The organism is Rhodanobacter sp. FW106-PBR-R2A-2-24 (assembly GCF_058789615.1).
In genome coordinates this window covers 1,296,541-1,352,938 of the sequence record NZ_JBYTBV010000002.1, presented here as the reverse complement: position 1 = coordinate 1,352,938, position 56,398 = coordinate 1,296,541, and the positions used below count along the sequence as shown (strand labels likewise).

The following is a 56,398-nucleotide window of genomic DNA, read 5'->3' as shown; positions in this document are numbered from 1 at the left end:
GCCAGCAGCAGGCGGTTGCGCTCGCCGCCGGAAAGCCGGGTGATCGGCGCGCGCGCGCGTTCGGGCGAGAACAGGAAATCCTGCAGGTAGCCGATGATGTGCTTGCGCTGGCCGTTGAGCTCGATGTACTCGCGGCCTTCGGCCACGTTGTCGAGCGCGTTCTGCGTATCGTCGAGCTGCAACCGGTGCTGGTCGAAGTAGGCGACCTGGATGCCGGTGCCGAGCGTGGCGCTGCCGCGCTCGGGCTTGAGTTCGCCCAGCATGATCTTGAGCAAGGTGCTCTTGCCCGCGCCGTTGGGGCCGATGATGCCGATGCGCTCGCCGCGCATCACGGTGGTGCTGAGGTCGTCGATCAGCACGCGGCCGCCGTAGCTCTGGTGCACGTGCTCCAGGTCGATCACCTTCTTGCCCGAGGCCTGCGCGTTGGCCGCGGTCATCCTCACGTTGCCGGAGAGCTCGCGGCGTTCGGCACGCTCCACGCGCAGTGCCTTCAGCGCACGCACGCGGCCTTCGTTGCGGGTGCGTCGCGCCTTGATGCCCTGGCGGATCCACACTTCTTCCTGCGCCAGTTTCTTGTCGAACAGCGCGTTGGCCTGCGCCTCGGCGTGCAGGCGTTCCTCGCGGCGACGCAGGTAGTTGGCGTAGTCGCCGGGCCAGTCGGTGAGCGCGCCGCGGTCGATCTCCACGATGCGCGTGGCCAGCGCCTGCAGGAAGCTGCGGTCGTGGGTGACGAAGATCAGCGAGCCGTCGAAGGATTTCAAAAAGCCTTCCAGCCAGCCGATGGCCTCGATGTCGAGGTGGTTGGTGGGCTCGTCCAGCAGCAGTACGTCGGGTTGCCGCACCAGCGCCTGCGCCAGCAGCACGCGGCGCTTCATGCCGCCCGAGAGCGCGGCGAAATCGGTGTCGGCAGGCAGTTCCAGCCGGGTCAGCACCTCGTCGACGCGGCGGTCGAGATCCCAGCCGTGGCGCGCCTCGATCTGGTGCTGCACGTCGCCGAGCGCATCGAAGTCGCCCTCGCCCAGCAGGTGGTGATAGCGCGCCAGCAGATGGCCGAGGTCGCCCAGGCCGTCGGCCACCACGTCGAACACGCTGCCGGCGGTGCCGTGCGGCACCTCCTGCGCCATGCGCGCGATGACGATGCCGTTCTGCACGCGCACCTCGCCGTCGTCGGCTTTCAGCTCGCCGGCGATCAGCTTCATCAGGGTGGATTTGCCTTCGCCGTTGCGGCCGACGATGCACACGCGCTCGTTGCGGTCGATGGAGAGATCGACGTGTTCGAGCAGGAGGGGGCCGCCGATCGAGAAGTCGACGCGTTGCAGTTGGATCAGGGACATCCGCCCATTCTAGCGGACGCGTCTGGCGATGGGCGGTTGGCCGTGAATCAACCTCAATAGAAACATGCGTTTAACGAATTATTTTCAAGTCGGGACTCTGGAAATCGGTGGCGCCTTGGGGTAAGGTCGCCGCCACGCGCCATTCACGCGCGGTCTGTCTGTGAGGTAGGGCGAGTGGCCATCGAGTCGATGCGACGGGGGCGGGTGTTGCAGCACTTGCGCGCGGCGTGGCTGTTGACGCTGCTGTGCGTGCTCGGCAGTTTCGCCGGTCGTGCGCACGCGGGCTACGCCGCCATCGTGGTGGACGGCAACACCGGCAAGGTGTTGCAGGAGATCAACGCCGACCAGCGCGACTACCCCGCCTCGCTCACCAAGATGATGACGCTCTACCTCACCTTCAAGGAGCTGAAGGCCGGCCGGCTGCGGCTGGATCAGGCCATGCCGGTATCCGCCTGGGCGGCGGACAAGTCGCCCACCAAGCTGGGCTTGCGCGCGGGCCAGACGGTCGCCGTGCAGGACTGCATCCTGGGCATGGTCACCAAGTCCGCCAACGACGCCGCCACCGTGATGGGCGAGGGCATTGGCGGCAACGAAAGCCGCTTTGCCGAGATGATGACCGCGCAGGCCGCCCTGCTGGGCATGACGGACACCCACTTCGACAATGCCTCGGGCCTGCCCGACCCGAACAACACCTCCACCGCGCGCGACCTGGTGAAGCTGGCGATGGCGCTGTATCGCGACTTTCCCGAGTACGCGCATTTCTTCGCCACGCAGGAGTTCGTGTTCCGCGGCCACATCGTGCGCGGCCACAACAACCTCATGTACCGCTACCCCGGCATGGACGGGCTGAAGACCGGCTACATCGATGCCTCGGGTTTCAACCTCGCCTCCACCGCCGTGCGCGACGGCCATCGCCTGTTCGCCGTGGTGCTGGGCGGGCGCACCGCCGCCGTGCGCGACAACCTGATGGCGCGCCTGCTCGACGACAGCTTCGCCGGCCAGCAGACGCCCGCGCTGGCGGTGGCCGAGGCTTCCCGCCGCCCGCCCACCGGGCGCGCCGCGCGCCTGCTGGAGGCGATGTCGCCGATCCGCACCGCGGCGGCGGATACCGTGCCGACCTCGCAGCGGCATCCGCCGCGTGCGGCCAGTTCGACCCGACGCCTGGCGGCGGCCACCTCGCGCGCCTGCAGCGCCCACCGTGGCGCTACTTGCCGGCGCGCCGCCGTCCGCCGATCACGCCACGCCCCGGCCCGCCTCGTGGCCCACCGCCCGCCGGCCAAGAAGTCGGTGGTGGTGGCCTCGCGCCGGCAGCACGACGGCTGAGCCCCGGGAAGCCCGGGGCCGGCAACGACGCCCTGGGAGCGCGAGCGGCAGAAACGCGGCGGCTGCGGCTGCCGGGGTGCCGGGATCAGCCTATGATGATACGGCCTGATGTTTCGTGACCGGATTTGGGCTGCGAGGCAGGCGGATCGCTTACCCTGTCGGCCCCGGTACGGCGGGAAGGCTAAGGACATGCGCGGGGGCGCGTCCATCCAGGGGCAGCATGACCGACCAGTCCACCGACCGCTATCCGCAGGCCAAGCGCATCGTCATGGATGTGCTGGAGGCCGATGTCGCCACGCGCGACGCGGCCATCGCGCGCGAGTGCGGCGATGACACCGCGCTGGTGCGCGAGGTGCGCTGGCTGATCGACGCGGTGGAGCGCAGTCATACCGCCACGCTGCCGCTGCTGCCGTGCGATTCGGTGGATCTGTCCGGATGCGACGCGCAGTCCGCCTCACCGTCGCGCTATCGCCTGCTGCGCCGGGTGGGCGAGGGCGGCATGGGCGTGGTCTATCTGGCCGAGCGGCAGGACACCGGCTTCGCGCAGCAGGTGGCGCTCAAGGTGCTGAACGCTGCCGCCGTCCGTTCGCCCACCTTGCTGGAGCGTTTCGCACGCGAGCGGCGCCTGCTGGCACGGCTGGAGCACCCCGGCATCGCGCGCCTGCTCGATGGCGGCCTGTTCGTCGACGGCCAGCCCTACCTGGCGATGGAGTACGTCGAGGGCGAGCGCATCGACACCTGGTGCGAGCGCCACGCGCTCGATTTGCGCGCGCGCATCGCGCTGTTCATCAAGGTGTGCGCCGCGGTGGAATACGCCCACCGCAACCTGGTGATCCATCGCGACCTCAAGCCCGGCAACATCCTGGTGGATGCCAACGGCGAGCCCAAGCTGCTCGATTTCGGCATCGCCAGCCTGATCGATGAGCCGGCCAATGGCGATGCGCCCACCGAGGCGGGCCAGCGTGCGCTCACCCTGGCCTACGCCAGCCCCGAGCAGGTGGAAATGCAGCCGCTGACCACGGCGGCCGACGTGTACGGCCTGGGCATGGTGCTGTACCAGCTGGTGGCCGGCCAGCGGCCGTGGCAGCACATCAGTGCGCCGCACCAGCTGAGCCTGGCCATCGTGGCGGGCGATATCACGCCGCCCAGCCGCAGCCGGCGCCAGGATGGGCCGCCCGTCTGCCGGCGCGCGTGCGCCGACATCGATGCCATCGTGCTCAAGGCGCTGCGCCGCGAGGCCAGCGAGCGTTACGCCGGTGTGGGCGCGCTGGCCGCCGACCTGCGCAACTGGCAACAACAGCGTCCGGTGGCGGCACGTCGTGGCGCCCGCCTGTATCGCACGCGCCGCTACCTGCAGCGCAACCGCTGGCCGCTCGGCGTGGCCGCCACGTTCGTGCTCAGCGTGCTCGTCGGCCTGGCCGCCTCGCTGTATTCGTTGCACCGGGCGCAGGTGCAGCAACAACTGGCGCAGCAGCGCCAGCAGCAATTGGAACGCATGGTGCGCTTCCAGCAAGCCATGTACGACAGCGTGGATGTCGATGCCATGGGTCGTGCGCTGGTCGACGCCACCGGCAAGCAGATGATGGCGGCGCTGGCGCGCGATGGCGTGCACGTCGACCCCGATGCACAGGCGCGCGCCCTCACGGCGGTGCAGAGCGCCGATGTCGCGCGCGAGGTCATCGATCACTACGTGATCGGGCACACCCTGGACGGCCTCGATCGCGCCTTCCACGATTCGCCGCTCCTGGCCGCCGACCTGCGCCAATCGCTGGCGCGCGCCTTGCTGGGCATCGGCAGCTATGCGCATGCGGCCAGCGAGCTGCGCCAGGTGGTTGCCGTGCGCGAGCGGTCGCCGGGCGATGCGCGCGCGCTGCTTTCCGCGCGCATTGATTTGGCGCGGGCACTGGAAGCGCAAGGCCGCATCGCCGAAGCGGCGAGCCTCTACCGCCGCGCCGCCCGGCAGGCCGAGGCGCTGGCGCCCATCGACGGGCTGCGCATAGCCGCCGAGGCGGGCAGCGCACGCATGCTGGCGGCCCAGGGGCAATTGCAACCGGCCTTGCGGCAACAGCAGGTCCTGCTTGCCGGGCTGCAACCGAAGTTGGCCGCCACCAACCGCGACGTGATGGCGCTGGAGCGCGACCAGGTCGAGACACTCATCAAGCTTGGCCAGCGCGACCGCGCGCGAAGGGAGCTGGAGCGGCTGGAACCGCTCGTCCGGCAGACCTACGGCGCCGAGCATCCGGAAACGCAGGCCACCATGCTCACCTTGGCCACCTTGCTCTACTCCCAGGACAACGAGTATGAGCGCTCGCTCGCCCTGGCGAAGGAAGTCGCCGTGATGCGCCAGCGCCAGCTGGGGGCCGATCATCCGGCCACCCTGGAGGCGCGTGCGCTGGCTGCCTCGAACGAGGTGCGGCTGGCGCAGGATCCGTCCAGCCTGGCGCAGGTGCACCAGCAGCTCGACGCGATCATCCGCAGCGACCGGCGGGTGCTGGGGGCGGACGATCCGCATACGCTGGATGCGATGACCGACATGGTGCGGCTGCTGGCCAAGCAGGATCGTTACGCCGAGGCGGTCGCGCTGGAACGCGTCATCCTGGCCGGGCGCAACCGCACCCTCGGCCCGGATCACACCGCCACGCTCTATGCGCGCGGCAGCCTCGCCAGCCTGTTGTGCGAGAGTGGCGATTACGCGGAAGCCCGCGTGCTGGCGGGGCAGGTGCTGGCCGCCTTGCGCAGGCAACTCGGCGACGACCACCCCATGACCTTGGCGACCTATGACCTGGTGGGCCGCATCGACGCGGGCGACGGGCGCTGGGAGCTGGCCCGCCAAGCCCATGCCAAGGCGCTGGATGGTCGCGCCAGGACGCTCGGCGACACCGATGCGCATACCATCGAGAGCGCCTCGCGGCTGTATGCCGTGCTGGTGAAGCTGCACGATATCGCCGACGCCAGGCATGTGCTCGACACCTACTTGAAACCGGTGATCGCGATGAACCCCGCCACGCTCAATGCCGGCATGCGCAGCGTGCGCGCAGAGGCGCAGGGCGTGGTCGGCAGGTGACGCCGGCCAGGGCCAATGAAAAATTCCGCGCCGTGCGGAATTTTTCATTGGCGCATCCGGCGCCTGCCCGGACGTGCCCCCGTGAGTCCATGGCTGGGCCGGGCGTTTGAAAAGCCACGAACCCTCGGCGCCACGCCTTGAAAGGGGTGGCGCTCAGTGCGTGAGCATGGCCCGCGCGGCGGCGGGGTCGTGCCGATGCTTGAACAGCGGCACGAACAGCAGCGCCATCACCAGCGCGTAGCCGGCGAAGGCCAGCCAGATGCCGGGCCAGTCCTTGCAGATCGCCACCGCGTCGTCGCACTGGTGGTTGGTGAAGAAGTGGTCGATCACGAAGCCGGCGATCAGGCTGCCCAGCACCGCGCCGATGCCGTTGGTCATCAGCATGAACAGGCCTTGTGCGCTGGCGCGGATGGCCGGGTCGGCCTGGCTTTCCACGAACAGCGAGCCGGAGATGTTGAAGAAGTCGAAGGCCATGCCGTAGACGATGCACGAGAGCACGATCATCCACAGCCCGCCGGCCGGGTTGCCGAGGCCGAACAGGCCGAAGCGCAGCACCCAGGCCAGCATGCTCATCGTCATCACCGCCTTGATGCCGAAGCGTTTCAGGAAGAACGGGATGGTGAGGATGAAGGCGGTTTCGGAGAACTGCGAGATCGAGATGATGATGGTGGAGTACTTCACCGTGAGCAGGTTGGCGTAGGCCGGCACTTTCACGAAGTCGCTGAGGAAGGCGTCGCCGTAGGCGTTGGTGAGTTGCAGCGCCGCGCCCAGCAGCATGGCGAAGACGAAGAACACCGCCATGTTGCGGTTCTTGAACAGCACGAAGGAAGTGAGGCCGAGGCGTTCGATCAGGCCGCCCTGCCGCACCGCGCGGCTGGGCGGGCACTTGGGCAGGGTGAAGGCGTACAGGCCCAGCAGCAGCGAGGCGCCGGCCGCCACGTGGAACTGCGCCGGCGAGGCCTTGAAGCCCAGCAGGCTGGTGGTCCAGGTGGCGGCGATGAAGCCGATCGTGCCCCACACGCGGATCGGTGGGAACGCGCTCACCACGTCCAGCCCGTCGCGCTTGAGCGCGTTGTAGGCCACCGCGATGGAGAGCGAGATGGTCGGCATGTAGCAGCACATGTTGAGCAGCATCAGCCAGAACATCTGTCCGGGCGTGGCGGCGAAGGGCAGCGCGAACAGCACCAGCGCGCCGGCGATCTGCAGCAGGCCGTACAGGCGCTCGGCGTTCAGCCACTTGTCCGCCACGATGCCGGCCAGCGAGGGCATGAACAGCGAGGCGATGCCCATGGTGGAAAAGATCGCGCCGAAGCTGGTGCCCGACCACTGCCGGGTCTGGAACCACCACGTGCCGATGGTGAGCAGCCACGCCCCCCAGATGTAGAACTGCAGGAAGTTCATCGCGACGAGGCGAAGCTTGAGGTTCATGGATCGGGTTCCCCTTGGCCGGGACGGTGCCGAGGCCATGTGCTAGGAGCTTGGGCGGTAGAAACATTCGAGGCGAAGAGTCTGCCATGCGAGGGCAGATTTTCGGCGCTTCGCCGCCCCATAGTGGTTCTATGGGGCAAGAAGCGGCGGAAATATGCGCCGCATGGCGGGCTTTGCAGCCCGGATGATTTCTGCCGCCCAAGCTCCTGGGTGTGCTGTCGCGGCAGGTTAGAGGAAGCCGCCGCCGTGCGGCAAGGCATGCTCCGCTACACTGCGGGCACCATGAAGGGAGCCGGGGCATGAGCCTTTTCCTCACCATTGCCGTAGTGCACCTGATTGCGCTGATGAGCCCGGGCCCGGATTTCTTCTACGTCTCGCAGACGGCGGTGAGCCACTCGCGCCGCGAGGCACTGGCCGGCGTGGTGGGCATCGCGCTGGGCGTGGCGGTGTGGGCGGCATTCGCGTTGCTCGGCCTGCAACTGCTGCTGCACCGGTTGGCGTGGCTGGAACGAGCGATTGCCGTGTGCGGCGGCGTCTACCTGTGCTGGATGGGCATGAAGATGCTGCGCGGCGCGCGGGCCCTGCCCGCCGGCGACCCCGCGGTGCGCGTGGTGCGCCTGGTCAGCGGACCCTGGCATGCACTGCGCAACGGCCTGTTCACCAACCTGGCCAACCCCAAGGCGGTGGTGTACTTCGGAAGCATCTTCTCCGCCTTCGTGGGCGACCGGCTCGGCGCCGGTGCACGCTGGGGCCTGTGGCTGATGGTGGTGGCCGAAACGCTGCTGTGGTTCGCGCTGGTGGCCGGCGTGTTCGCACTGCCGGCGATGCGTCGCGGCTACCTGCGCCTGAGCCGCTGGATCGACGGCGGCGCCGGCGCGGTGTTCATGCTGTTCGGGCTGCACCTGATCTTTGCGCGGCGGGCGGTTTGAAGCGCAGCCGTTTCGGTGGTGAATTCAATTCCGAAGTGCACGGAGGTTGAAGGATGCCTCGAAGGCCTGTTTCGGGGTGCGAACTCCTAACCGCTTCCGCGGACGGCCATTGAGCTTGTCTTCGATGGCCTGCAGTTGCTCGTCGGTGACCGCGGTCTGGTCGCCGCCCTTGGGCAGGTACTGCCGGAGCACACCGTTGGGGTTTTCGTCGCAGCCGTGCTGCCAGAACGAGTACGGCTCAGCGAAATAACTCGTGGTCGCCGGGGCGATGTCGACGAGCTCGTGCCCCGTGATCCCGCTGCCGTTGTCCAGTGGCAGGGTGTGCACGGGCGAGCATCAACGGAGGCAAGGCATGGACGATGACGCGCACCACCGTGTCCGCTCGACCATCGGAAACGAAGCGCAGGCGCGGGTAGCCCGGCTTGCGCTCCACCAGTGCCACGATCCGCGCCGCCTCTTGCCGATGATCGTGTCGCCCTCCCTGTCGCCCACTCGCCGGCGTGTGGTCACCACTACCGACCGCTGGATGATGCGCCTGCCGTGGAAGCGCTAACGTTTGCGTGGCGTGTCGCAGCGGTGTCGCTGCCGACGCTTGCGATGGCGCAGTTGGTGCCATAGGGCAGCGGCCCTGCTGGTGATCCCGGGTGGTGTGCTGAGAGATGCGCCCGTGGCCGATGCCGGCTTTCGGCGGAATCTGCTCCGGGCTCCAGTCCTCGGCCAAGTGAGCCTCCACCTTGATCCAGTGGCCGGGAGCTGGCGCAGATGGTGGCGCAGAACGCTTTGCCGCGGCGCGTGCCGCGCCTCGTAGTGGTCATCGGCGCTTGCGTTGTGGCGCAACTCCCGGCGGACGGCCGATGGCTTGCGAAGTATCTGGCGGTTGATCTGCTCGGGGCAAAAGCCGCCGCGGCACAGGAGCGACCGTTGTGGTGCGCTTCAAAGTTGAATTTTCCCTGAAAGCATAAGAGAATCTCGCACGCAAGGTGCGCGATTCAAGGGAATAAACCGATGTATGTACGTTGGCAAAGGATCTGCCTGTGGGCAGTGCTGTTGGGTTCGTTCGCATCGTTGGCTCATGCGGCGGACCCTGAGGATGAATACCGGAACCTGATCCGGGTCAACCAGAACATCCAGCCGCTCGGCGCGCACCCGTTTGGCGAAAACATCAGCCCTCTACGACGGCTCATTGTCTTTTACCCAGACGGACATTAGCTTGCCGGGCAATGGCCCCGTGTTGCAGTTGGCCCGGCGTTTCGAGGTGTACGGGGACTCGCCCGTGGACTTTCCGGCCGAGCAGGTGTTTGGTGACTGGGAACTCGAAGTCCCACATCTGGAAACACTAACCGCGGGGTCACAGCCAACGTCCGCCAATCCGACTGGCGTCCGGATGTGGGATGTCAATGGCAGTGGCAACGTCCAGGCCATCGACGGTTGGCAGACCGACAATACCGGTGGAACGACCGGTAATCCGAATGCTGACGTCAATGCGCGATGCAGCAACTTCACGGCTCCTCCGTCGGTCGTTCGGCGCCTGGGCGATTCCGCGCTTGAGCCGTGGGAGCCAGACGAGTGGTGGAAGGGTTACCATCTGGTTCTGCCCGGCGAAGGTGGTCAGGATATTTTGGCCAATGCAGACGCCTCGACAAAGGCCGCCTATCCTGCAGTCACCAAGGCGCATTGGCGCTTCAGCTGCCTCTCGGCGACTTCCAATGGGAAGCCTGGCGAAGGCTTCCTCGGTCATGCACCCGACGGCACGCTGTACTGGTTCGATTACCTCGTCTACCGAGCCGCGGACGGTATGTCTAGGCCGCTGGAATCCAACGGTGCGAGTCTGACGCCTCGTCAATCGCCATTCCGCCAGTACGCCAACGCCACCATCGAGGGGATGATTAGCCTCTTGTCCGGGTCGTCGGTCGCGCATGCGGTTCCGGCCCAAGACGGGATCGCCAGGAGCCTTGGCGTTCTGCTCGTTACCAAGGTGCAGGACCGTTTCGGGAACTGGCTCAAATTCAGCTACGATGGTAATGGCAACTTGACTGGCATCATTGCCAGTGATAATCGCGCCTTAAGCGTGACCTACGTCGCAGGCACTACGCGCATTCAGAGCGTGACCTTGCAGCCCGCTTCGGGGGCGCCGAGAGTATGGGCTTACGCATACAGCAGCGACGGCGCTTCGCTTGTTGATGTCCAATTACCCGACGGCAGCCACTGGCACTACGACCTCGGTGCACTGCAGAGCATCATCCTCCGCGCCGGCTCTGCCTATAGTAGCTGCTTAACGCCGCGCGTTTCGACCAACCTCGATCCGATCACGGGCGCCATTACACACCCGTCTGGGCTGGTGGGACAGTTCACGGTCAAGGGCATGAAGCACGGTCGCTCCTATGTGCCCCAGTCCTGCGTTGGCACGCGGGGGGGAGGGCCAACGGAGGGCGGTAGCTATGCCTTGGTTCCGGAAGTGTGGTACAGCCTGACCACGACCAAAGTCGTGTTTTCAGGTGCGGGGCTGCCTACAGAGACATGGAACTACAACTACTCGCCATCCAACGAAAGCTGGTATTCCCAAACAGGCAGCTATCCGACGACGGTCTGGACCGATGTGGTCGCTCCGGATGGCAGCACTACCCGCCATATCTTCAGCAATCGCTTCGGCATTTCCGAGAGCCGGTTGCTCCGAACCGAGTACTACGTTGGCGCGGCAGGGTCATCGACGCTGCTGAGGAGCGAGGACAACGGCTACGCGCTGCCGACGACGCCCTCCCTTCCAGCAAGCGCTGGCATCAGTCTTCTCGACAACGTCAATATAGCCCAGGTGACGGAGTACTCCCCATTGAACCTGCGCACGATCACGCAGGACGGGCAGACCTACGCGTGGCAAGCGCTGGCCTTCGATGCTTACGCGCAGCCGACGGACGAGAAGCGCTCCAACAACATCGCTGGACAGACGCCGCTTGAGGAGACCATCAGCTACCTCAACGATACGAACACGTGGGTGCTGGGCCTGCCACTGACCGTGACCAACAAGGCCACGGGCGAGGTGGAATCGAGCAACACCTACAACAGCCTGGACGAGCTGACCACGCGCGCCCGCTTTGGCGAGACGCTGATGCACTACACGTGGAACAGTGCGGGCCAACTGGCCAGCTTCACCGACGGCAACAACCACACCACCACGCTGGGGAACTACTACCGAGGCATCCCGCGATCGATCGGCTACCCAGATGGCACCAGTGAGTCGCTGGCCGTCGATGATCTGGGCCAGATCTCGTCGATCACCGACCAGTCCACCCACACCACCAGCTACAGCTACGACGGGATTGGCCGGGTGGCCAGGATCACCTACCCCTACGACAGCCGTGTCGACAACGCGCAGTGGTACCCCAAGGTCTTCACCTACGCCTATGTAACCGGCGCGGAGCGCGGCGTGGCCGGCGGGCATTGGCGCCGCACCGTCACCACCGGCAGCTACAGCGACACGACCTATTTCGATGCCGAGCTGCGCCCGGTGCTGGACGACACGTCCACCGGTGCGGCCGGTTCCGACATCAGCACCGCGACGGGCTACGACTGGGCTGGCCGCACGGTGTTCGCCGCCTATCCGGTGCGCGGCGCGCCGGATGTTTCCGGGCTGACCCTGGGCGTGCATGCCAGCTACGACGCCCTGGGCCGGCCAACCCAGCGCCAGCAGGACAGCGAGCTGGGCCTGCTGACCACGACCACGGCCTATCTGCCCGGCCCAGGCACCCAGGTCACCGATCCCAAGGGCAACGTTACCGTCACCTACGACCAGGCCTTCGACCAGCCGGTCTACAACGCGCCGTGGTCGGTCACGACATCGGGCGGCATCACCCAGAGCATCGCGCGCGACATCTACGGCGAGCCGACCGTCATCACCCAGTCGGGCAGCTACAACGGGCAGGCCGTCAGCCTCAGCAAAGCCTTCTATTACGACAGCTACCACCGCCTGTGCCGCACCAGCGAGCCGGAAACGGGCAGCACGGTGCTGGCCTACGACGGCGCCAACAACCTCGCCTGGAGCGCCAACGGCCTGAGCCTCACCGGCACGGGCTGCGACCAGGCGCAGGTGCCGGTATCGGCGCAGACCACGCGCCGCTACGACGCGATGAACCGTGTGCTGGCCCTCGTGCCGCCCAGCGCCACGGCGTCCACCGGTTACAGCTACGACGCGCTGGGCCAGCTGACGCGAGAGGTGTCGGGCATCGCCACGTGGAGCGGCGGTTACAACAGCCGTGGCCAGCTGACGGGCGAGACGCTGAGCCTGCCGGGCCTGAGCCCGATGGCGCTGGGCTACAGCTACGACGCCTACGACCACCGCGCCACGGTCAGCTACCCCGGTGGCGAAGCCGTGGCCTACGCCCCGAACCCGCGCGGCCTCGACAGCCAGGCCGGCAGCTATGCGACGGCGGTGGGGTATTTCCCCAATGGCCAGGTTGAGAGCTTCGCGCTTGGCAACGGCCACAGCTACCTGGCCGAACAAAACACCCGCCAGCAGCTCAGCAACTTCAGCTATGGAGCGGGTGGCACGCTGGACGTCAGCGAAGACCTCGGCTACGACGCCGACGGCAATATCACGGCGGTCACCGACCTCGCCAGCGGCCTGCGCAGCAAGCGCTTCGGCTACGACGCACTGAACCGCTTGACCAGCGCCACGGCCACGAACCTGTACGGCAGCGAGAGCTACAGCTACGACCCGCTGAACAACCTGCGCACGCGCGTGGCGGGTGGGCAGAGCTTCGCCTTCAACTACGACGCCAGCAACCGCCTGGCCAGCATCACCCGCGGTGCCGGCACCGTCGACAGCTTCGGCTACGACACGCGCGGCAACCAGATTCACCGCAACAGCGTCAGCCTGTCGTTCGACGCCAGCAACCGGCTCACCCAGATCCCCGGTGTCGAAAGCTACGCCTACGACGGCGAAGGACGCCGGGTGGAGAAGTCGCCCGTCGGCGGCACGCCCAGCTACTTCTTCTACAGCCACGCCGGGCAACTGATGTACCGCTACGACAGCGGCACCGGCACGGCCAGCAACTTCATCTACCTGGGCGGCCGGCTGCTCGCCCGCAGCGTGCATGTGGCCGGCCACCCCGCCGCCAACCACGCCGCCTACGAATACACCGACCCGCAAGGCACGCCGCTGGCCATCGTCAACACGCAAGGCGGCCTGGTGGCGCGCTACGATTACACGCCCTACGGCACCCCAGTGGCCGCGCTGGGCACGGCGCCGGACGGGCCGGGCTACACGGGGCATGTGAACGACGCGGAGACGGGGCTCGTTTACATGCAGCAGCGGTATTACGATCCGGCGACGGGGAGGTTCCTCAGCGTCGATCCCATCAGTCCGACGCCGGGCAATCTGTTCAACATCAATCGGTACGATTACGCCAATAACAACCCGATTAATTACGTTGATCCGGATGGGCGGTGCTCCGACGCTGACGGCAGTTGCGGCAGGATGGTTGCAGCACAAGGAGCATATGCCGCCGCGCATCCGAACCAGCCGCTGTCGCCCATAGCGAAGGCTGGCCTGGGTGTTATGCTGACGGCCTCGGGGGCGGGTGCAGCGGTCGAAATAGCGGAAGGTGCCTTAATACTCGACAAGGTGTTGTTGAACTCGTCCAAGGTTGGTGAAGTTACAGCTAAAGAGGCTACTGTTGCGGCAAAGGAAGCAACGCTAGCTTCCCGTGTTGACGCGGTTCACGGCGCACTTGATCCAATTGCAGCAGGACGAAGAACTACGGCCGCAATGGATACTGCTGAAGGTGCCCGCGTTCTCGCTGCTGGTGGCCGAGATTTGTCACCCGCGCAGCGAGCATTAATGGCGCCAGGTGAGGTGGCAGCAAAGCTGCCCGGCGCACATGCGGAAGCGACCTTGCTTAATCATGCGGCTCAGAATGGATTGACATCGGCAGAGATGGCTGTGTCTAGAACGATTTGCCCTGCGTGTAGAGCGGCTATTGAGCAATCGGGTGGTCAGCTAACTAGTCCAACAACTGCCGTGTGGCCGAGGTAATTCGCATGTATAACTTTGACGAAAATGCATTGGTCAATGAATTAGCGAAACTGCCTCGGCGTGAGCGAGTCGCATTTGCTGCCGCAGCCGCCACGAGGCAACTTGGTAATTACGAGTGGTACGCCCGTAGGTTCAATGCTGACGAGGAGTTACGGCCAAGGGAGATTGCAATTCAGCTATGGGATGCTCTCCGAATAGACTCTATTGATCGGACTGCGTGGGCCTCGGACTTGGACGAGGTGATGAACCTGCTGCCTGAAGAGGGCGATGACTGGGTAATCCGTCATGCCCTTGCGGATGACGCATTGTCTTCTCTGGCATATGCTATTCGTGCGCTGCTAACAGCGGAGCCACAAGAGGTTGCGTGGGCGGCAAGACGTGCATACGAAGCCGCTGACCAGGCTGCAATACGTACACTAGGCGTTCAGCCTGGGTTGCCAGATACGGAAATCGCGATCAAATCGCACCCGTTGGTACAGCGAGAAATCGCGCGCCAACGACGAGACTTTGACGCATTACTTTCTAAACCTGGCAAGGATTCAATTGACGCGATTCGCAATTATGCTCTTGCCGAAGTACTGTTGACCGATAAAGAACAATCACTCTTGGAGTGACTGAATAGTTGGACGTCCAACAACTAAAACGGTTCCAGGTTCAGTTCCCGCTCAACCGCCGCGAAGCCCTGATGTATGTCACGCAGGTTCAGGATTGTTTTGGAAATACGCTGACCTATCACTACGACTCCGGCACGGGTTACCTCACCAGGCGCACTCGAGTTCGACTGTTAATCGTGCAAATCATTGGTCGTATTGAGCGCCAGCTCAAAAACGTGGACTACAACAAGGCGGTTTGGCGTGGTGGGGCGGGTTTTTCCAAATGCAGGGCGGCGAAGACGCCGTGCTGCAGGTCGGAGGGTTGGGAGATGCCAGTGATGGTGCGGCCCGTCGGCGGAATGTGGATGTGGTGCTGCTGAAGTTTGCGCAGCTCATTGCGTGGAGCAAGGGGTCAGGTCTAGCATCGTTGCATCTGTCGGCATAGGCTCCGTCGTAACCGGCGCGGAGCGCGGCGTGGCCGGCGGGCATTGGCGCCGCACCGTCACCACCGGCAACTACAGCGACACGACCTATTTCGATGCCGAGCTGCGCCCGGTGCTGGACGACACGTCCACCGGTGCGGCCGGTTCCGACATCAGCACCGCGACGGGCTACGACTGGGCTGGCCGTACCGTGTTCGCCGCCTATCCGGTGCGCGGCGCGCCGGATGTTTCCGGGCTGGCCCTGGGCGTGCATGCCAGCTACGACGCCCTGGGCCGGCCAACCCAGCGCCAGCAGGACAGCGAGCTGGGCCTGCTGACCACGACCACGGCCTATTTGCCCGGCCCCGGCACCCAGGTCACCGATCCCAAGGGCAACGTCACCATCACCTACGACCAGGCCTTCGACCAGCCGGTCTACAACGCGCCGTGGTCGGTCACGACATCGGGCGGCATCACCCAGAGCATCGCGCGCGACATCTACGGCGAGCCGACCGTCATCACCCAGTCGGGCAGCTACAACGGGCAGGCCGTCAGCCTCAGCAAAGCCTTCTATTACGACAGCTACCACCGCCTGTGCCGCACCAGCGAGCCGGAAACGGGCAGCACGGTGCTGGCCTACGACGGCGCCAACAACCTCGCCTGGAGCGCCAACGGCCTGAGCCTCACCGGCACGGGCTGCGACCAGGTGCAGGTGCCGGCATCGGCGCAGACCACGCGCCGCTACGACGCGATGAACCGTGTGCTGGCCCTCGTGCCGCCCAGCGGCACGGCGTCCACCGGTTACAGCTACGACGCGCTGGGCCAGCTGACGCGAGAGGTGTCGGGCATCGCCACGTGGAGCGGCGCTTACAACAGCCGTGGCCAGCTGACGGGCGAGACGCTGAGCCTGCCGGGCCTGAGCCCGATGGCGCTGGGCTACAGCTACGACGCCTACGACCACCGCGCCACGGTCAGCTACCCCGGTGGCGAAGCCGTGGCCTACGCCCCGAACCCGCGCGGCCTCGACAGCCAGGCCGGCAGCTATGCGACGGCGGTGGGGTATTTCCCCAATGGCCAGGTTGAGAGCTTCGCGCTTGGCAACGGCCGCAGCTACCTGGCCGAACAAAACACCCGCCAGCAGCTCAGCAACTTCAGCTATGGCGCGGGTGGCACGCTGGACGTCAGCGAAGACCTCAGCTACGACGCCGACGGCAATATCACGGCAGTCACCGACCTCGCCAGCGGCCTGCGCAGCAAGCGCTTCGGCTACGACGCGCTGAACCGCCTGACCAGCGCCACGGCCCCGAACCTGTACGGCAGCGAGAGCTACAGCTACGACCCGCTGAACAACCTGCGCACGCGCGTGGCGGGTGGGCAGAGCTTCGCCTTCAACTACGACGCCAGCAACCGCCTGGCCAGCATCACCCGCGGTGCCAGCACGCTCGACAGCTTCGGCTATGACACGCGCGGCAACCAGATTCGCCGCAACAGCGTCAGCCTGTCGTTCGACGCCAGCAACCGGCTCACCCAGATCCCCGGCGTCGAAAGCTACGTCTACGACGGCGAAGGACGCCGGGTGGAGAAGTCGCCCGTTGGCGGCACGCCCAGCTACTTCTTCTACAGCCACGCCGGGCAGCTGATGTACCGCTACGACAGCGGCACCGGCGCGGCCAGTAACTTCATCTACCTGGGCGGCCGACTGCTCGCCCGCAGCGTGCATGTGGCCAGCAACCCCGCCGCCAACCACGCCGCCTACGAATACACCGACCCGCAAGGCACGCCGCTGGCCATCGCCAACGCGCAAGGCGGCCTGGTGACGCGCTACGATTACACGCCCTACGGCACCCCAGTGGCCGCGCTGGGCACGGCGCCGGACGGGCCGGGCTACACGGGGCATGTGAGCGACGCGAAGACCGGGCTCGTTTACATGCAGCAGCGGTATTACGATCCGGCAAGCGGGCGGTTTTTGAGTGTTGATCCGGTGACGCCAAGTCCGGGCAATCTCTACAACTTCAATCGGTACGGCTACGCGAACAACAATCCTGCTCGATACATCGACCCTGATGGACGTACATGCACGGAAGCCAATAAGACGTACACGTGTCAGATCGACAAAGTAGTCACGCAGCAGAATGGCAAGCTTGTCACTAGGAATGCAACCGCCGAGGATCATAAAACGTACGCCGGATTAGAAATGGCTCTGACAAAGGCGGTCAACGCGGCGGCCAGTTCCGGAAAGGCCGCGGATATTTCGTTTAAGAGCGGCGGCACGACCTACTCATTTTCTATTGCGGGGACTTCGGTTGCCCAGAATTTGGCAGGACGCATAATAAAAGCCGATCCTTTCCACCCCGGCAATCCCAAAGATAATTGGGCGATGATTACATCGGGCAACACAACCACTGTCGGTAAGTATGGCTTGCAGCCGGGACGTACGGTGTTTGGAGATGTAGAAAGGACCCAGGAAGAGGAGTTTTTACACGAGGGAATCCACCAAAGTCTCGAAGAGAGCAAAGCCCTTGGATTTTTTGGGTCAAGACGAATGGCTAGGCGGTTTCAAGGTCCACGTGCAACATGATCAATGAATTGTTCCGGCGCTTGCTTCGGCGAGCCTCAGGTGGTCGTTGTAGACCTCCAGCGGGGTACGGAATTGATGACGCTTTCGCGGTCGGGTGTTGAGGCTGAGGGCGATCTGGTTGAGCTCGTCCTGGCTGTAGACCGACAGGTCGGTGCCCTTGGGCAGGTACTGTCGAAGCAGGCCATTGGTGTTCTCGTTGCTGCCGCGCTGCCAGGGGCTGTGCGGGTCGGCGAAGTACACCTGCACGCCGGTACGCAAGGTCAGGGCGTCGTGGTAGCTCATCTCCTTACCCTGGTCGTATGTCAGCGTCTTGCGCAAGGCTTCAGGGATGCTCTTCAGCGCCTTGCCAAAACTCTCCAGTACGTCGGCTGCGCTGGCGCTGCTCATCTTGGCCAGCACCACGAAGCCGCTGGTGCGTTCGACCAGTGTCCCCACGGACGAACGGTTGCCGGCGCCCTTGATCAGGTCGCCCTCCCAGTGTCCGGGAATCAAGCGATCCGCCACTTCCGGTGGACGTACGTGGATGCTCTGCATGTTCGGTATCTGGCCGCGTCGATCCATCCCGCGCGTGCGTGGCTTGCGCGTGCTGCGGCCTTGGCGCAGGCAGTCGATCAACTCCTTGCGCAGTTCGCCGCGCGGCACCAGGTACACCGCGGTGTAGATCGTTTCGTGAGACACCCGATAGCTCGCCGCGTCAGGAAAGGCCCTCGCCAGTATCCCGGCGATCTGCTCCGGCGACCAGCGTGCCCGCAACAGCGCCTGCACGGTTTCCCACAGCGCAGGGTCGTCCAGTTTTCGCGTCACGCGCGGTTTGCTCCGGCATTCCCGACTACGCTGATGCGCCGCCTGCGCCTTGTAGTTCGCCGGGTCGACACGTGCCCGGCGGCGCTCGCGACTGATCGTGCTCGTCGCACGTCCCAGCGAGCGGCCAATGGCACGCAGGCTGTCACCCGCCTCCAAGCGGCGCTGAATCTCCACTCGCTCTTCCAGGGTCAGTTCGTTGTACGTTCTCATCGCAACAGCCTATGTCAGAATCGGCAAGGTGTTGCACGTGGAGTTTGAGACGGCCCTAAGGATCAAGAAGATCATCAAGACGCTTATAACGATGCAGCAAATTCCTTTTTGGGGCCAAACCAATGATTGTTGTGGCGACGATCCTGTTTGTTGCTAGCGCTTCGTGCTTCGATAACAGCATCGATACGATTAGTGATCTCACCTGCCCGATACGGTATGTGGATAAGCAACAAGGTTACTTTCTTGGCATAGAAGGAAATAAGGCCATCATAGGCACGGCAGTCCAAGACGTAAAAAATCCTGCCAATGACATGCCGCAGGCACATGGGTCAATTGAAAATTGTTCATCCCCCACATTCAGATGCCGATCCATCGCCGGATTGGCATTCGCTATCCCAAAGGACACGAAGCATTCTGCAGAATATTCAGATGGGCCCAGGATAGTAATTAAGCGACTCGCGAATGGCGGATGGCATGGCTCCGCAAGGTGCTCAATGTTTACCCGAACAGGTTGCTCACCGCATGTTGACATGAACAAGCTCGTTGAGGCCTATCAATATGATGTCAGCCCAAGCGGTGTTGTGACATCGATAAAGATCCAGGATTGGGATGATGCTGGGAAGCTATTGAGCACCTACAACTTGGTTCTCGTGAGTAAGATTGGGCTCAAGTTGAATTGATCCCTGACGAACCCTCGGACAGGGAAGGCCTGGCGCAAGCTGGACTGACGCCGTTTGGAAAAGGTGTCAGGGACAAAGAGGAAAAGGTGCCAAGGAGAAAGTATGACCTGATTAGCGACAAGGCTCAGCTGAGCCTGGCCCCGGCACCCAGGTCACCGATCCCAAGGGCAACGTTACCGTCACCTACGATCAGGCCTTCGACCTGCCGGTCTACAACGCGCCGTGGTCGATCACGACATCGGGCAGCATCACCCAGAGCATCGCGCGCGACATCTACGGCGAGCCGCGCCAAGTCGTGGGCTGGGCAATGGGTGAGCGCATGCCCGCTTCGCTAATGACGGAGGCGGGGCTTTAGCGCAGCGCCTCGGCAACCCGCTCGCGCAGCACCGGCAGCAGCTCGGCCTCGAACCACAGGTTGTGCATCACCCACGGCCGGTTGCGCGGGCTCGGATGCGGCAGCGGCAGTACGCCGTGGGCCAGGTGCGTGCGCCAGTTGCGCACCGTGTCGGTAAGTGTGGCGTCGCGCGCGTCGCCGAGCATGCCCACCTGTGCGTACTGCCCGATGGCCAGCGTCAGTTGCACGCCGGTGAGCAGCGGAAACAGGCGCGGATGCCAGATCGCTGCGCACGCCGGTCGCGGCGGCAGGTCGCCATTCTTGCCCTTGCCCGGGAAACAGAAATCCATCGGCACGATCGCCACGCGCTCGGCGTCGTAGAACGTGGCTCGGTCGATCTGCAGCCAGTCGCGCAGGCGTTCACCGCTGACGTCATCGAAGGGAATGCCGCTCTCCTCCACCTTGCGCCCCGGCGCCTGGCTGACGATCAGCAGCCGTGATCGCGTGGACGCCTGCAACACCGGCCGGCGCCCCGGCGGCTGCTGCATCGCGCAGGTATGGCCGCAGCGGATCTCCGCCAGCAAGGCATCCATGGCCCGTGCCTGTCGCGCCGGGTCCGGCTTCTTCGTTTTCTCCATTGCCTGTTCCTGTTTCCGCCCTCAAAGCACCTTGCCGGGGTTGAGGATGCCGTCCGGATCGAAGGCGGCTTTTACCGCGCGCATCAGTTCGATGGTCGACGCGCCCAGCGCCAGCGGCAGGTAGTCGCGTTTCACCACGCCGATGCCGTGCTCGCCCGAGAGCGTGCCGCCCAGCGCGAGCACCAGCGCGAACAGTTCGGGCAGCACGGCGTAACCGCGCTCGATCTCGTCGATGTCGCGCGGCAGCAGGTTCACGTGCAGGTTGCCGTTGCCGGCGTGGCCGAAACACACCAACGGCACCGCGTGCTTTTCGGCCAGCGCCTGCGCGCCGGCAACCAGTTCCGGCAGGCGGCTCACCGGCACCACCACGTCCTCGTTGATCTTGTGCGAGGTGGCGGCGCGCTGGGCGAAGGAGAGCGCCTTGCGCGCGGCCCACAGCGCGGCGTTCTCCTTGGTGTCGGCGGCGACGTCGAGCGCGAGCAGGCCGTCGCCGCGCGCGGCCTGCGCCACCGCCTGCTGCGCGAAACCCACGGTGTCGGGCGTGCCGTCCACCTCGATCAGCAGCAGGGCGCCCGCCTGCGGCACGTCGGCCTCCGGTGCGTGGTCGCGCGCCAGCTTGAGCGCCAGCGCATCCATGAACTCCAGCGCGGAAGGCGTCACCGGCTGCGCCATGATGCGCGCCACCGCTTGCGCGGCTGCGGCCGTGTCGCGATAGGTGGCGCGCAGCGAGCGCACGGCGGCGGGCCGCGGCGTGAGCTTCAGCGTGGCCTCGGTGACGAGCGCCAGCGTGCCCTCCGAGCCAATGACGAGGCGCGTCAGGTCGTAGCCGGTGGAGTCCTTGGTGGCCTGCGTGCCGGCGCGAAAACCCTCGCCGGTGCCGGCCACTGCACGCAGACCCAGCACGTTGTCGCGGGTGGCGCCGTACTTCAGCGCGCGCGGCCCGCCCGCGTTGCAGGCGAGATTGCCGCCCACGGTGCACCATGGCGCCGAGCCGGGATCGGGCGCCCAGAAGCATCCGTGCGGCGCCAGCGCCTGCTGCAAGGCCTCGTTGGTGACGCCCGGTTCGACCACTGCGAGGCGATCGTCCGGCGCGATGCGCACGATGCGGTTCATCCGCGTGAAGCACGCCACCACGCCGCCCTCCAGCGGCACCGAGGCGCCGGTGGAGCTGGTGCCGCCGCCGCGCGCGGTCAGCGGCACCTGGTGCTCGCGACAGGCGCGTACCAGCGCCTGCACCTGGTCGTGGCTGGTGGGAAACACCACGGCCTCGGGCACGCCCACGTGACGCGAGTTATCGTGCGCGAACTCGCGCCGGGTGCGCTCGTCGGTGGCGAACGCGTCGGCGCCGAAGAACCCACGCAGGTGGTCGGTGAAGTCGGGCGGCAGAGGCATGACGTGCAGTATGCCCCCGGCGTTACACCTTGCCGAGGAAATCCGCCTTGCCGATGGGCGCGCCGGCTTCGCGCAGGATGTTGTAGGCGGTGGTGCAGTGGAAGTAGATGTTGGGCAGGGTGTAGTGCTGCAGATAGTCCAGGCCCTGCATGCGCAGCTCGCCGCTGCGGCCGTGCGGGTAGGCGATGGTGCGGCCTTCGGCGCCGTCGAACAGCGCGGCGTCGAAGCCTTCGAGGTAGGCGATGGCGGCGTCGATGCGGGCGTAGACCTCGGCCAGCGTGGCCTCGGTGTCGGGGAAGCTTTTCGGCTCCGCGCCGGCGAGGCGGGCGGCGCCGCGCGCGGCCATGTCGCAGGCGATCTGCACCTGCTTCAGCAGCGGGAACATGTCGGGGATCAGGCGCGTCTGCAGCAGCACCGCGTCGCTGACGTTCTTCGCCTTGGCGTGTTCCTCGCCCTTCTGCAACACGTGGCGCAGGTTGGCGAGCGCGCGCACGAAGACGGGAACGGAGGCCTGGTACATGGAAAGGCTCATGGGTTTTGCTCCACGGGTTGCGGGGGGAAGGATGGCGCGGCGGCGTGGCGGGTGGCGCGCACGGCGACGATGGCGGCGAGCAGCAGGAGCGCCGCGGCCAGCACGAAAGCGGCGCCGGGCAGGTGGTGCACCGGCGCGTGGTCGCTGATGGAGAGCGCGAACAGGCTGGCGAACATGCCCGGGCCGAACACGCCGGCGAGGCCGCGCAGGCTGGAGAGCGTGCCTTGCAGGCGGCCCTGTTCGTGCGGGTCGACCAGGTGGGTCATCATGGATTGCGCCGGCGGCCCGGCGAGGCCGCCGAGGCAGAACACCGGAATCGCGGCGAGGAACAGCCCGGCGGTGGGTGCGAGGCCGAACAGCACGTAGCCCGCCGCGCACAGCACGAGGCCGGCGAGGATCATGCGCCGCTCGCCCAGGCGCGGCGCCAGGCGGCGCACCAGCCCGCCCTGTACGATCCCGGTGCACAGGCCCACCAGCGCCAGCGTGTAGCCCACCGTGCGCGGGCCCCAGCCGAAGCGGTAATCGGTGAACAGCACGTAGGTGGAGTTGAGCGAGAACTGCGCGAGGTTGATGAGGAAGAACACCATCGCCAGCCCCAGCACCTTGGGATAGCGGCGCAGCAGCATCACCGAGCCCAGTGGATTGGCGTGGCGCCAGTCGAAGCGCGGCGCGCGGCGCTCCACCGGCAGCGACTCGGGCAGCACGAACCAGCCGTAGCCGAAATTGACGAGCGCCAGCACCGCTGCGGCCCAGAACGGCAGGCGCAGATTCCAGTGGCCCAGCGCGCCGCCCAGCGCGGGGCCGAGCACGAAGCCGATGCTGAAGGCCGCCCCCAGGAGGCCGAAGGCCGCCGCGCGTTTTTCCTTCGGCACCACGTCGGCGATGTAGGCGTTGGCGGTGGAGAAACTCGCCGAGCAGATGCCCGACACCGCGCGCCCCACCAGCAGCAGCCACAGCGTGGGGGCCAGCGCCATCACGATGAAATCCACGCCCAGGCCGAAGCTGGAAACGAGGATCACCGCGCGCCGCCCGTAGCGGTCGGACAGCGCGCCCTGCACCGGCGAGAACAGGAACTGCATCAGCATGAACAAGGTGCCGATGGCGCCGACCCAGGCCGAAGCCTTCGACAGGCTGCCGCCGATCAGCTCCACCACCAGGTGCGGCATGGTCGGGATGACGATGCCGAACGCCAGCATGTCCAGCGTGACGGTGACGAAGATGAAGGCGAGCGCGGCCTGGTGGCGCGGCGCGGGTGTGGCGGGCTGGTTCATGGTGGGTGCGGCAACGGCAGACGCGGAACGATAGCGCAATGCGCCATGGTGCGGCTGGCTGGCAGCCGAACGTCAGCCTGGCGGCGCGGTGAGTTCTTGCGCATCCAGGCAGCCGGTGTGGCGTGTGTCCAGTCGATGGAGCTGGCGGCGCAGGTTGGTCGCCGGACTCGTTGGGAGATAAACCACTCGGAGCCTGGCGGCTGATCAGGCTCAACCTGCTCCCGCCACCAACCATGAGCATTAAATAAATCAGTTGCATCGAAATGATCTAGTTGTCATATACGCAAACTTGACGATTATTGTCGCTAAAGTCTAGAAATAAGCTCCTATCAATAAGGAAGTTGTAGCCTATGGTTCCATGTATGTTGTCCTGAGAGTGATTCCATGAAAAGTCATTTGTCCCAAGCGCTAAGGGGGCGTGACTACCTGGTATTTGTAATGTAAAATATGCCGATTCACCAACTAAAATACGCCCATTTTGTGAGGATGATGAAAGTCCTGTGTGGTAGGGTCTGACATTGAATTTATCTTTCATTAATTTATATTTTTTACTAAAAATAAATAACATCACCGGTGGCATATTTCCGTTTGTTCGGTACCCAGTGTCCAGCCTTAAATTTAAGTTTCCGGCACTCGTGTGCAACGGCACGATTATGTCGTTTACTGGATTAAACAGATCTTGTTGATAAAGCCTCATAGGAGAACAGTCACCTGCGGTTGGTGGCGAGGCATTAACGATGGAATTGGCTTTTAACTCAAAGGAGCCTAACTTTGATAGTAAGTTTATTCCGATCGCGTTGGTAGTGTCACTGGCGACTACAATGTAGACATTTTTAAACTCTAGAGGGCCTAATTCAAGTGATGGAGCAACGTATAATTGACCGTCTTTCCCACTGCCGCCATCGAGTAGATGTTCGGTAACGTGCAGATCAATCATTTTTGATAGAATATTGAGGCGAGTGGCGGTTTCCCTACTCAATATGATATTGCTGACGCCGGTGTCTACCATGAATTTCACGGGACGGTTTGCCAATAAAGCCTGGACATATCCATCGGGCGTTTCTATTTTTTTCCAACCGCTTGTAATTCTGATAGTTGTGTCTGGCCAGTGTTCAACTTTTTGCGAAAGAAGGCACTCATTAATTGAATTTATAACTATTAAGTTTCCAAGGTATTTTTTTAAATCGACTTTATTTTCATTTATGTAGTTACATCGTATATTGTCATTGTAGTAATGCAAGGATTTGACGTTCCCAAGCTCTCCTTCAATCACGGCATAGGAAACTATGCAGGATAGTTGTAGGTATTTCTCGAATCCGTGGCGCGCTTTTGTGAGCATGCATTTCGACAAGATGGATTTTGCATTTTCAAAATCAAGCGACGATCTGGCCATCGTGGCCTTTGAGAGATAGGCAACGAATGGATTTTTGCTATTAGAAAGTACTTTTAGAGAATTTATATCGTCGCTTTGGAATGCTGAATTTATTTTCCTCCATGTAGTTAATATAGATCCTTCTCCGTGAGAAGCTGGAGCGGGGGAATGATAGAGGAGCATTGTGAGGCAGCAAAGTAGTTTTGTTTTTTTAAACATGAGATTTATTCTTTTTACAACCAATTAATCAAGGCCGGACAGCATTGTCCGGCCTTGAGTGTTAACTATACCGATTTACGAATTTTCAGACACCATTAGTATCTTTGTTTGTGGGGGCCAAGTCTCCTTTCGCATCTCGATAGAAGCCACCCGGGTCACACGCCGCTGCACTGGAACTTCGGACAGGTGCAAGGTGTGGTCGGCGGACGCTTACGGCAATCTGGTCTATTTGCGCTTGTAGCAGCACGATCTTGCCGCGCAGGGCGTCCGCCTGCTGCCGGGCGAGCTGCTGCTGGTTGGCAAGGTCGGCCTGCAGGCGGGAGCGTTGGGTATCCAGCTGTTGCCCGATCAGGGCTAGCGTGTTGCCCAGGGCAGCGCTGTCCTGCGTGCTGGACAGTTCCAGCAGTAGCTCACCGGCCTTGACCACCTCGCCGTCGTGGACGCGCAGTTGCGACACGGCGCCGGCGCGGGGCGCCACCACATTCAACAGGCCGGTGCTGGGCACCATCTGCCCCGTCACGGTTTCGCGGCGGGTGCAGTGACCGAAGACGAGGAACAGGAGCATGGCGGTGGCGAGCGCCGCGGCCAAGGCGTTGAGCGGCCAGCGCGACAGCGGTGCGGCGATGATGATGGAACCCAGCCATTCCCCACGGCGGGCTTCCACGACTTCTTGTCTGAACAGCGATGCTTCCGGCATTACAGCCCAACCCCTTACGGCCTCACAGCGTGCCCACGAAGACTTCCCATGCCGCTGGGGCGTTGCGTCCCGAGCGCGTCGTATGTGGGTAAGTCGTACGAGGTGCCAAAAAGTGAAATGGCATGTCCGCCGCGTGCGGTAGTATCCGCCCTGACCCCGCCCTGACTCACCAATGTGTGAAAGCGCGGGGGCAAGGGGTAGGCCATGGCGCGGCTGGCTGGCAGCCGAACGTCAGCCTGGCGGCGCGGTGAGTTCTTGCGCATCCAGGCAGCCGGTGTGGCGCCTGTCCAGCCGTTTGAACTGGCGGCGCAGGCTGGTTTGCCACTGCTGCAGCGTCACCGGCTTGCCATGGCCGCCAGGCAATTCGGCGGCTTCCAGTACGCCGTCGTGGTCGGCATCCATGCGCAGGAAATCGCGGCTCATCCAGGCCACGTACTCGGCCAGGCTCACGCAGCCATTGCCGTCCGTGTCGATTTGCCGCAGGTAGGCGCTGCGCGATTCCTGCGCCATCGCCGCGAGCGGCAGCAGGCACAGCGCGAGGCACGCGGGCCAGCGCCTCACCGGCGCAGGCTGCCGTGCAGGCCGATGAACTGCAGGAATTCGGCGCGGGTGCGCGCGTCGTCGCGGAACGCGCCCAGCATCTGGCTGGTGACCATCGACACGCCGCGCTTGTGCACGCCGCGGGTGGTCATGCATTCGTGGCTGGCGTCGATCACCACCGCCACGCCGGCCGGCTGCAGGCTCTCCTGGATGCAGTGCGCTATCTGCGCGGTGAGTTTCTCCTGCACCTGGAAGCGGCGCGCGTAGCCGTCCACCACGCGCGCCAGCTTGCTGATGCCCACCACGCGGCAGGTAGGCAGGTAGCCGACGTGGGCGCGGCCGACGATGGGCGCCATGTGGTGCTCGCAGTGGCTCTCGAACTCGATGTCGCGTAGCACCACCATCTCGTCGTAGCCGTCGACTTCCTTGAAGGTGCGCTTGAGGTAGTCGGCCGGGTCTTCGGCGTAGCCGGCGAACCAGTCGCGGTAGGCCTTCGCCACGCGCATGGGCGTGTCGAGCAGGCCTTCGCGCGAAGGGTCTTCGCCGGCCCAGCGCAACAGGGTGCGCACGGCTTCTTCGGCTTGTTCGCGGGTGACGTCGTCAGCTTGGCGTGAGTCGCTCATGGATGATCTCGGCAGAGGGCGTCCGCGCGTGGCGCGGCGTCGATGGAGCAGTGTAGCGGCGCCGTCAAGCAAACCGGCGTGATGGCCGCCACGACCATGCGCCGACGCATGGCTGGCCGTGATGGACGTCCAACTGGCAGCGCCCGGCATCGCTCGCTAGACTGGGGCTTCAGCGCGCCGTCCCCCCGGCGAAGGCTTCCCCATCAGCACCTGCGCCGCACGGCGCCGCGGAGATTCCCCATGGATCAGCTCGACGACATCCTCAACCAGGATCTCGACCCCACCGAAACCCGCGAGTGGGTCGACTCGCTCAAGGCCGTCATCAGCCACGATGGCACCGAGCGCGCGCATTACCTGCTGGAGCGGATGGTCGATACCACGCGTCGTTCCGGCGGGCACCTGCCATTCGACCCCACCACCGAATACGTCAACACCATCGCGCCGGCGAACGAGGCCAAGAGCCCGGGCGACGCGGCGATGGAGTGGCGCATCCGCTCGCTGATCCGCTGGAACGCGATGGCGATGGTGGTGCGCACCAACCGCAAGCCCGGCTCGCTGGGCGGCCACATCGCCAGCTTCGCCTCCAGCGCCACGTTGTACGACGTGGGCTTCAACCACTTCTGGCGCGCCCCCAGCGCGGAGCATCCCGGCGACCTGATCGGCTACCAGGGCCACATCAGCCCCGGCATCTACGCGCGCTCCTTCCTCGAAGGCCGTATCAGCGAAGAGCAGCTCGACCTGTTCCGTGGCGACGTCCACAACCACGGCCGTTCGCTCACCAGTTATCCGCACCCGTGGCTGATGCCCGACTACTGGCAGATGCCCACGGTGTCGATGGGCCTCGGGCCGATCCAGGCGATCTACCAGGCGCAGTTCTTCCGCTATCTGGAAAACCGCGGCCTGATGCCCAAGACCGACCGCAAGGTGTGGTGCTTCCTGGGCGACGGCGAGGTGGACGAGCCGGAGTCGCTGGGCGCGATCTCACTGGCCGGCCGTGAGGGGCTGGACAACCTGATCTTCGTCATCAACTGCAACCTGCAGCGCCTGGACGGCCCAGTGCGCGGCAACGGCAAGATCATCCAGGAGCTGGAAGGCCAGTTCCGCGGCGCCGGCTGGAACGCGATCAAGGTGATCTGGGGCAGCTACTGGGACCAGCTCCTGGCGCGCGACAAGGACGGCATGCTGCGCAAGCTGATGATGGAAACCGTCGACGGCGAGTACCAGGCCTGCAAGGCGTTCGGCGGCGCGTACACGCGCGAGCATTTCTTCGGCAAGTACCCGCAGACGCGCGAGATGGTGGCCAACCTCAGCGACGAGGACATCTGGCGCCTCAACCGTGGCGGCCACGATCCGCACAAGGTCTACGCCGCCTACCACGCGGCGGTGAACACCCAGGGCATGCCCACCGTGATCCTCGCCAAGACGGTGAAGGGTTACGGCATGGGCATCGGCTCGGGCGAGGCGGAAAACCCCACCCACCAGCAGAAGAAGATGAGCGGCGACGCCGTGCGCCACTTCCGCGACCGCTTCCAGATCCCGATTCCCGACGACAAGCTCGACAGCGTGCCCTATTACCACCCCGGCCCCAAGTCGGCGGAAGTGGAATACATGCTGGAGCGCCGTCAGGCGCTGGGCGGCTTCCTGCCGCAGCGCCGCCGCCACACCGACAAGGACTGCAAGGCGCCGGACTTCGCCGCCTATGCGCAGATCACCAGCGGCACCGGCGAGCGCGAGATCTCCAACACCATGGCGCTGGTGCGCGGCATGAACCTCCTGCTGCGCGACAAGCAGCTCGGCCCGCGCGTGGTGCCGATCGTGGCCGACGAGGCGCGCACCTTCGGCATGGAGGGCATGTTCCGCCAGATCGGCATCTACGCGCCGTTCGGCCAGAAGTACCGCCCGCAGGACGCCGACCAGCTGCTGTACTACCGCGAGGCGCAGAACGGCCAGGTGCTGCAGGAAGGCATTTCCGAGGCCGGCGGCGTATCGGCATGGATCGCCGCGGCCACCAGTTACTCGGTGTCCAACCAGCCGATGCTGCCGTTCTTCATCTACTACTCGTTCTTCGGCTTCCGCCGCATCGGCGACCTGATCTGGGCCGCCGGCGACCAGCGCGCGCGTGGCTTCCTGATCGGCGCCACCGCCGGCGGCAGCTTCCCCGGCGAAGGCCTGCAGCACTCCGACTGCGCCTCGCAGCTGATGGCCGGCACCGTGCCCAACTGCCGCGCCTACGACCCCACCTTCTCGTATGAGGTGGCGGTGCTGCTGCATCGCGGCGTCAAGGAGATGTACGAAGAGCAGCAGGACGTCTTCTACTACATCACCACCACCAACGAGAACTACGCCCACCCGGACATGCCCGAGGGCTGCTACGACGGCATCGTCAAGGGCATGTACCTGTTCCGCGATTCGGGCGCCGGCGCCGCCAAGGGCAAGGGCAAGGGCAAGAACGGCGCGCCGCGCGTGCAGCTGATGGCGGCGGGCGGTTCGGTGCTGGAGGCGGTGCGCGCCGCCGAACTGCTGGAAGCCGACTTCGGCGTCAAGGCCGACGTGTGGTCTTGCCCCAGCTTCAGCGAACTGTCGCGCGACGGCTTCGACTGCGAACGCTGGAACCGCCTGCACCCCGAAGCCAAGACGCCGCGCGTGCCGCACGTCACGCAGTGCCTGACTGGACACGATGGCCCGGTGATCGCCGCCAGCGAGTACGTGCGCGGCGTGGTCGACCAGGTGCGCGCGTTCATGCCCGACGGCCGCTCCTTCACCGCGCTGGGCGCCGATGGCTACGGTCGCTCCGACACCCGCGAGCACCTGCGCGACTTCTTCGAGATCGACCACCGCTGGATCGTGCTGGCCGCGCTCGCCGCCTTGGCGAAGGAGGGCAAGGTCAACCCCAAGGACGTGGCCCGCGCCGTCAAGGAATACAAGCTCGACCCCGAACGGCCCAATCCGATGACGGTGTGAGCCGTTCGCCGCGGAACCAGGAAAAACCCGCCTTCCGGCGGGTTTTTCCTCTTCGCGCGTAGCATTAGCGCGGTGCGGCGCCGAACTCCTCGCGCACCGCGGCGCTGCACAGGCGGTGGATGACCCAGCCGAACAGCACGCCGATCCCGACCGCGAACAGCGTGGAGAAAACCCGAACCGCCAGCATGACATCCGCCATCACCGCATCCACCTGCGCCGGTGCATGCGGGTCGTGCATGAGGCCCATCATCGACCCAGTGAACCACCACTGGAAGGCCACGCCCAGCGCCTGGTACATGATGGCAAAACCCAGTAGCCCGACGAACAACCGACGCGCCCACTCGCGCCGCCGCAGCAGGCCGATGGCGGCTACCAAGGTGAGCGTCGAAATCAGCAGGAAGGCACGGAAGAACCACGCGAAGTGCGCCGCCATGAAGCGCATCGGCAGCGGCAGGTCGGCCGGCATCGGCGGCGTCTGCTGCGCCATCGGCAGGAAAAGCCATTGCAGCATCAGGTTCTGCAGCGTCGCGATCAGCGTGGTGAAACCGGCCAGGCCAATGAACACCCAGGCCAGCACGCTGACGAAGGTGGAGCGGAACGGCGGCGGCGTGGGCATGCGTGCACTCCATGGCGGACGATGGCCGCCAGCATGGCTGGCGCGGTGCATCCCGGCAAGCCGGGATCGGGCAACCACCGGTGGCGCGAGCCTCGGCGCGGGGGAGGCCGCAGAGGCGCGGCGACGGCCTTGCGCCTGGTGGTGCGCAGGCGACAAGCTAGGAGCTGGTTTCGCTATGGATGATCCACCGATGAGCCTTGCGCCCAGCCGCTCCCTCCTTGCCGTGGCCGCCCTCGCCGGCGTCTTGACCTTTGCCGCCTGCTCGCAAGGCGGCGCGCCGGCGCCCAATGCCGCGCAGCAGGCGGCGCAGGCCAAGGCCGCCGAGGCGGCGCGCAATCTCGACACCTATCGGCAGCTCTTGCGCATCAAGAACGACCAGATGGCGGTGACGATGGGCAAGGACATCGTCAGCCGCTTCCCCGACAGCGCGGCGGCAAAGGAAGTGCAGCAGACCCTGCCCGACATCGAGAAGCGCTGGCGGGAGAACAGCGAGAAGGCCCGGCTGGCCGCGCTGTGGCAGTACGGCCTGGCGCCGATGGCCGGCGGCACGCAGTCCACCGCGTCGAGTTACAACGGCAAGCCGGTCGACGTGCGCGTGCGGCTGGTGTTGCGCCGGCATACCAGCTGGGGGCAGAGCGTGTTCCTGTACCACGACGGCCAGGGCGGCTTCGTCTGCCGGGGCGAGTGCACGCTGGCAGCGAAGTTCGACGGCAAGACACATCCGCTCAAGGCCTTTGCGCCGCCCACCGGCGAGCCGGCGCTGATGATTCGCGACGACAAGGGCTTCATAACGCTCCTGGGGAAGGCCCGCACGATCACCCTGCCGGTGACCCTTCAGGCGGGCGAGAAAAAGCTGGAGCTGGTCTACGAAGTGGGTGGCTTCGACCCCGCCAGGTGGCAGCCGCTGCCGAAAAAAACCGGGCACAAGTAGCCACGGCACAGCGGAAGGGGCGCGCCGCGTCGTGCGGGTATCGCATGGTAGAGGGCGCCCTCATGCGCCGTCGGTACCCGCGTGCGCGGCGCCGGCTCCAGCGCGCCGTTCAGCGCACCACCGTCACCGGCACGTGGGCGCGCGCCAGCACGTTGGTGGAAACCGAGCCCAGCAGCCAGCGTGCCAGCGCGCCGCGTTCGGTATGGCCGATCACGATGTGGTCGATGCCGTACTGCGCCACCTGGTTCAGCAGTACGTCGCCGGGGCTGCCATGGGTGAGTTCGAGGTCGACCAGGCTGGCGGCGTCGGCGGCAATGCCGGTCAGTTCGCTCTTGAGCTCCCCGAGCCGTTCGGCGCTGCTGTCGGTCATCAGGAGCGCGGTGGTGTCGCCGCCCTCGGCCACCTGCAGCACCGACACCACGCGCACGCGCCCGCCGCAGGCGCGCGCCAGCTCCATGGCGAAGGCGAAGGCGCGGCGCGCGGCATCCGAGCCGTCGTAACCCACCAGCGAATACTTGGGCATATCAGTTCCCGTTGGGCCGAAAGACAGCACAGTGAGTAACGCGCTGGCGCCGAAAGATCAAGCGCGCGCGTCGTACACTGGCGACCTCGCCCATGCTGGAGAGTCGTCATGCGCCGTCTCATGCTGTTGATCGCCCTGACCCTGTTGTGCGGCTTGCCGGGTGCACCCGTGCGGGCCGATGAGGCCGGCCCGCAGGTGGGCGCGCCGGCACCGGCCTTCCGCCTGCAGGACCAGAACGGCCACTGGCGCAGCCCGGCCGACTACCGTGGCCAGTGGCTGGTGCTGTACTTCTATCCCAAGGACTTCACCCCCGGCTGCACCACCGAGGTATGCACGTTTCGCGACGATCTCGCCAAGCTGCGCCAGGCCGGCGCCGTGGTGGTGGGTGTAAGCCTGGACGATGTGAAATCGCACGCCGCCTTCGCCGCGAAATACCACGTGCCGTTCCCGCTGCTGGCGGACGCGGATCGCAAGGTGGCCACCGCCTATGGCGTGCTCACCGCCATGGTGGGCATGCACTACGCCAAGCGCACCACCTTCCTGATCGACCCGGCCGGCAAGATCGCCAAGGTCTATGCCAAGGTCGACCCGCAGGCCAACTCCGGGCAGGTGCTGGCTGACCTCGCCACCCTCAAGCAGGCGGCGCCCTGATGCCGATATTGACGTCGCTGGATGCTGGCCGCAGCGCGCCGCGCGGCCTTGCGCCATGGCGCGTGGCGATGTGGCTGCTGCTGTTGCTGGCTGCCTTCGGTTGCGTGCAGTACCTCGCGCACATGCAATTGCTGTGGGCGCATCGCCATGGCTTGTCGCCGGCGGACGGCGCAGCCTGGCGCGGCATGCTGGCGTGGGACGTCGCCTACTTCGTGGCGGCCTTCGCGCTGATCGTGCTGTGCGCCGGCTGCATCCTGCGCCAGGCCTGGGCGCGTGCGCCGATGCGCACGGTTTGCACCGCGCTGGCGCTATGGGCGCTGGTCACCGGCGGCATGCTGGCCGTGCAGTGGCTGGCGTTCGAGCGCTCCAGCGCCGATGCCCTGCTGCAACTGGCCAGCGGCGACCACCTGCGTGCCGCCATCGTGCACGCGCGGCGCAGCTACCGCATCGCGCTGGGCTTGAAGGCCGTTGCCATTCCGCTGCTAGCGTGGCTGGCCTGGAGCCTGGGCACGCCGACAGTGCGCGCGCAGTTCCGACGTCGGCGCTGAAGACGTGTAAGCTTTGCCACCGTTGATGACACAGGGATTTGCCATGAAACGCATGTTGTACGCGATACCGTTGCTGCTGGTGCCGGCGTTGGCGATGGCGACGGGCGTGAGCGCGCCGTACCGGAACGTGCAGGCCAGCATGCTGGTCAGTGGCGACATCGAAGTGGCGCCGGACGGCAGCGTGATGCAATACACGCTGGATCGTCCGGCTGAACTTCCCAGTCAGGTGAAGGGTATGTTGGCCAAGGCCGTTCCCACCTGGAAGTTCCAACCCGTCATCGTGGACGGCAAGCCGGTAATTGCCAAGGCGGCGATGACCGTGCGCGTGGTTGCCAAACCGGTGGACAAGGAGAATTTCCGCATCAGCGTCGAATCTGCCCACTTTGGCCATCAGGAAGGTGATCCGGCGATCAAGTCGATACGGAAGCAACAACCCGTCTATCCGAGAAGTGCCATAAACGATCGCGTTTCCGGCGTGGTGTACGTGATTGCGCGTGTGGATGCGAGCGGCAAGGTGGCGGATGTCGCCGCCCAGCAGGTGAACCTGCACAATTCCGGCAGCGCTGTGCAACTGAAAAGGTGGCGCGGGGAACTGGCGCAGGCGTCGGTGCATGCGATCCAGAATTGGACGTTCACGCCGGCGGCAAGCGGCGCGGCGTCTGGTCGCCTGGTGCGGATGCCCGTGACGTTCGTTCTTCACTCCGGTGTTGCTTCCAGTGAGCCGCGCTATGGCCAGTGGGACGTCTACGTGCCGGGTCCAGTGCAGCTGATTCCATGGTTGGACAACAGGCTGCTCTCGGCGGGCGTCGATGCCGTGTCCGATGGCGCCATCGACCAAGTGGGCCAAGGCTTGCAACTGCTCACGCCGCTCACGGGGGCGTGAGGCGGCACGCGTTCAGCGCGGGTTGATTCGAAGGCGGGTATCGCTACGGCTCCACGTTTGCGGAATCCGCCCGATGCGCCTGCGCCATTTGCCGTTGCTGCTGTTGCCGATGTTCGCCCTGCCGCTGCACGCGCAGGACCTGGCCGCCACCTGCCACGCCACCAGCAGCTATGACGTGACGCTGCGGCCGGATGGCCTGTTGTTCGATCGCGCCGCGCCGGCGCCCACGCGGGTAGAGATCTCCCACGGCACGCTGCGTGTGGATGGCGCGAGCGTGCCGGTCGGCGCGGAGGAGCAGGATCGGCTCAGCCTGTTCGAGCGCGAGTTGCGAGCGCTGGCGCCGCGCGTGCGCACGGTGGCCGAGCACGGCGTGGATGTCGCGGTGCAGGGCCTGCGTGCGGAGTCGGCGGGCATGGGCTTGTCGGCCGAGACGCGGGCTGATATGGATCGACGCCTGGCGGTGGATACCGCCAGCCTCAAGCAGCGCCTCGCCGCCAGCCAAAGCACGCACGACTGGCAGGGCAATGCGATGGATGCGATCAGCAGCCAGATCGAGGGCGACCTGTTGCCGCTGGTGGCGAGCGACCTTGGCCAGCAGGCGGTTGATGCCGCGCTGAATGGCGACTTGCAAGCCGCTGCCGATCTGCGCGATCGCGCGATCGGGCTTGCGACGCAACTGGAACCGCGCATGCGCCAGCGGATGCAGGCGCTGCGGCCGCAGGTGGCCGCGCTGTGCCCGGCGATCCATGCGCTGGCCACCTTGCAACAAGGCATCCGCGATGGCCAGGGGCGGCCGCTACACCTGCTGCAGGCGGGTGGCTGAACGCAGGGCGTGATGTGCGGGCGATGACAGGCAGCGACGGCCTGCGCCGGCACGGCCTGTCGCCGGAGTCGCTGGTGCCGGGGTCCAGGCGGACGTAGCCTGCAAACTCCCGCCGCCGCCGGAGTACCCCGCATGCCACGTCGCCGCTTGTCCGCCCTGCTGGTCGCCGCTCTGCTGCTGGTCGCTGCCGGCGCCGCCGCCACCGACACCTTGCGCGTGGGCAGCCGCGTGCTGGTGGTTGGCGACAGCGCGGCCACCGTGATCGCCCTGTTGGGCAAGCCCAGCCACAAGTCGCATCCCCGTCACGGCGCCGCACACGGCCGGCGCGTACGGGTGATCGACCCGGTGGCGCAGCGCGGCGAGCGCTGGGAGTATCGCCGCAACGGCCACGGCATCACGGTCATCCTGGTCGACGGGCGTGTCGCCGCTATCGACGATCGCCCGCATTGAAGGCGCCGGGGCAGTCTTAGACTTTGGTCTAGACATGGCGCATGGCCCTTGTGCCGTGGCTGTCCGGGTGCGCAGCATGCGGGCGGCGTCGACGGTTTGCCGGACGGTCGCCATATCGGAACACCATTCCAGGGTTGCCCTGGCATGGCCATGGCAGGGATAGCCGCGGTGATGGCTGCACTGACGGCCAGCATCCTTCCCCTGAGCCGTGCGCTCCCCCGCACGGCATGTGCCGCGCCCGGCGTGATGCCGCTCGCGGCATGCCCTTTTGTTTCCGCACGGGCTGCCCGCTGCCTCGGCGGCCGTGGAGCCGGTGACGACGCGAGTGCGACGACAAAAAAAAGCCGCCCCTAAGGGCGGCTGTGGTGGTTGGCGCTGTCGCGCCGGCCTTATTGCGGCAGCGACAAATCGTCCAGCAGCGCCTTCAGGAAGCGCGCCGCCTCGCCGCCGGTGGCGGCGCGGTGGTCGAAGGTCAGCGAGATCGGCATGCGGCGGTGCACCTCGATGCCGCCCATCACCGCCACCACGTCGTGGCTGAGCTTGCCGGCGCCGACGATGGCGACGGTCGGCGGTACGACGACGGGCGTCGCGTAGCGGCCGGCGAACATGCCGAAGTTGGACAGACTGATGGTGTAGCCGGAGAGTTCCGAGGCCGGGATGGTGCGGTCTTCGACCTGGGTGCGCAGGCGCTTGATCGCGGCGCGGATGCCGGCCGCGTCGAGCACGTCGGCGTTGCGCAGCGCGGGCACGAACAGGCCGTCGTCGGTGTCGACCGCGATGCCGATGTCCACCTGCGGGTGCAGCGTGCGGCTGAGGTTCTTGCCGTCGAACCAGGCGTTCAGCGCCGGCACCGCCTTGCAGGCGGCCACGATGGCGCGGATCAGTCGCGCGGTGATGTCCTGCTTGCCGATCCAGGCGTGCAGGTCAGCATCGTCCACCAGCGTGGTCGGCACCACCTGCGCGTGCGCATCGGCCATCACGCGGGCCATGTTGCGACGCACGCCCTTCAGCTGCTCCGGCTGGCCGCTGGCCTGCACCGACGGCGGCGCGGTGCGCACCGGCTTGCCGGCGAGCGATACGGCGGTGCGGCTCGGCGCCGGGCCGGGTTCGGGCAGTTCCGGTGCGAGGTGGCGGCTGGCGGCGGCCGGCACGGCGCGGGTTGGGGCGGCGCCCAGCGCGGCGCTGCCGTTTGCGGCGGCGTCCTTGACGTCCTGCATGGTGATGACGCCGCCGGCGCCGGAGGGGCGCACGCGAGTGAGGTCGACCTTGAGCTTCTTCGCCAGCGCGCGCACGGCGGGCACGGCCTTGACGCCACCGGCGCTGCTGACCTGCTCCACCAGCACGGCGTTGCTGCTGACCATGGCGCCCACCACGGTGCCTTCGTCCGCGCGGTCAGCGCTGGCGGCGGCCGGGGCGGGCGCGGGTGCTGGCGCGGCGGCTTTCTTCGGGCCGTGGTGGTGGCCAGTGGATTCGGCCTCGGCGCGCTGCTTGGCGTTGGGGTCGGGCTCGAACTCGGCCAGCGCGGCGCCGGTTTCGATCACGTCGCCGGCGGCGCCGTGCAGCTTCACCACCTTGCCGGTGTAGGGCGAGGGCACCTCGACCACCGCCTTGGCGGTTTCCATCGACACCAGCGGAGCGTCGAGCTTGATGGTGTCGCCTTCCTTCACGTGCCACTCGACGATGGTGGCGTCGGGCAGGCCTTCGCCGAGGTCGGGCAGGTGAAATGTCTTGATGTCGGCCATGATGTTGTCCGTGGTGCGGGATGTTGAATACGGGACTTGGGACGCGGGACGCCGGTCAGGAGACGGCCAGCGTACGCTCGACCGCCTCGACGATGCGTTCCACGCTGGGAAGGTATTTCATTTCCAGGCGGAACAGCGGGATGTGGGTGTCCGGGCCGGTGACGCGTTCAACCGGGGCGAGCAGGTCGTACAGGCATTCCTCGGCCACGCGCGCGGCGATCTCGGCGCCGAAGCCGGCGGTCTTCGGGGCTTCGTGCACGATCACGCAGCGGCCGGTCTTCTGCACCGATTCGGCGATGGTGTCGAAGTCCAGCGGGGTGAGCGTGGCCACGTCGATCACCTCGGCGCTGATGCCGCGTTCGGCCAGCGCATCGGCGGCTTCCAGGGTTTCCTTCACCTGCGCGCCCCAGGTCACCAGGGTGACGTCGCTGCCGTCGCGCAGCACGAAGCACACGTCCAGCGGCAGCGCCTCGCCGTCGTCGGGCACCTCTTCCTTGTACTGACGGTAGATGCGCTTGGGTTCGAGGAAGATCACCGGATCGGGGTCGCGGATCGCCGCCAGCAGCAGGCCGTAGGCGCGCGCGGGCGAGGAGGGCAGCACCACGCGCAGGCCGGGGATGTTGGTGAACAGGTGTTCGTTCGCTTCCGAATGGTGCTCCGGCGCGCGGATGCCGCCGCCCCACGGTGCGCGCCACACGGCCGGCACGGTGAGGCGGCCGCGGGTGCGGTTGCGCATGCGCGCGGCGTGGCAGGCGATGTGCTCCATCATCGGGTAGATGAAGCCCTCGAACTGCGCCTCGGCCACCGGCTTCATGCCCTGCACGGCCATGCCGACGGTGACGCCGGCGATGGTCATTTCGTCCAGCGGCGTGTCGATCACGCGCCACTCGCCGAACTTCTCCTGCAGGCCCTGGGTGGCGCGGAACACGCCGCCGTTGACGCCCACGTCCTCGCCCAGCACCACGACGGAGTCGTCGTGCTTCATTTCGTAGGCGAGCGCCTGGGTGACGGCTTCGATGAGAGTGATCTGTGCCATGGCTTAGTGGGCCTTCTGTTCGCGTGCAAGGGCTTCGTTGCGCTGCTTTTCAAGATCGGCCGGCCGTTCGGCGTAGGTGTAGTCGAACATCGCCGACACCGGCTGGGTCTTGGTTTCGAGGTAGGCGTTCACCTCGTTGTCCATCCAGTCGTCGCACTCGGCCTTCCAGGCTTCTTCCTTGGCGTCGTCCCACACGCCCTTGGCGACGAGCCAGTTGCGCAGGCGCTTCATCGGCTCCTTGTCCCAACCTTCCTTCACCTCGGCCTCGCCGCGGTAGCGGCGCGCATCGTCGGCGGTGGTGTGGTCGCCGAGGCGGTAGGTGACCAGCTCCAGCACGCTGCCACCCTCGCCGTTGCGGGCACGCTCCAGCGCGTCCCCCATCGCCTTGCGCACGGCGATGATGTCGTTGCCGTCCACCTGGATCGAGTAGAGGCCCGCCGCGATGCCCTTCTGCGCCAGCGTCTTGGAGCCGGACTGGATCTTGCGCGGTACCGAGATCGCCCACTGGTTGTTGACGATCACCGCCACCAGCGGCAGCTGGCGCGCGCCGGCCATGTTGATGGCACCGTAGAAGTCGCCCTTGGACGAACCGCCGTCGCCGATGGTGCACACCGCCACGCGCTTTTCACCGCGGATCTTGAAGGCCAGCGCCGAGCCGGCCGCGTGCAGGCACTGCGTGGCGATCGGCACACTCCAGGCGAAGTCATGCCGCGCCGGTTCGTTCTGGTAGTCGTTGCCGCGCTCATCGCCACCCCAGTACATGTAGACCTCGCGCGGCTGCACGCCGCGGTAGAGCTGGGCGCCGTATTCGCGGTAGCTGGGGGCGAGAACGTCTTCCGGCTTCATCGCGCTGCCGATGCCCACGTGCGCGGCTTCGTGGCCGAGGCAACTGGCATAGGTGCCGAGCTTGCCGGTGCGCTGCAGCGCGATCGATTTGGCGTCGAACACGCGGGTGGACAACATCAGCTTGTACAGCTCGACCATGTGGCCGAGGTCTTTCGCGAACTCGGGCAGGTCGTCACGGACCTGCTTGCCCTCGGCATCGAGGTATTGCAGGTATTCGATTTCAAACTTGGCGGCGATGGTCACGACGCGCTCCCGGTTGGGCGAAGGGGAATGGGGGCGGCGGCCCATCCAGCGGGGCCTGACGCGCAAAGTCTTTCGGTCGGTGCCGTGTCCCGTGGCGGCAAAACGGCCCGAAAAATCCGGCGAAAAATAGCAGGCGCACCGGTTTGCCAGCAAGGTACGGTGCAGCACGCGGTCAGTACGCCCGCGTATTTGACCCAGGTCGCGGCACATTGCCGCGCAGCCGCTACCATGCGTGTTTTCACCGTGCGGGGAGCACCATGACGGACAACCAGCGCGAGCTCGAGGCAGGCATCGAGCGCGACCTTTCCGGGCGCATGACCTATGCGAGCTATCTGCAGCTGGAAACGCTGTTGTCCGCGCAGCGGCCGGTATCCGACCCGCCTTACCACGACGAGCTGCTGTTCATCGTGCAGCACCACGTGGCCGAGCTGTGGCTGAAGCTGCTGATCCACGAATTGCGCGCCGCGCTGGCGCTGTTGCGCGGGGATCGCGCCGACCAGGCGCTGAAGGTGCTGGCGCGGGTGAAGCAGATCCAGCGCCAGCTGTTCGAGCAGTGGGCGGTGCTGGAGACGATGACGCCGCACGAGTACCTCGCCTTCCGCGATGCGCTGGGGCCGTCGTCGGGCTTCCAGAGTGCGCAGTACCGCACGGTGGAATTCCTGCTGGGCAACAAGAACGCCGACATGCTGGCGGTGTTCGAGCACGACCCGGCGATCCAGCAAGGCCTGCGCGATACGCTGCACGCACCGGGCGTCTACGACGAGGCGCTGCGCTGGCTGGCGCGGCGTGGCCACGCGGTGCCGCGCGAGCTGCTGGAGCGCGACGTCAGCCAGCCGTGGCAGCGCAGCGAGGCGCTGCTGCCGGTGTTGCGCGCGATCTACGAGGCGCCGGAGCAGCACTGGGCCGAGTTCCACCTGTGCGAGACGCTGGTGGACATCGAGGAGAGCTTCCAGCTGTGGCGCTTCCGCCACATGAAGGCGGTGGAGCGCATCATCGGCTTCCGCCGCGGCACCGGCGGCTCCTCCGGCGTGGGCTTCCTGAAGAAGGCGCTGGATCTGACCTTCTTCCCCGAGCTGATCGAGGTGCGCACGGTGCTGGGTAGTTAACGGTCACCGCGGATTGTCGTAGGAGCCCGCTAGCGGGCGATAACGCCTTTGGCAGGACGTCCATCGGCGAATTCGACACACTCGCGCGGCAGGCTTGCCCGCTCGCGCTACCATGCGGCGCCTGCCTGTCGATCAGGGAACTGCATGACTTCGTCCGCCACTGCCGGCAGCGCGCCGGATTATCCGCAGTTGTTCGGCCATCCACGCCCGCTGTGGATGCTGTTCATGACCGAGTTCTGGGAGCGCTTCGCGTTCTACAGCGTGAGCTGGGCGCTGACGCTGTACATCGTGGCCGAGTTCTATCACGGCGACGCGGCGGGACAGGCCTGGGCCAGCGCGATCTTCGGTGCCTACACCGCGCTGATCTACGGCACCGGCATTTTCGGCGGTTTCGTGGCGGACAGGTTGATCGGCTATCAGCGCACCATCTTGTTGGGCGCGGCGATCATGGCGGCGGGGCTGTTCACGCTGGCGCTGCCGTCGCGTACCTGGCTGCTTGTGGGCCTCGCGCTGGTGATCGTGGGCGATGGCCTGTTCAAGCCGAACATTTCTTCGATGGTGGGCCAGCTCTACGGCACGGACGATCCGCGCCGCGACCGTGGTTTCACCCTGTTCTACATGGGCATCAACGCCGGCGCGCTGGTGGCGCCGCTGGCCACCGGCTGGCTGGCCGCTTACTTCACCGGCACGGCCATGCGGCAGAACTACCAGCTGGTGTTCCTCGCCGCGGGCGTGGGCATGCTGCTGTGCCTGGCCTGGTTCTGGTTCGGCCGACGTCAGTTGAAGGGGGTGGGCCGACCCGCGCCGGCGGCGACGAGCCGCCTGCGCGTCGGGTGGGTGGCGTTGGCCTCGCTGTTGGCAGTGCCGCTGGTGTACTGGCTGCTGTCGGGCATCGGCGCGGGTGGTTTGCAGTGGTTGCTGGGCGCGTTGTTCGTGGTGGTGGCCGCGATGCTGTTGGCGGAGGCGGCGCGGCATGGTCGCGTGCAGACCGAGCGCGTGGTGGCGATGCTGGTGATCTTCGCCTTCAACGTGCTGTTCTGGATGTTCTATTACCAGCTCGGCACCACCTTCAATTTCCTCGCCGAGAACCTGGTGGATCGCCGGATGCTCGGTGGCTGGATGTTCCCCGTGGGCTGGTTCCAGTCGGTGAGCCCGTTGGCCATCATCGTGTTCGCGCCACTGGTGGCGCTGGCGTGGAGCGCGCTGGACAGGCGCGGCGCGGAGCCGTCGATCCCGCGCAAGTTTGGCCTCGGCCTGATCTTCAACGGCCTCGGTTTCGCGGTGTTGGTATACGCGCTGAAGGCCTTGCTGGGGCCGACCGGCCTGCTGCCGTTCTGGCCGCTGGTGCTGTGCTACGTGATGCAGACGCTGGGCGAGCTGTGCCTGTCGCCGATCGGCCTGTCCATGGTGACCAAGCTGGCGCCGCCGAAGCTGGTGGGCTTCGCGATGGGCGGCTGGTTCCTGTCGCTCGCGGTGGGTGGGAACCTCTCGGGCATCTTCGCCAGCCGCGTCGCGGGCGAACACGGGCTTACCGCCGCCGCCGCGCTGTCCGGCTTTACCTTCAGCTTCTGGCTGCTGCTGGGCGCGGGCGTGCTGCTGCTCGCCATCGCGCCCTTGGTGAATCGGCTGATGCATGGGGTGAAATAACGGGCCATGGATGGCCCGTCGTCGGGCAGCGCATGGCGCTGTCCGACGGAGACACGCGCAGGCGTAGCCTGTGCGTGGCGAGTCCCGACCGGGCAGGAGCCCGGTTTGGGACATCGGCAAAGGCTTTGGCTCTGGCCCGGATTCCACCCTAACGCCGATCAGTTACCGTCCCGCCTCGATCCCACCCATCAGCTTGTCCAGAATCCGCGCCAGCCAGGCGCGCTCCTCATCGTCCAGCCGCTCCAGCAATTCCCGCTCACGCTGCCGTGCGCGCGGTGCCACGTCGTTGTGGATTGCCCAGCCGGCATCGGTGAGGCCGAGCACCGAACGGCGTTTGTCGTTCTCGTGGGTGTCGCGGTGCACGCGGCCGGCTTCCACCAATCGCGCCAGCGCACGGCTCACCGCCACCTTGTCCATCGCGGTGCGTTCGGCCACCTCGCGCGCGGAGAGGCCGTCGAAGCGCGCCAGCACGGCCAGCACGCGCCACTCGGTGACGCCGAGGTCGTGGCGTTCTTCGTAGTCGCCGGCGATGGCCTGGCTCACCGTATTCGACACGATGGAGAGCTGGTAGGGCACGAAGCGCTCCAGTTCCAGCGGCGCGTGGTCGGGGTGGCGAACGGCGGGCATGCTGCAAGGCCTCTTGCAAATGGTTTCAGTTGAAACTATAAAGCTGCGACGGTTTGCCGCATAGTGCTGCGGTCGACGCCGCTTTTTCGCAGTGCAACATCCGGAGATTACACGATGAACGCCCAGCCCAACCTCGGCATGCAGGTCAACACCTTCGAAAACCCGATGGGCATCGATGGCTTCGAGTTCGTCGAGTTCGCCGCCCCGGCCGGTCGCGCCGGCGAGCTGCACGCCTTGTTCAAGCGCATGGGCTTTGCCGCGGTGCTGAAGCACACGACGCGCGCAATCACGGTGTACCGCCAGAACGGCGTGAACTTCCTGGTCAACGAGGAACCCGATTCCTTTGCCGCTGATTTCGCCGCGAAACACGGCCCCAGCGCCTGCGGCTTCGCGATCCGCTTCACCAAGCCGGTGGCCGAGGTGGAGAAGACGGTGCTGGCCAATGGCGGCGAGGCGGTGACGCACAAGGTCGCCAGCCGCGCGATCGACGTGCCGGTGGTCAAGGGCATCGGCGACTGCATGCTGTACCTGGTGCCGCGCGAGGGCGACGCCTACGCTGCCGACTACGCGCCGATCCCGGGCGCCGAGCCGAACCCGCAGGGTTTCGGCCTCACCTTCATCGACCACCTCACCCACAACCTGCATTTCGGCAACATGCAGAAGTGGTCGGACTACTACGAGAAGCTGTTCAACTTCCGCGAGATCCGCTACTTCGACATCAAGGGCGCCAAGACCGGCCTGGTGTCGAAGGCGATGACCGCACCGGACGGCGTCGTGCGCATCCCGCTCAACGAGTCCAGCGATCCGAAGTCGCAGATCAACGAATACCTGGATGCCTACAAGGGCGAGGGCATCCAGCACATCGCCTGCTTCACCGACGACATCTACACCACGGTGGAGGCGATGCGCGCCGCCGGCGTGGAATTCCTCGACACCCCGGACACCTATTTCGACGTGGTGGATCTGCGCATCCCGGGCAATGGCGAGGATGTGCCGCGGCTGGCGAAGAACAAGATCCTGATCGACGCCGACAAGGAAACGAAAAAGCGCCTGCTGCTGCAGATATTCACCCAGAACTGCATCGGCCCGATCTTCTTCGAGATCATCCAGCGCAAGGGCAACGAAGGCTTCGGCGAAGGCAACTTCCAGGCCTTGTTCGAGAGCATTGAGCGCGACCAGATGAAGCGCGGCGTGCTGTAAGGTCGAGGCTTGCCAGCCCCTCCCCCGCCGGGGGAGGGGTTTGGGGAGAGGGTGCGAACTTGCCGAATCGCAGCAACCCGCCACTGCCGACCCGCACGCGCGAACAGGCGCGGGACTTGCGCAGGGCCAGCACGGATGCTGAACGCCTGCTCTGGTACCACTTGCGAGCAGGGCGGTTGAACGGCCTGAAATTCCGTCGCCAGCACCCTGTCCCGCCATATGTCGTGGATTTCTACTGCGGGGCGACGAAGCTTGCGGTTGAGCTCGACGGTTCACAGCACAACGGTGCCACGGATCAGCCGCGCACCTGCTTTCTCGAGGCGCAGGGCTTGAAAGTGCTGCGTTTCTGGGACAACGAAGTCCTGCAACAAACGGAAGCCGTGCTTGAGGCGATCCTCGATGCGGCGGCGAAGCGAACCCTCACCCCAACCCCTCTCCCGCTGGGAGAGGGGCTCCACAGCCAAGAGCGATGAGCATCATGCAAGCAAACGGCTACCAATCCGGTTTCGGCAACGAATTCGCCAGCGAGGCGATCCCCGGCGCGTTGCCGGTGGGGCAGAACTCGCCGCAGCAGGCGCCCATGGGCCTGTACGCCGAGCAGCTTTCCGGCACCGCCTTCACCGCGCCGCGCCACCAGAACCGGCGCAGCTGGCTGTATCGCATCCGGCCCGGCGCGGTCTGCGGGCAGTTCGCGCCGCTGGCGCACGCGCGCTTCCACAACCGCTTCGACGAGGCGCCGGCCACGCCCAACCAGTTGCGCTGGGATCCGTGGCCGCTGCCCGAGGCGCCCACCGATTTCCTCGACGGCCTGGTCACCGTGGCCGGCAACGGCGGCGCGGCGGAGCAGGGCGGCATCGGCATCCACGTCTATGCGGCCAATCGCTCGATGCAGGGGCGCTACTTCTACAACGCCGACGCGGAGATGCTGTTCGTGCCGCAGCAGGGGCGGCTGAAGCTCGCCACCGAGCTGGGCGTGATCGAGCTGGAGCCGCAGGAGATCGCGGTGATTCCGCGCGGAGTGCGCTTCCGCGTGGAGCTGGTGGACGCCAGCGCGCGCGGCTACGTGTGCGAAAACTTCGGCGCCATCCTGCGCCTGCCCGAGCTGGGGCCGATCGGCTCCAACGGGCTGGCCAACGCGCGCGACTTCCTCACGCCGGTGGCGGCGTATGAGGACGTCGAAGGCGATTTCGAGCTGGTGGCCAAGTTCCAGGGCGCGCTGTGGACAGCGGCCATCGGCCACTCGCCGCTGGACGTGGTGGCCTGGCACGGCAGCCATGTGCCATACAAGTACGACCTGCGCCGCTACAGCGCCGTCGGCTCCATCAGCGTCGACCACCCCGATCCGTGCATCTTCACCGTGCTCACCTCGGCCAGCGACACACCCGGTACGGCCAACATGGATTTCGCGATCTTCCCGCCGCGCTGGCTGGTGGCGCAGCACACCTTCCGTCCGCCGTGGTTCCACCGCAACGTGGCCAGCGAGTTCATGGGCCTGATCGCGGGCGTGTACGACGCCAAGGCCGAGGGCTTCCTGCCTGGCGGCGCCAGCCTGCACAACTGCATGACCGCGCACGGCCCGGACGCGGCCACCTTCGAGAAGGCCTCGCACGCCGACCTCTCGCAACCGGACGTGATCGAAGGCACCATGGCCTTCATGTTCGAGACGCGCAAGGTGATCCGCCCCACCGCGCAGGCACTGGCCGCGCCGCAACTGCAGCAGGATTACGCGCAGTGTTGGCAAGACCTGCGCAAGCACTTCAAGCCCTGATTCCCCTTACAAGGCAACACGATGAAACTCGCATCTTTGAAGCAAGGTGGCCGCGACGGCACGTTGGTGGTGGTGAGCCGCGACCTGACGCGCGCGGTGCCGGCCACGGGCATCGCCGCCACCTTGCAGGCCGCGCTGGATGACTGGTCGAACGCGGCGCCGCGGCTCAACGCGCTCTCCGAGGCGCTGAACGCCGGCACCGCCGAAGGTGCCTTCGCGCTGGACGTGACCCTGCTCGCCGCGCCGCTGCCGCGTGCCTACGAATTCGTGGACGGCTCGGCCTACCTGCCGCACGTGGAACGCGTGCGCAAGGCGCGCGGCGCCGAGGTGCCCAAGTCCTTCTACACCGATCCGCTGATGTACCAGGCCACCAGTGCCGGCTTCCTTGGCCCGCGCGACGAGGTGGTGGTGCCCAGCGAGGACTACGGCATCGATCTCGAAGCCGAAGTCGTGGTGGTCACCGACGACGTGCCGATGGCGGCCACGCCGGCCCAGGCCTCCGCGCACATCCAGCTCGTCGGCCTCATCAACGACGTCAGCCTGCGCGGGCTGATCCCCGGCGAGCTGGCCAAGGGCTTCGGCTTCCTGCAATCCAAGCCGCGTTCCGCGCTGTCGCCGGTGCTGGTGACGCCGGACGAACTGGGCGAGGCATGGCAGGGCGACAAGCTGCACCTGCCGATGCGCACCTGGCTCAACGGCCAGTGGTTTGGCGAGGCGCAGTGCGGCGTGGACATGCAGTTCAGCTTCGCCGAGCTGGTGGCGCATGCGGCCAAGACGCGCCCGCTCACCGCCGGCACCATCGTCGGTTCCGGCACCATCGCCAACCAGGACACCAGCCTGGGCGCCTCCTGCCTCGCCGAGCAGCGCACGGTGGAAACCCTGCGCGACGGCGCGCCCACGACGCCGTTCCTGAAGTACGGTGACAGCCTGCGTATCGAGATACTCGACGAGGCCGGCGCGTCGATCTTCGGCGCCATCGAGCAGAGCATCGTGCCGCTGGCGCGCTGATTCGGTTCGAGAAGAACAGCGAAGGCCGCCGTGAGGCGGCCTTCGTGTTTTCTGATTAGCGATGAGGCTCAGCCAACATCCCGCCGTTCACCCTGAGCGTAGGCCCGCAGGGCCGAAGTCGAATGGCATCGCGACGCGGTGCTTCGACTCTGCCGGCCATCGCAGGCTGCGCGCAGTACGAACGGTTTTCGACCGTGCTTTGTCAATCGGGTCGTGTTTCCGGCGCGCGTCAGTCTTGCGCAGCGAGCTGGGCCAGCGCCTCGCGCACGCGCTCGGGCGAGGCTTCGCTTGGCGTCGCGGCTTGTGCCACCACCGCATCATCGAGCAGCAGCGACAACATGCCGTTGTCCACGCGCAGCACGGCGGCGTTACCCAGCGCGCGCAGGCGCTGCTGCATGGCGCCGGCGGCCTTGGGGTCGGCGAAGGGGACGGAAAGCAGCAGCTCTTCACCGTCGGCGGCGAACAGGCGGAAGCGGAAGCCGGCGTCGCCGTCGCGGAAGCTGGCAAAGCGCGGGCCCTTGCCGGCCTTTGCGGCGGCCGGTTTCGTTGCCTTGGTGGCCGGCGCCACACCCATCGTGCGCAGGCCGATGGCTTCGCGGATCGCGGCCAGCTTGGGCGTGGCCACGGCGCGCGCCTTGGCCGCACCCGCGCGCAGGATGTCCTCGATTTCGGCGGGCTTGGCCATCAGCGCGTCGTAGCGTTCGCGCAGCGGCGCCACGTCGGTTTCGATGCGCTCGAACAGGCGCTGCTTGGCCTCGCCCCAGCCGATGCCGTCGGCCAGTGCCTGGCGGAAGGTGGCGGTTTCCCCAGCATCCGCGAAGGCGCGGAAGAGGGTGTACAGCGCGGAGCTGTCCGGATCTTTCGGCTCGCCCGGCGCGCGCGAGTCGGTGACGATGCGCATGATCGCCTCGCGCAACGCCTTGGCGCCGCCGGCGAACAGCGGAATGGTGTTGTCGTAGCTCTTGGACATCTTGCGGCCGTCCAGGCCCGGCAAGGTGGCCACGTCCTCCTCGATGGCCACTTCCGGCAGCACGAAGAACTCGCGGCCGTGGAGATGGTTGAAGCGCTGGCCGATGTCGCGCGCCATCTCGATGTGCTGGATCTGGTCGCGTCCCACCGGCACCTTGTGCGCGTCGAAGGCGAGGATGTCGGCCGCCATCAGCACGGGGTACATGTACAGGCCCGCGGTGACGCCGGCGTCCGGGTCTTCGCCGAGTTCGCCGTTGCGATCCACCGCTGCCTTGTAGGCGTGCGCGCGGTTGAGCAGGCCCTTGGCGGTGACGCAGGTGAGGAACCAGGTCAGTTCGGGGATCTCGGGGATGTCCGACTGCCGGTAGAAGGTGACGCGCGCGGGATCGAGCCCGGCGGCCAGCCAGGTCGCCGCGATCTCCAGCCGCGAGCGCTCGATGCGCGCGGCGTCGTCGCTCTTGATGAGCGCGTGATAATCGGCGAGGAAGAAGAACGCATCCACGTCGGCGCGCTGGCTGGCCTTGATCGCGGGGCGGATCGCGCCCGCGTAGTTGCCCAGGTGTGGCGTGCCGGTGGTGGTGATGCCGGTGAGGACTCGGGTTTGCATGTTTCGTCGCTTGTGTCGTGGCGCGTCAGCGCAGCAGGGTGGATTTGCCGAACAGGCTCTCGACCAGATCCACGGCGAGTTTGGCGGTGGCGTTCTTGCGGTCGAAGGCGGGGTTCAGTTCCACGATGTCGAGCGAGGCGAGCTTGCCGGAGTCGCAGATCATCTCCATGCACAGCTGCGCCTCGCGGTAATTCGGGCCGCCGCGCACCGTGGTGCCCACGCCGGGGGCGATGCTGGGGTCGAGGAAATCCACGTCGAAGCTCACGTGCAGGTGGGTGTCGGCATCGACGCCGGCGAGTGCCTCTTCCATGGTGCGGCGCATGCCTTCCTCGTCGAGGTGGCGCATGTCGAACACGCGCATGTGCGCGGCCTGCACGAGTTTCTTTTCACCTTCGTCCACCGAGCGTATGCCGATCTGGCGGAACACCTCGGGCGACACGGCGGGCGTCGTGCCGCCGATGCCGGTGAGCGCGGCCGGGCCGTTGCCGGTGAGGCAGGCCACCGGCATGCCGTGGATGTTGCCCGAGGGCGTGACGGCGGCGGTGTTGAAGTCGGCGTGCGCATCCAGCCACAGCACGCGCAGCCGCTTGCCCTGCTCACGGCAATGCCGCGCCACCGCGCTGATCGAGCCGATGGCGAGGCAATGGTCGCCACCGAGCATGATCGGCAAGTGGCCGGCGGCCAGCTCGGTATGGATGGCCGCATGCACGGCCTGGTTCCATGCCGCCACTTCGGCCAGGTGACGATAGCCGTCCACCGGCGGCAGCCACGGGTTGTGCGGGCCGTGCAGGTTGCCGCGGTCGAGCACGTCCAGCCCGCGCGCGCGCAACTTTTCGGCGATCTGCGCCACGCGCAGCGCCTCCGGCCCCATCGAGGCGCCGCGATGGCCGGCGCCGATGTCGGTGGGTGCGCCCACCAGGGCGATGGTCTTGTGCTTCATGTGGCGATGTCCGCATCAAGGCCCGCATGCGCCTGGCGGGCATGGCCGGGCGATGGCGGGCGGTAGGTGTCCGCCAAGTGGTGCCGGGCGGGCGCTGGTTCCGGGCGGGCCGTTCGGGCCGCCGGAAAGCCGTCGATCAACAGGGCTTATCGTACCAAGAGCCCCGTGGCAACGCGTAGCGCGCGGCGTCGGCACGGCTGGGTGGGGCCATGGTGGGCGTCGAATGCGGGTATCCTTGCGCGATGTTTTACCCGTGACCGCAGAGACGCGCCGCCATGCTGCTGATGATCGACAACTACGACAGCTTCACCTACAACCTCGTGCAGTACCTGGGCGAGCTGGGGCAGACGGTGAAGGTGGTGCGCAACGATGCGTTGGACGTCGCCGGCATCCGCGCGCTGAAGCCCTCGCACATCATGATCTCGCCGGGGCCGGGCACGCCGGACGATGCGGGCGTGTCGCTGGACGTGCTGCGCGAACTGTCGGGCGAGATCCCGGTGTTCGGCGTGTGCCTTGGCCACCAGGCCATCGGCCAGGCTTTCGGCGGCAAGGTGATCCGCGCCAAGGAGATCATGCACGGCAAGGTCTCGCCGGTGCGTCACTGCGGGCAGGGCGTGTTCGTTGGCCTGCCCGATCCGTTCGAGGCCACGCGCTATCACTCGCTGGTGGTGGAGCAGGCGTCCTTGCCCGATTGCCTCGAAGTGACTGCATGGACGGAGCACGCGGACGGCTCCATCGACGAGATCATGGGCCTCAGGCACAAGACCCTGCCGGTGGAGGGCGTGCAGTTCCATCCCGAATCCATCCTCACCCAGCACGGCCACGACCTGCTGGCCAACTTCCTGGGTTTGCCGCGGCGGAAGCTGGCGGCATGAGCGCGCGCGCCATCGCCATCACGCCGCAGGAAGCCCTGCAGCGCACCATCGAACATCGCGAGATCTTCCACGACGAGATGATCGCGCTGATGCGCCAGATCATGGCGGGCGAGGTGAGCCCGCTGATGACCGCGGCGATCATCACCGGCCTGCGCGTGAAGAAGGAAACCGTGGGCGAGATCACCGGCGCGGCGCGGGTGATGCGCGAGCTGTCGCACAAGGTGGCGGTGGCGGGCGACGCCACACACCTGCTCGACATCGTGGGCACCGGCGGCGACGGCGCGTCCAGCTTCAACATTTCCACCTGCGCCATGTTCGTGGCGGCGGCGGCCGGCGCGCGCATCGCCAAGCACGGCGGGCGCAGCGTGTCGTCCAAGTCGGGCAGTGCCGACGTGCTGGAGGCGCTGGGCGCGCGCATCGACCTTGCGCCATCGAAGGTTGCCGCCTGCCTTGCCGAGACCGGCATCGGCTTCATGTTCGCGCCCAACCATCATCCGGCGATGAAAGTCGTTGCGCCGGTGCGCAAGGAGATGGGCGTGCGCACGCTGTTCAACATCCTGGGGCCGCTCACCAACCCGGCCGACGCGCCGAACATCCTGATGGGCGTGTTCCACCCCGACCTGGTCGGCATCCAGGTGCGCGTGCTGCAGCAGCTCGGCGCGCGGCGTGCGCTGGTGGTGTGGGGGCGCGACGGCATGGACGAAATCTCGCTGGGCGCGGCCACCCTGGTGGGCGAGCTCACGGATGGCGTGGTGCGCGAGTACGAGGTCGAGCCGGAGGATTTCGGCCTGGCGATGGCCTCCAGCCGCAACCTGCGCGTGCATGACGTGGCCGAGTCCAGGGCCATGCTGGAGGGCGTGCTGCGGGGCGAACCCGGCGTGGCGCACGACATCGTGTGCCTGAACGCCGGCGCGGCGCTGTATGCCGCGGGCGTGGTCGATGCGATCGGTAGTGGCATCGAGCGGGCGCGCGCGGCGATTGCCAGCGGCGCGGCGCATGCGAAAATGCACGCCTTCGTGGCAGCCACCCAGCGCCTGGCTTGACGGCGCGACGACGTTTGCGCCGCCACGATGCCCTCGCCGCCGCCTTCCCCCCGGATCGCCATGACCGACATCCTCAACCGCATCCTCGCCCGCAAGGCGGAAGAAGTGGCCGAACGCCGGGCACACCTGCCGCTGGCCGAACTGGCCGCGCGCATCCCCGACCTGCCTGACACGCGCGGCTTTGCCGCTGCCATCGAAGCCAAGATCAACGCCGGCAAGCCGGCGGTGATCGCCGAGGTGAAGAAGGCCAGTCCGAGCAAGGGCGTGATCCGGCATGATTTCGACCCGGCCGCCATCGCCAGGAGCTACGAGAAGGCTGGCGCCGCCTGCCTCTCGGTGCTCACCGACAGCGACTTCTTCCAGGGCAGCGAGGATTTCCTCAAGCAGGCGCGTGCGGCGTGCAAGCTGCCGGTGCTGCGCAAGGATTTCATCATCGACAGCTACCAGGTGCACGAGGCGCGCGCGATCGGCGCCGATTGCATCCTCCTGATCGTGGCGGCGCTGGGCGACGACGAGCTGTTGCAGCTGTCGATGCAGGCCGCCGAGCTGGATCTCGACGTCTTGTGCGAGGTGCACGACGAAGAGGAACTGGAGCGCGCGCTGGCCCTGCCGGTGCCGTTGATCGGCGTGAACAACCGCAATCTGCGCAGCTTCGAGACCTCGCTGGATACCTCGCTGCGGCTGCAGGAGCGGATGGAGTACGACCGCGTGCTGGTGGCCGAGTCCGGCATCCGCACGCGCGAGGACGTGGCGCGCCTGCGCGACGGTGGCATCAACGCCTTCCTGGTCGGCGAGGCCTTCATGCGCGCCGACGATCCCGGCGCCGAACTGAAACGGCTGTTCGGCGCGAAGTGATGCGAGCCCATCCTGCCAGCCGGCCGCCGCAGGTCGCGGCTGCCGACGCGCGGCCCGCGTCGCGCGTGGTGCTGTTCGATTTCGACGGCGTGCTGCTGCATGGCGATGCGTTCTACCTGTTCGTGCGCGAGCGCTTCGCGCGCTCGTGGCTGCGCCAGCTGCTGGTGTTGCCCTGCCTGCCATGGCTGCTGCTGCAACTGCCGTTCTCGCGTCGACGCGCGGCGCGTACCCTGGTGCACGTCGCCCTGTTCGCCGTGCGCGAGCACGCCTACCAGCAACACGCCCGCGCCTTCGCCGCCGATCTGGTGCAGCATTCGCGCCTGTTCAATCGCGATGCCCTGCGCCAGCTGCGCCTCCACCAGCAGGCCGGCGATCGCGTGCTCGTGGTCACCGGCTGCGAGCAGGCGCTGGTGGGCGGCATCCTTGACCAGCTTGGCCTGCATGAGGTTGAACGGCTCGCCTCGCGCCTGCGGCCCACGTGGCTGGGCATGCGCACCGGTTTCCACAATATCGGTGCGGCCAAGCTCAAGGCGCTGTCCACGCACGGCGTGAGCGAATGGCAGCTGGCCTACACCGATTCGCTGATGGACGTGCCGATGCTTCGATCCGCCGCCGAGCCGGTGCTGGTCAACGGCACGCCCAGGCTGTGCAAGAAGATGGATGCCGCGCTGGGGCGCGTGGTGGGCCGCGTCGCCTGGCGGTGAAGTGCCCTTCCCGTAGGAGCCCGCTGGCGGGCTCCTACGGGGAGGGTGAGGTGATCGACAGCGCCAGCGCCTCCGCCACGCGGATGCCGTCCACCGCTGCGGAGAGGATGCCGCCGGCATAACCCGCGCCTTCGCCGGCGGGATACAGGCCGCGCGTGTTGAGGCTTTGCATATCCTCGTCGCGGCGCCTGATGCGCACCGGCGAGGAGGTCCGCGTCTCCACCCCGGTGAGCATGGCGTCGGGCAGGGCGTAGCCCCGGATCTGGCGGTCGAAGACGGGGATGGCGGCGCGGATCGCCGTCACCGCGTAGTCGGGCAGGGCGGCGGAAAGATCGGTGAGACGCACGCCGGGTTGGTAGGAGGGCTGCACGTCGCCCAGCGCGGTCGAGGCGCGGCCGGCGAGGAAATCACCCACGCGCTGCGCCGGTGCACTGTAGTCGCCGCCGCCCAGGGTGTAGGCGTGCGACTCCCAATGCCGTTGCAGTGCGATGCCGGCCAGCGGGCCTTCGCCATAGGGCGCGTAATCGGCTGGCGCGATGTCGCAGACGATGGCGGCGTTGGCGTTGCGTTCGTTGCGCGAATACTGGCTCATGCCGTTGGTGACCACGCGGCCCGGCTCGCTGGTGGCGGCCACCACGGTGCCGCCGGGGCACATGCAGAAGCTGTACACCGAGCGACCGCCCTCGCCGTGGTGCACCAACTGGTAGTCGGCGGCGCCAAGCAGGGGATGCCCGGCCTGCGGGCCGAAGCGTGCACGGTCGATCAGGGCTTGCGGGTGCTCGATGCGGAAGCCGATGGAGAAGGGCTTGGCCTCCAGGTACACGCCGCGCGCATGCAGCATCGCGAAGGTGTCGCGCGCGCTGTGGCCCAGCGCCAGCACCACGTGGTCGCTGCGCAGCTCGCTGCCGTCGGCCAGCCGCACGCCGCGTACGTGACGCGCGCCGTGTGCGTCGGCGTCGACCAGCAGGTCGTCCACGCGCGCGCCGAAGCGCACTTCGCCGCCCAGCGCGATGATGCTTGCGCGCATCGCCTCCACCATCGTCACCAGGCGGAAGGTGCCGATGTGCGGCTTGCTGACATAGAGGATTTCCTCCGGCGCGCCGGCCTTGACGAACTCCTCCAGCACCTTGCGGCCATGGTGGCGCGGGTCGCGGATCTGGCTGTGCAGCTTGCCGTCGGAAAACGTGCCGGCGCCGCCTTCGCCGAACTGCACGTTGGAGTCGGGGTGCAGCTCGCGCTGGCGCCACAGATCCCAGGTGTCCTTGGTGCGTTCGCGCACCGCCTTGCCACGTTCCAGCACGATGGGGCGGAAGCCCATCTCGGCCAGGATCAGCGCCGCGAACAGGCCGCAGGGGCCGAAGCCGATCACGATGGGCCGGTGTTCCAGTTTCGCCGGCGCCTGCGCCACATGGCGGTAGCTCGTGTCTGGCGTGGGCTGCACATGGCGGTCATCGGCATGGCGTGCCAGCAGCGCGGCCTCGTTCGCCACGGCCACGTCCACCGTATAGATCAGCGCGATGGCGCCGCGCTTGCGGGCGTCGTAGCCGCGACGGAACACGGTGTGGCTGTGCAGGGCGGCGGGCGGGATGCCGAGCTTGGCGCAGATCGCGGCGGGCAACGCTTGCGCCGGGTGATCCAGCGGCAGCTTGAGGTCGGTGAGGCGCAGCATGCGGGCGAGGCCGGGGCGATGGCGAGGGGCGGATTCTCGCAGATATGCCCGCGCCGGTGCGGCCGCCGAACCGCGCGGTCGGCGCCGCGAGGGATGGTGTTGCGGCGACGGCGCGTGGCCGCGCGCGGCCTCAGGAGGGGTGTTTCTCGGTGCCGTTGGCGCTGGCGTAGACCTGGTCGGCCCATTCGGTGGCATGCAGGTAGGCGCCGGCCAGTTTCTGGATGCGCTGCGGAGGAACCTGCGCGCTGGTGAGTTCGTTGGCCTCCCAGGCAACGATCTGCTGCAGCAGCGGGGCGAAGACGCCGCCGCGGCCGGTCAGGGCATCGCTGATTTCCGGCGCGAGGCGCAGGTGGGTGAGCAGGTATTCCATCGGCGCGCACATCAGCGTGTCGAGCAGCGAGAACAGGCCGACGGTGAAGGCCATCTCGGTGTGGCCGGCCGGCATGCCGGCGGCCATTTCCTCGCACATGCGGGCGCGGATCAAGGCGGCACGCAGGAGCTCGGGCGGGCGATCGTCCATGCCGCACATGGCCATGGTGTCGATCCAGTTGCGCATGCGGTTGACGCCGAAGAAGATCGCCGCCTGCTGCACCGACTTCAGCTGTCGCGGCAGGGCGAAGTAGGCGGAGTTGACGCAGCTGAGCAGCTTGTAGCTGAGTACGGCGTCGTCGCGGATGATGTTGCCCAGCTCCACCGGACCCGGGTTGCTTTCGTGCATCGCGCCCATCAGGCGCATCATGCTGAGCCGGTTGGCGGTGAGCACCGGCACGGCGACCGGTTGCGGCACCAGCAGGTAGCGGCCCTGCACGGCCTCCAGCGGCAGTGTCAGACAGCGCTCGTAGGTGGCGTGGTCGTTGACCTGACCGGCGATCACGCGGATGCCGCGCCCGTGCAGCGTCTCGGTGCGTTTTTGCAGTTGTTCGGGCGTGAGGCGGGCGGCGTCCAGGCGCACCAGTTGCACCATCTGCAGCAGTGCCTCCAGCGGCAGGCTGCTGTCCAGACCCTGTTCGCCAAGTTCAAGGATGAACTGGCAGCCGCGCTGGGCCATCGCCTGCAGGCGTTTCAGCAGGGCCTCGTCGTTCGCCACGCCCGGTTGCAGCACCATGCCGAGGCGCGGCTGGTGCAGCAGCACGTCGGAATCTTCCGGCAGCAGTTCGGCCGGCAGGCTCAGGAAGGCGCGGTTGCCGCGCACCAGGCGCGTCAGCGCGCCGTCGGTGATGGTGGCGAGCACGCGCGGGAGTAGTTCCTTTTCGTCGCCTTCCTCACGGTGGAACACGATCTCGTAGGCGAACAGCTGACGCTCACGGTCGAGCAATGGGATACGCAGCACGGGCAGCGGCGAGGAGGCTTCGTAGAGCGATGAACCGGAGGTGGACGCCTGGTTGGCCGGGGAGGCCGAGGTCTGGGTGGGGCTCATGGTCTATCCGGTGTTGCGTGTGATGGGGTTACCGTGCGCGCTGACGCGTGGAAAATCAGTGATGGCCGTCAACTGGCGGCGGTGCCGCCGTCCCCTTACACCGCAGCCAGCGCGCGCGCGCGGGCCACGCCGGATTGCAGGCCGCCATTGCGGTCGTAGACGTTGCCATCCGCGCTTGCGCCGGTGAGCACGGCCAAGGCCTGGCGCACCGTGCGCAGGCGCTGGCCGACGATGCTGCCGTTGCGCTGGTTGAGCTGCTGGCATTGCCGCAACGCCTGGGCGATGGCCAGCCAGGATGGAGTGGCTGGGGCATGAGTGGCAGTGAGTTCGAGTGCCAGCTGGCGGCGCTCGGTATCGAGCTGCTCCAGGCGCAGCATCAGCTCCTGCTTGCGGGAGCCGGCCAGGCCAAGCGCCTCGACGTTGCCGGTATCCAGCGCCTCGCGTTCGGCGTCGAGCGCCTGCAGCAAGGCCTGCACGGACTGGTGCATCTCGCGGTGCACGGCGGCGAGGGCTGCACCGAATTCCGGTTGCAGGCCCTGGCTCATGCCTTGCCCGTGCCGCCCAGCTGCTGTTCCATGGAGATCAGCTTGTCGGCGACTTTGCCAGGGTTGACCTGGTAGCGGCCGCTGGCCAGCGACTGCCGCACGCGATCCACGCGCTGGCTGTCCACGGCGGCGGCGTCGTCGGCACGGGTGGCCT

Annotated in this window: 50 protein-coding genes (2 of these 50 running past the window's edge); 26 read left to right on the top strand and 24 right to left on the bottom strand. The window is 66.5% G+C overall.

All coding sequences use genetic code 11. The features are described 5' to 3' along the window. Positions 1-1,334: the 5' portion of an ATP-binding cassette domain-containing protein gene (locus AC3WQA_RS07430; RefSeq protein WP_492674436.1), read on the bottom strand. 523 nt of this gene lie to the left of the window's left edge; only the first 1,334 of its 1,857 coding nucleotides appear in the window; it begins with the start codon at positions 1,332-1,334; its stop codon lies off the left edge, out of view. 207 nt (positions 1,335-1,541) lie between these two features. On the opposite strand from AC3WQA_RS07430, the gene AC3WQA_RS07425 reads away from it, so the two are divergent. Next, a complete protein-coding gene (locus AC3WQA_RS07425; protein ID WP_492674435.1) occupies positions 1,542-2,657 on the top strand; it encodes a D-alanyl-D-alanine carboxypeptidase family protein in 1,116 nt (371 codons plus the stop codon). Between the two features lie 220 nt (positions 2,658-2,877). Further along, entirely contained in the window at positions 2,878-5,721 is a 2,844-nt protein-coding gene (locus AC3WQA_RS07420; protein WP_492674434.1) for a serine/threonine-protein kinase, read from the top strand. A 153-nt stretch (positions 5,722-5,874) separates the two neighbouring features. Here AC3WQA_RS07420 and AC3WQA_RS07415 read toward each other — a convergent pair whose 3' ends face one another. Then, positions 5,875-7,149, bottom strand: a complete 1,275-nt coding sequence (locus AC3WQA_RS07415) for a nucleoside permease (protein WP_492674433.1) — start codon at positions 7,147-7,149, stop codon at positions 5,875-5,877. Between the two features lie 299 nt (positions 7,150-7,448). On the opposite strand from AC3WQA_RS07415, the gene rhtC reads away from it, so the two are divergent. Then, on the top strand, positions 7,449-8,078 hold the full coding sequence (gene rhtC / locus AC3WQA_RS07410; protein ID WP_492674432.1) for a threonine export protein RhtC: 630 nt from the start codon (positions 7,449-7,451) through the stop codon (positions 8,076-8,078). 24 nt (positions 8,079-8,102) lie between these two features. On the opposite strand, the gene AC3WQA_RS07405 is transcribed toward rhtC, so the two are convergent. Further along, complete coding sequence (locus tag AC3WQA_RS07405) at positions 8,103-8,405, bottom strand: transposase (RefSeq protein ID WP_492674431.1); 303 nt, start codon at positions 8,403-8,405, stop codon at positions 8,103-8,105. 25 nt (positions 8,406-8,430) lie between these two features. Between AC3WQA_RS07405 and AC3WQA_RS07400 the strand changes: the two genes are divergently transcribed. From AC3WQA_RS07400 to AC3WQA_RS07380, 5 genes are all read left to right on the top strand, one after another. Then, positions 8,431-8,631 (top strand): hypothetical protein, encoded by a 201-nt coding sequence (locus tag AC3WQA_RS07400; protein WP_492674430.1) that lies wholly within the window; start codon positions 8,431-8,433, stop codon positions 8,629-8,631. 675 nt (positions 8,632-9,306) lie between these two features. Continuing rightward, positions 9,307-14,106 (top strand): RHS repeat-associated core domain-containing protein, encoded by a 4,800-nt coding sequence (locus tag AC3WQA_RS07395; RefSeq protein ID WP_492674429.1) that lies wholly within the window; start codon positions 9,307-9,309, stop codon positions 14,104-14,106. Positions 14,107-14,111: 5 nt separating this feature from the next. Next, positions 14,112-14,720 (top strand): DUF416 family protein, encoded by a 609-nt coding sequence (locus AC3WQA_RS07390; RefSeq protein WP_492674428.1) that lies wholly within the window; start codon positions 14,112-14,114, stop codon positions 14,718-14,720. Positions 14,721-14,728: 8 nt separating this feature from the next. Then, a complete protein-coding gene (locus tag AC3WQA_RS07385) occupies positions 14,729-15,079 on the top strand; it encodes a hypothetical protein (RefSeq protein ID WP_492674427.1) in 351 nt (116 codons plus the stop codon). 19 nt (positions 15,080-15,098) lie between these two features. Then, entirely contained in the window at positions 15,099-17,699 is a 2,601-nt protein-coding gene (locus tag AC3WQA_RS07380; protein WP_492674426.1) for an RHS repeat domain-containing protein, read from the top strand. On the opposite strand, the gene AC3WQA_RS07375 is transcribed toward AC3WQA_RS07380, so the two are convergent. Then, entirely contained in the window at positions 17,700-18,713 is a 1,014-nt protein-coding gene (locus AC3WQA_RS07375) for an IS30 family transposase (RefSeq protein ID WP_492673427.1), read from the bottom strand. It lies immediately after the preceding gene. Between the two features lie 530 nt (positions 18,714-19,243). Between AC3WQA_RS07375 and AC3WQA_RS07370 the strand changes: the two genes are divergently transcribed. After that, complete coding sequence (locus tag AC3WQA_RS07370; protein WP_492674425.1) at positions 19,244-19,393, top strand: hypothetical protein; 150 nt, start codon at positions 19,244-19,246, stop codon at positions 19,391-19,393. Between the two features lie 351 nt (positions 19,394-19,744). On the opposite strand, the gene AC3WQA_RS07365 is transcribed toward AC3WQA_RS07370, so the two are convergent. The 8 genes from AC3WQA_RS07365 to folE all read right to left on the bottom strand — a co-directional run bounded on the left by AC3WQA_RS07365 (position 19,745) and on the right by folE (position 27,011). Continuing rightward, complete coding sequence (locus AC3WQA_RS07365; protein ID WP_492674424.1) at positions 19,745-20,320, bottom strand: uracil-DNA glycosylase family protein; 576 nt, start codon at positions 20,318-20,320, stop codon at positions 19,745-19,747. 66 nt (positions 20,321-20,386) lie between these two features. Continuing rightward, positions 20,387-21,757 (bottom strand): FAD-binding oxidoreductase, encoded by a 1,371-nt coding sequence (locus AC3WQA_RS07360; RefSeq protein ID WP_492674423.1) that lies wholly within the window; start codon positions 21,755-21,757, stop codon positions 20,387-20,389. A gap of 22 nt (positions 21,758-21,779) precedes the next feature. Next, the gene (locus AC3WQA_RS07355) at positions 21,780-22,289 is read right to left on the bottom strand and encodes a DUF1993 domain-containing protein (RefSeq protein ID WP_492674422.1); all 510 of its coding nucleotides are present in this window, start codon (positions 22,287-22,289) and stop codon (positions 21,780-21,782) included. Further along, entirely contained in the window at positions 22,286-23,560 is a 1,275-nt protein-coding gene (locus AC3WQA_RS07350; protein ID WP_492674421.1) for a TCR/Tet family MFS transporter, read from the bottom strand. Before AC3WQA_RS07350 ends, AC3WQA_RS07355 begins: the two co-directional genes overlap by 4 nt. 268 nt (positions 23,561-23,828) lie before the next feature. Continuing rightward, complete coding sequence (locus tag AC3WQA_RS07345) at positions 23,829-25,151, bottom strand: retropepsin-like aspartic protease (RefSeq protein WP_492674420.1); 1,323 nt, start codon at positions 25,149-25,151, stop codon at positions 23,829-23,831. A gap of 85 nt (positions 25,152-25,236) precedes the next feature. Continuing rightward, on the bottom strand, positions 25,237-25,848 hold the full coding sequence (locus AC3WQA_RS07340; protein WP_492674419.1) for a hypothetical protein: 612 nt from the start codon (positions 25,846-25,848) through the stop codon (positions 25,237-25,239). Positions 25,849-26,079: 231 nt separating this feature from the next. Then, positions 26,080-26,409, bottom strand: coding sequence for an EF-hand domain-containing protein (locus tag AC3WQA_RS07335; protein ID WP_492674418.1), 330 nt, complete (start codon positions 26,407-26,409; stop codon positions 26,080-26,082). Then, a complete protein-coding gene (gene folE, locus AC3WQA_RS07330; RefSeq protein WP_492674417.1) occupies positions 26,406-27,011 on the bottom strand; it encodes a GTP cyclohydrolase I FolE in 606 nt (201 codons plus the stop codon). The genes AC3WQA_RS07335 and folE overlap by 4 nt, the downstream gene beginning before the upstream one ends. Positions 27,012-27,251: 240 nt before the next feature. Here folE and aceE point away from each other — a divergent pair, with 240 nt between their 5' ends. Next, positions 27,252-29,972: a pyruvate dehydrogenase (acetyl-transferring), homodimeric type gene (gene aceE / locus AC3WQA_RS07325; protein ID WP_492674416.1), complete on the top strand. Its 2,721-nt coding sequence runs from the start codon at positions 27,252-27,254 to the stop codon at positions 29,970-29,972. A gap of 64 nt (positions 29,973-30,036) precedes the next feature. On the opposite strand, the gene AC3WQA_RS07320 is transcribed toward aceE, so the two are convergent. Further along, positions 30,037-30,588 (bottom strand): hypothetical protein, encoded by a 552-nt coding sequence (locus AC3WQA_RS07320; protein ID WP_492674415.1) that lies wholly within the window; start codon positions 30,586-30,588, stop codon positions 30,037-30,039. Positions 30,589-30,778: 190 nt separating this feature from the next. On the opposite strand from AC3WQA_RS07320, the gene AC3WQA_RS07315 reads away from it, so the two are divergent. Then, positions 30,779-31,519, top strand: coding sequence for a hypothetical protein (locus AC3WQA_RS07315; protein ID WP_492674414.1), 741 nt, complete (start codon positions 30,779-30,781; stop codon positions 31,517-31,519). A gap of 109 nt (positions 31,520-31,628) precedes the next feature. Here AC3WQA_RS07315 and AC3WQA_RS07310 read toward each other — a convergent pair whose 3' ends face one another. Continuing rightward, on the bottom strand, positions 31,629-32,042 hold the full coding sequence (locus AC3WQA_RS07310) for a universal stress protein (protein WP_492674413.1): 414 nt from the start codon (positions 32,040-32,042) through the stop codon (positions 31,629-31,631). 108 nt (positions 32,043-32,150) lie between these two features. Here AC3WQA_RS07310 and AC3WQA_RS07305 point away from each other — a divergent pair, with 108 nt between their 5' ends. From AC3WQA_RS07305 to AC3WQA_RS07285, 5 genes are all read left to right on the top strand, one after another. After that, positions 32,151-32,693: a peroxiredoxin gene (locus AC3WQA_RS07305; protein ID WP_492674412.1), complete on the top strand. Its 543-nt coding sequence runs from the start codon at positions 32,151-32,153 to the stop codon at positions 32,691-32,693. After that, complete coding sequence (locus AC3WQA_RS07300) at positions 32,693-33,241, top strand: hypothetical protein (protein WP_492674411.1); 549 nt, start codon at positions 32,693-32,695, stop codon at positions 33,239-33,241. Before AC3WQA_RS07305 ends, AC3WQA_RS07300 begins: the two co-directional genes overlap by 1 nt. Before the next feature lie 43 nt (positions 33,242-33,284). Beyond that, positions 33,285-34,124 carry an energy transducer TonB gene (locus tag AC3WQA_RS07295; RefSeq protein WP_492674410.1) on the top strand — a complete coding sequence of 280 codons (840 nt, stop codon included), beginning with the start codon at positions 33,285-33,287 and terminating at the stop codon, positions 34,122-34,124. A gap of 73 nt (positions 34,125-34,197) precedes the next feature. Further along, entirely contained in the window at positions 34,198-34,947 is a 750-nt protein-coding gene (locus tag AC3WQA_RS07290; RefSeq protein ID WP_492674409.1) for a DUF2884 family protein, read from the top strand. A gap of 132 nt (positions 34,948-35,079) precedes the next feature. Then, the gene (locus tag AC3WQA_RS07285) at positions 35,080-35,397 is read left to right on the top strand and encodes a DUF2845 domain-containing protein (protein WP_492674408.1); all 318 of its coding nucleotides are present in this window, start codon (positions 35,080-35,082) and stop codon (positions 35,395-35,397) included. Positions 35,398-35,786: 389 nt separating this feature from the next. On the opposite strand, the gene AC3WQA_RS07280 is transcribed toward AC3WQA_RS07285, so the two are convergent. Genes AC3WQA_RS07280 through pdhA form a run of 3 tightly spaced genes read right to left on the bottom strand, consistent with a single transcriptional unit; the run spans position 35,787 to position 39,264 of the window. After that, on the bottom strand, positions 35,787-37,139 hold the full coding sequence (locus AC3WQA_RS07280; protein ID WP_492674407.1) for a dihydrolipoamide acetyltransferase family protein: 1,353 nt from the start codon (positions 37,137-37,139) through the stop codon (positions 35,787-35,789). A gap of 55 nt (positions 37,140-37,194) precedes the next feature. Further along, positions 37,195-38,175 carry an alpha-ketoacid dehydrogenase subunit beta gene (locus tag AC3WQA_RS07275; RefSeq protein WP_492674406.1) on the bottom strand — a complete coding sequence of 327 codons (981 nt, stop codon included), beginning with the start codon at positions 38,173-38,175 and terminating at the stop codon, positions 37,195-37,197. Positions 38,176-38,178: 3 nt separating this feature from the next. After that, the gene (pdhA, locus tag AC3WQA_RS07270; protein WP_492674405.1) at positions 38,179-39,264 is read right to left on the bottom strand and encodes a pyruvate dehydrogenase (acetyl-transferring) E1 component subunit alpha; all 1,086 of its coding nucleotides are present in this window, start codon (positions 39,262-39,264) and stop codon (positions 38,179-38,181) included. 257 nt (positions 39,265-39,521) lie between these two features. Here pdhA and AC3WQA_RS07265 point away from each other — a divergent pair, with 257 nt between their 5' ends. Together AC3WQA_RS07265 and AC3WQA_RS07260 are read left to right on the top strand one after the other, a co-directional pair. Further along, a complete protein-coding gene (locus AC3WQA_RS07265; protein ID WP_492674404.1) occupies positions 39,522-40,370 on the top strand; it encodes a tryptophan 2,3-dioxygenase in 849 nt (282 codons plus the stop codon). A 144-nt stretch (positions 40,371-40,514) separates the two neighbouring features. Further along, positions 40,515-42,017: a peptide MFS transporter gene (locus AC3WQA_RS07260; protein WP_492674403.1), complete on the top strand. Its 1,503-nt coding sequence runs from the start codon at positions 40,515-40,517 to the stop codon at positions 42,015-42,017. Between the two features lie 162 nt (positions 42,018-42,179). On the opposite strand, the gene AC3WQA_RS07255 is transcribed toward AC3WQA_RS07260, so the two are convergent. Further along, a complete protein-coding gene (locus tag AC3WQA_RS07255) occupies positions 42,180-42,644 on the bottom strand; it encodes a MarR family winged helix-turn-helix transcriptional regulator (protein WP_492674402.1) in 465 nt (154 codons plus the stop codon). Positions 42,645-42,758: 114 nt separating this feature from the next. On the opposite strand from AC3WQA_RS07255, the gene hppD reads away from it, so the two are divergent. Genes hppD through AC3WQA_RS07235 form a run of 4 tightly spaced genes read left to right on the top strand, consistent with a single transcriptional unit; the run spans position 42,759 to position 46,620 of the window. Beyond that, entirely contained in the window at positions 42,759-43,844 is a 1,086-nt protein-coding gene (gene hppD, locus AC3WQA_RS07250) for a 4-hydroxyphenylpyruvate dioxygenase (RefSeq protein ID WP_492674401.1), read from the top strand. A gap of 59 nt (positions 43,845-43,903) precedes the next feature. After that, positions 43,904-44,317, top strand: coding sequence for an endonuclease domain-containing protein (locus AC3WQA_RS07245; RefSeq protein WP_492674400.1), 414 nt, complete (start codon positions 43,904-43,906; stop codon positions 44,315-44,317). A gap of 5 nt (positions 44,318-44,322) precedes the next feature. After that, entirely contained in the window at positions 44,323-45,612 is a 1,290-nt protein-coding gene (hmgA, locus tag AC3WQA_RS07240) for a homogentisate 1,2-dioxygenase (protein WP_492674399.1), read from the top strand. 21 nt (positions 45,613-45,633) lie between these two features. Beyond that, complete coding sequence (locus AC3WQA_RS07235) at positions 45,634-46,620, top strand: fumarylacetoacetate hydrolase family protein (protein WP_492674398.1); 987 nt, start codon at positions 45,634-45,636, stop codon at positions 46,618-46,620. Positions 46,621-46,849: 229 nt separating this feature from the next. On the opposite strand, the gene AC3WQA_RS07230 is transcribed toward AC3WQA_RS07235, so the two are convergent. Both AC3WQA_RS07230 and rocF read right to left on the bottom strand, forming a co-directional pair. Then, complete coding sequence (locus AC3WQA_RS07230; RefSeq protein ID WP_492674397.1) at positions 46,850-48,196, bottom strand: tryptophan--tRNA ligase; 1,347 nt, start codon at positions 48,194-48,196, stop codon at positions 46,850-46,852. A 25-nt stretch (positions 48,197-48,221) separates the two neighbouring features. Continuing rightward, positions 48,222-49,136, bottom strand: coding sequence for an arginase (gene rocF / locus AC3WQA_RS07225; RefSeq protein WP_492674396.1), 915 nt, complete (start codon positions 49,134-49,136; stop codon positions 48,222-48,224). A 275-nt stretch (positions 49,137-49,411) separates the two neighbouring features. Here rocF and AC3WQA_RS07220 point away from each other — a divergent pair, with 275 nt between their 5' ends. The 4 genes from AC3WQA_RS07220 to AC3WQA_RS07205 are packed head-to-tail and all read left to right on the top strand — an operon-like array spanning position 49,412 to position 52,613. Continuing rightward, a complete protein-coding gene (locus AC3WQA_RS07220) occupies positions 49,412-50,011 on the top strand; it encodes an anthranilate synthase component II (RefSeq protein ID WP_492674395.1) in 600 nt (199 codons plus the stop codon). Beyond that, entirely contained in the window at positions 50,008-51,054 is a 1,047-nt protein-coding gene (trpD, locus tag AC3WQA_RS07215; RefSeq protein ID WP_492674394.1) for an anthranilate phosphoribosyltransferase, read from the top strand. The genes AC3WQA_RS07220 and trpD overlap by 4 nt, the downstream gene beginning before the upstream one ends. Positions 51,055-51,114: 60 nt before the next feature. Next, positions 51,115-51,909: an indole-3-glycerol phosphate synthase TrpC gene (trpC, locus tag AC3WQA_RS07210; RefSeq protein WP_492674393.1), complete on the top strand. Its 795-nt coding sequence runs from the start codon at positions 51,115-51,117 to the stop codon at positions 51,907-51,909. Then, entirely contained in the window at positions 51,909-52,613 is a 705-nt protein-coding gene (locus AC3WQA_RS07205; protein WP_492674392.1) for an HAD family hydrolase, read from the top strand. Before trpC ends, AC3WQA_RS07205 begins: the two co-directional genes overlap by 1 nt. 34 nt (positions 52,614-52,647) lie before the next feature. Here AC3WQA_RS07205 and AC3WQA_RS07200 read toward each other — a convergent pair whose 3' ends face one another. The 4 genes from AC3WQA_RS07200 to flgM form a co-directional block, all read right to left on the bottom strand. After that, positions 52,648-54,282, bottom strand: coding sequence for an NAD(P)/FAD-dependent oxidoreductase (locus tag AC3WQA_RS07200; protein WP_492674391.1), 1,635 nt, complete (start codon positions 54,280-54,282; stop codon positions 52,648-52,650). A gap of 130 nt (positions 54,283-54,412) precedes the next feature. Continuing rightward, positions 54,413-55,699: an EAL and HDOD domain-containing protein gene (locus AC3WQA_RS07195; protein ID WP_492674390.1), complete on the bottom strand. Its 1,287-nt coding sequence runs from the start codon at positions 55,697-55,699 to the stop codon at positions 54,413-54,415. Between the two features lie 95 nt (positions 55,700-55,794). Further along, positions 55,795-56,244 carry a flagella synthesis protein FlgN gene (locus AC3WQA_RS07190; protein WP_492674389.1) on the bottom strand — a complete coding sequence of 150 codons (450 nt, stop codon included), beginning with the start codon at positions 56,242-56,244 and terminating at the stop codon, positions 55,795-55,797. Beyond that, positions 56,241-56,398: the final stretch of a flagellar biosynthesis anti-sigma factor FlgM gene (gene flgM, locus AC3WQA_RS07185; RefSeq protein ID WP_492674388.1), read on the bottom strand. 175 nt of this gene lie beyond the right edge of the window; 158 of the gene's 333 nt are visible here — the last part of the coding sequence; its start codon lies beyond the right edge, outside the window; the stop codon is at positions 56,241-56,243. Before flgM ends, AC3WQA_RS07190 begins: the two co-directional genes overlap by 4 nt.

Coding starts and splice junctions, on each gene's coding strand:
- AC3WQA_RS07255 (WP_492674402.1), bottom strand. CDS start 42,644: ATGCCCGCCGTTCGCCACCCCGACCACGCGCCGCTGGAACTGGAGCGC.
- AC3WQA_RS07235 (WP_492674398.1), top strand. CDS start 45,634: ATGAAACTCGCATCTTTGAAGCAAGGTGGCCGCGACGGCACGTTGGTG.
- AC3WQA_RS07355 (WP_492674422.1), bottom strand. CDS start 22,289: ATGAGCCTTTCCATGTACCAGGCCTCCGTTCCCGTCTTCGTGCGCGCG.
- AC3WQA_RS07220 (WP_492674395.1), top strand. CDS start 49,412: ATGCTGCTGATGATCGACAACTACGACAGCTTCACCTACAACCTCGTG.
- AC3WQA_RS07345 (WP_492674420.1), bottom strand. CDS start 25,151: ATGTTTAAAAAAACAAAACTACTTTGCTGCCTCACAATGCTCCTCTAT.
- AC3WQA_RS07290 (WP_492674409.1), top strand. CDS start 34,198: ATGCGCCTGCGCCATTTGCCGTTGCTGCTGTTGCCGATGTTCGCCCTG.
- trpD (WP_492674394.1), top strand. CDS start 50,008: ATGAGCGCGCGCGCCATCGCCATCACGCCGCAGGAAGCCCTGCAGCGC.
- AC3WQA_RS07300 (WP_492674411.1), top strand. CDS start 32,693: ATGCCGATATTGACGTCGCTGGATGCTGGCCGCAGCGCGCCGCGCGGC.
- AC3WQA_RS07280 (WP_492674407.1), bottom strand. CDS start 37,139: ATGGCCGACATCAAGACATTTCACCTGCCCGACCTCGGCGAAGGCCTG.
- AC3WQA_RS07200 (WP_492674391.1), bottom strand. CDS start 54,282: ATGCTGCGCCTCACCGACCTCAAGCTGCCGCTGGATCACCCGGCGCAA.
- AC3WQA_RS07360 (WP_492674423.1), bottom strand. CDS start 21,757: ATGCCTCTGCCGCCCGACTTCACCGACCACCTGCGTGGGTTCTTCGGC.
- rhtC (WP_492674432.1), top strand. CDS start 7,449: ATGAGCCTTTTCCTCACCATTGCCGTAGTGCACCTGATTGCGCTGATG.
- AC3WQA_RS07230 (WP_492674397.1), bottom strand. CDS start 48,196: ATGCAAACCCGAGTCCTCACCGGCATCACCACCACCGGCACGCCACAC.
- AC3WQA_RS07400 (WP_492674430.1), top strand. CDS start 8,431: ATGGACGATGACGCGCACCACCGTGTCCGCTCGACCATCGGAAACGAA.
- AC3WQA_RS07350 (WP_492674421.1), bottom strand. CDS start 23,560: ATGAACCAGCCCGCCACACCCGCGCCGCGCCACCAGGCCGCGCTCGCC.
- AC3WQA_RS07265 (WP_492674404.1), top strand. CDS start 39,522: ATGACGGACAACCAGCGCGAGCTCGAGGCAGGCATCGAGCGCGACCTT.
- AC3WQA_RS07285 (WP_492674408.1), top strand. CDS start 35,080: ATGCCACGTCGCCGCTTGTCCGCCCTGCTGGTCGCCGCTCTGCTGCTG.
- AC3WQA_RS07315 (WP_492674414.1), top strand. CDS start 30,779: ATGAGCCTTGCGCCCAGCCGCTCCCTCCTTGCCGTGGCCGCCCTCGCC.
- AC3WQA_RS07340 (WP_492674419.1), bottom strand. CDS start 25,848: ATGCCGGAAGCATCGCTGTTCAGACAAGAAGTCGTGGAAGCCCGCCGT.
- AC3WQA_RS07295 (WP_492674410.1), top strand. CDS start 33,285: ATGAAACGCATGTTGTACGCGATACCGTTGCTGCTGGTGCCGGCGTTG.
- AC3WQA_RS07205 (WP_492674392.1), top strand. CDS start 51,909: ATGCGAGCCCATCCTGCCAGCCGGCCGCCGCAGGTCGCGGCTGCCGAC.
- AC3WQA_RS07260 (WP_492674403.1), top strand. CDS start 40,515: ATGACTTCGTCCGCCACTGCCGGCAGCGCGCCGGATTATCCGCAGTTG.
- folE (WP_492674417.1), bottom strand. CDS start 27,011: ATGAGCGACTCACGCCAAGCTGACGACGTCACCCGCGAACAAGCCGAA.
- AC3WQA_RS07310 (WP_492674413.1), bottom strand. CDS start 32,042: ATGCCCAAGTATTCGCTGGTGGGTTACGACGGCTCGGATGCCGCGCGC.
- hmgA (WP_492674399.1), top strand. CDS start 44,323: ATGCAAGCAAACGGCTACCAATCCGGTTTCGGCAACGAATTCGCCAGC.
- trpC (WP_492674393.1), top strand. CDS start 51,115: ATGACCGACATCCTCAACCGCATCCTCGCCCGCAAGGCGGAAGAAGTG.
- AC3WQA_RS07305 (WP_492674412.1), top strand. CDS start 32,151: ATGCGCCGTCTCATGCTGTTGATCGCCCTGACCCTGTTGTGCGGCTTG.
- AC3WQA_RS07415 (WP_492674433.1), bottom strand. CDS start 7,149: ATGAACCTCAAGCTTCGCCTCGTCGCGATGAACTTCCTGCAGTTCTAC.
- AC3WQA_RS07420 (WP_492674434.1), top strand. CDS start 2,878: ATGACCGACCAGTCCACCGACCGCTATCCGCAGGCCAAGCGCATCGTC.
- AC3WQA_RS07195 (WP_492674390.1), bottom strand. CDS start 55,699: ATGAGCCCCACCCAGACCTCGGCCTCCCCGGCCAACCAGGCGTCCACC.
- rocF (WP_492674396.1), bottom strand. CDS start 49,136: ATGAAGCACAAGACCATCGCCCTGGTGGGCGCACCCACCGACATCGGC.
- AC3WQA_RS07320 (WP_492674415.1), bottom strand. CDS start 30,588: ATGCCCACGCCGCCGCCGTTCCGCTCCACCTTCGTCAGCGTGCTGGCC.
- hppD (WP_492674401.1), top strand. CDS start 42,759: ATGAACGCCCAGCCCAACCTCGGCATGCAGGTCAACACCTTCGAAAAC.
- AC3WQA_RS07275 (WP_492674406.1), bottom strand. CDS start 38,175: ATGGCACAGATCACTCTCATCGAAGCCGTCACCCAGGCGCTCGCCTAC.
- AC3WQA_RS07370 (WP_492674425.1), top strand. CDS start 19,244: ATGAACAAGCTCGTTGAGGCCTATCAATATGATGTCAGCCCAAGCGGT.
- AC3WQA_RS07390 (WP_492674428.1), top strand. CDS start 14,112: ATGTATAACTTTGACGAAAATGCATTGGTCAATGAATTAGCGAAACTG.
- AC3WQA_RS07190 (WP_492674389.1), bottom strand. CDS start 56,244: ATGAGCCAGGGCCTGCAACCGGAATTCGGTGCAGCCCTCGCCGCCGTG.
- AC3WQA_RS07365 (WP_492674424.1), bottom strand. CDS start 20,320: ATGGATGCCTTGCTGGCGGAGATCCGCTGCGGCCATACCTGCGCGATG.
- AC3WQA_RS07375 (WP_492673427.1), bottom strand. CDS start 18,713: ATGAGAACGTACAACGAACTGACCCTGGAAGAGCGAGTGGAGATTCAG.
- aceE (WP_492674416.1), top strand. CDS start 27,252: ATGGATCAGCTCGACGACATCCTCAACCAGGATCTCGACCCCACCGAA.